This is a genomic window from Pseudomonas guariconensis (assembly GCF_900102675.1).
Classification (GTDB): Bacteria; Pseudomonadota; Gammaproteobacteria; order Pseudomonadales; family Pseudomonadaceae; genus Aquipseudomonas; species Aquipseudomonas guariconensis.
Map to the genome: position 1 here is coordinate 1 of NZ_FMYX01000018.1, position 53,066 is coordinate 53,066.

Sequence of the window (53,066 nt, forward strand, 5' to 3'; positions counted from 1 at the left end):
ATCGGCCACGTTGACCACGGTAAGACCACTCTGACTGCAGCTCTGACCCGCGTCTGCTCCGAAGTCTTCGGTTCGGCCGTCGTTGAGTTCGACAAGATCGACTCGGCTCCAGAAGAAAAAGCACGCGGTATCACCATCAACACCGCTCACGTCGAGTACAACTCGAACATTCGTCACTACGCTCACGTTGACTGCCCAGGTCACGCTGACTACGTGAAGAACATGATCACCGGTGCTGCCCAGATGGACGGCGCGATCCTGGTTTGCTCGGCCGCCGATGGTCCGATGCCACAAACCCGTGAGCACATCCTGCTGTCCCGTCAGGTTGGCGTTCCGTACATCGTGGTCTTCCTGAACAAGGCTGACCTGGTAGACGACGCTGAGCTGCTGGAACTGGTCGAGATGGAAGTTCGCGACCTGCTGTCCACCTACGACTTCCCAGGCGACGACACTCCGATCATCATCGGTTCGGCTCGTATGGCTCTGGAAGGCAAAGACGACAACGAAATGGGTACCAGCGCTGTTAAGAAGCTGGTTGAGACTCTGGATGCCTACATCCCTGAGCCAGTTCGTGCCGTTGACCAGCCGTTCCTGATGCCGATCGAAGACGTCTTCTCGATCTCGGGTCGTGGTACCGTTGTTACCGGTCGTATCGAGCGTGGTATCGTCCGCGTTCAGGACGCCCTGGAAATCGTTGGTCTGCGTCCAACCACCACCACCACCTGCACCGGCGTTGAGATGTTCCGCAAGCTGCTGGACGAAGGTCGTGCTGGCGAGAACTGCGGCGTCCTGCTGCGCGGCACCAAGCGTGACGAAGTTGAGCGTGGCCAGGTTCTGGTCAAGCCAGGTTCGGTCAAGCCGCACACCAAGTTCACTGCAGAAGTCTACGTTCTGTCGAAGGAAGAAGGCGGTCGTCACACTCCGTTCTTCAAAGGCTACCGTCCTCAGTTCTACTTCCGTACCACTGACGTGACCGGTAACTGCGAACTGCCGGAAGGCGTTGAAATGGTAATGCCAGGTGACAACATTCAGATGACTGTTACCCTGATCAAGACCATCGCAATGGAAGACGGTCTGCGCTTCGCTATCCGTGAAGGCGGTCGTACCGTCGGCGCCGGCGTCGTAGCAAAAATCATCGAGTAATCACTCGGTCGATTGAAAAAAGCCCCCGCTCAGCGGGGGCTTTTTTTATTGGGTTGACACTAAATAGGGGCGTCTATAGAATCACGCCTCCTTTTAACGGGCGTAGTGCGCCCGATGGGAACAGCCTGGAGTCTGAAATCCAATGCAAAATCAGCAAATCCGTATCAGGTTGAAGGCTTTTGACCATCGCCTGATCGACCAATCCACCCAGGAAATCGTGGAAACCGCGAAACGTACTGGTGCACAAGTGCGTGGTCCAATTCCACTGCCAACCCGCAAAGAGCGTTTCACCGTTCTGGTTTCCCCGCACGTCAACAAAGACGCGCGTGACCAGTACGAGATCCGCACTCATAAGCGTGTTCTGGACATCGTCCAGCCAACGGATAAAACCGTTGACGCGCTGATGAAGCTTGACCTTGCGGCAGGCGTGGAAGTACAGATCAGCCTCGGCTAAGACTTCGGTCTGAGTCGTGTAACGCTCTGAAATGGGCGGCCATAGCGGGTGAAAGCCCCGTACACTCATGAGGTTTACAACATGACTATTGGTGTAGTCGGTCGCAAGTGCGGTATGACCCGCATTTTCACCGAAGAAGGTGTCTCCATTCCGGTCACGGTCATCGAGATCGAGCCGAATCGCGTCACCCAGTTCAAAACTGAAGAAACCGATGGCTACCGTGCAGTGCAAGTCACTGTTGGTGAGCGTCGTGCTTCGCGCGTGACTGCCGCTCAGGCAGGTCACTTCGCCAAGGCTAACGTTGCCGCTGGTCGCGGTGTCTGGGAGTTCCGTCTTGAAGAAGGCGATTTCCAGGCTGGCGATCTGATCAAAGCTGAACTCTTCACTGCAGGCCAGCTGGTAGACGTAACCGGTCAGTCCAAAGGTAAAGGCTTCGCCGGTACCATCAAGCGTTGGAACTTCCGTGGTCAAGACAACACCCACGGTAACTCTGTATCGCACCGTGTCCCTGGCTCCATCGGCCAGTGCCAGACTCCTGGTCGTGTATTCAAGGGCAAGAAGATGTCCGGTCACATGGGCGCCGAGCGCGTGACTGTTCAGTCCCTGGAAGTAGTACGCGTAGACGCAGAACGCAACCTGCTGCTGGTCAAGGGTGCCGTTCCAGGCGCTACTGGCGGCGACGTGGTTGTGCGTCCAGCTGTCAAGGCTCGCGGTTAAGGGGAAACTGACATGCAACTTAATGTAAATGACGCTCAGGCGATCGAAGTTTCCGAACTGACTTTCGGTGGCGAATTCAACGAGACGCTGGTACACCAAGCAGTCGTGGCCTACATGGCCGGCGGCCGTCAGGGCACCAAGCAGCAGAAGACCCGTTCCGACGTAGCTGGTGGCGGCAAGCGCCCGTGGCGTCAGAAAGGCACCGGCCGCGCTCGTGCCGGTACCACTCGCGGCCCAATCTGGCGCGGCGGTGGTGTCACCTTCGCAGCTCGTCCGCAGGACCACTCGCAGAAGCTCAACAAGAAGATGTATCGCGCAGCCCTGCGCTCCATCCTCTCCGAGCTGGTACGTAGCGAGCGTCTGGTCGTAGTTCAGGACTTCGCTGTTGAAGCTCCGAAGACCAAAGACCTGCTGAACAAGCTGAACGGCATGGGTCTGAACGACGTGCTGATCGTTTCCGACGCTGTTGATCAGAACCTGTACCTGGCTGCTCGTAACCTGCCGCACGTCGACGTACGTGACGTTCAGGGTTCCGATCCGGTCAGTCTGATCGCATACGAGAAAGTGTTGATCACTGTCTCGGCCGTGAAGAAATTCGAGGAGCTGCTGGGATGAACCAGGAACGCGTATTTAAAGTCCTCCTTGGCCCGCACGTTTCCGAGAAGGCTACCGTTCTGGCTGAGAAGAAAGGCCAGTTCGTATTCAAGGTTGCTACTGACGCAACCAAGCTGGAAATCAAGAAAGCTGTCGAAGGCCTGTTCAACGTAAAAGTTGAAAACGTGTCGACTGTTAACGTTCTGGGTAAAACCAAGCGTACCGCACGTGGTCTGGGCAAGCGTAATGACTGGAAGAAGGCGATCGTCTCCCTTCAGCCAGGCCAAGATCTCGATTTCAGCAGCAGTGCTGAGTAAGGAAGGGGTGCATCATGGCAATCGTTAAATGCAAACCGACTTCCCCTGGCCGCCGTTTCGTGGTCAAGGTGGTCAACAAGGAGCTGCACAAAGGCGCTCCTCACGCACCGCTGATCGAGAAGAAATCGAAGTCTGGTGGTCGTAACAACAATGGCCGCATCACCACTCGTCACGTTGGTGGTGGTCATAAGCAGCATTACCGTCTGGTTGACTTCCGTCGCAACGACAAAGATGGCATCCCGGCCACCGTCGAGCGTATCGAATACGACCCGAACCGTACTGCTCACATCGCCCTGCTGTGCTACGCAGACGGCGAGCGTCGCTACATCATCGCCCCTAAAGGCGTTGTTGCTGGCGACCAGCTGATCGCAGGCGCTCTGGCCCCAATCAAGGCCGGTAACTCCCTGCAACTGCGCAACATCCCAGTAGGTAGCACCATTCACGGCATCGAACTGAAGCCGGGCAAAGGTGCTCAGATCGCTCGTTCCGCTGGTGCTTCGGCTCAGCTGATCGCTCGCGAAGGCGCTTACGTGACCCTGCGTCTGCGCTCTGGTGAAATGCGTAAAGTACTGGCTGAGTGCCGTGCGACCCTGGGCGAAGTCTCGAATTCCGAGCACAGCCTGCGTTCGCTGGGTAAAGCTGGTGCCAAACGCTGGCGCGGCGTTCGCCCAACCGTTCGTGGTGTTGCCATGAACCCGGTTGACCACCCACATGGTGGTGGTGAAGGTCGTACCTCCGGTGGTCGTCATCCGGTATCGCCATGGGGCTTCCCGACCAAGGGTGCGAAGACCCGTGGTAATAAGCGTACCGACAATATGATCGTCCGTCGTCGCAAGTAACTAGAGGGATACGACAGTGCCACGTTCTCTGAAAAAAGGTCCTTTTATCGATCTTCACCTTCTGAAGAAGATCGAAGTGGCGGTGGAGAAGAACGATCGCAAGCCAGTTAAAACCTGGTCGCGCCGTTCGATGATCCTGCCACAAATGGTCGGTCTGACCATCGCGGTACATAACGGTCGCCAGCATGTCCCAGTTCTCGTGAACGAAGACATGGTCGGCCACAAACTGGGCGAGTTCGCCGGTACCCGCACCTATCGCGGGCACGTGGCTGACAAGAAAGCCAAGCGTTAAGGGGTAAGGAAATGGAAGTAGCCGCTAAGTTGTCGGGCGCTCGAATCTCCGCCCAGAAAGCCCGCTTGGTCGCCGACCAGATCCGCGGGAAGAAGGTGGGCGAAGCGCTCAACCTGTTGGCCTTCAGCAGCAAAAAAGCCGCTGAAATCATGAAGAAAGTCCTCGAGTCGGCCGTAGCCAACGCCGAACACAACGAAGGCGCAGACGTTGATGACCTGAAGGTCTCCACCGTCTTCGTCAACGAAGGGCGTTCGCTGAAGCGCATCATGCCGCGTGCCAAAGGCCGCGCTGATCGCATCGTCAAGCGGTCTTGCCATATCACTGTCAAGGTTGCGGACAAGTAACGGAGTCGATCAGATGGGTCAGAAAGTACATCCCACTGGCATTCGCCTGGGAATCGTCAAGGAGCACACCTCCGTCTGGTATGCAGACGGCGCTACTTACGCAGATTACCTGTTGAAGGATCTGAAAACGCGTGAGTACCTCCAGGACAAACTAAAAAGCGCGTCCGTAAGCCGTATCGATATTCATCGTCCGGCCCAAACTGCACGCATCACCATCCACACCGCTCGTCCCGGTATCGTTATCGGCAAGAAGGGTGAGGACGTTGAGAAGCTGCGTCAGGACCTGACCAAGCAGATGGGTGTGCCTGTGCACATCAACATCGAAGAGATCCGCAAGCCGGAACTCGACGCAATGCTGGTTGCCCAGAGCGTAGCTCAGCAGCTGGAGCGCCGCGTAATGTTCCGTCGCGCCATGAAGCGCGCCGTTCAGAACGCCATGCGTATTGGTGCCAAGGGCATCAAGATCCAGGTTAGCGGTCGTCTCGGCGGTGCCGAGATCGCTCGTACTGAGTGGTATCGCGAAGGTCGTGTGCCTCTGCACACCCTGCGTGCCGATATCGACTACAACACCTACGAAGCTCACACCACTTACGGTGTGATCGGTGTGAAGGTTTGGATCTTCAAAGGCGAAGTTATTGGTGGTCGCCAGGAAGAGCTGAAGCCTCAAGCACCAGCGCCTCGTAAAAAAGCTGCTAAGTAAGGGGTACGCCAAATGTTGCAACCAAAGCGTACAAAATTCCGTAAGCAGATGACCGGCCACAACCGTGGTCTGGCACTGCGCGGTAGCAAGGTCAGCTTCGGCGAATTCGCCCTGAAGGCTGTTGCTCGCGGTCGTCTCACCGCCCGTCAGATCGAGTCGGCACGTCGTGCCCTGACCCGTCACGTAAAACGTGGCGGCAAGATCTGGATCCGCGTCTTCCCGGACAAGCCGGTTACCAAGAAGCCTCTCGAGGTTCGTATGGGTAAAGGTAAAGGTTCCGTGGAATACTGGGTTGCCCAGATTCAGCCAGGCAAAGTCCTGTACGAGATCGAGGGTGTTTCTGAAGAGCTGGCGCGCGAGGCCTTCGCCCTGGCTGCTGCAAAGCTGCCACTCGCCACCTCCTTTGTTAAGCGGACGGTGATGTGATGAAAGCGAATGAACTTCGTGAAAAATCGGCACAGCAACTGAATGAGCAACTGCTCGGCTTGCTGCGCGACCAGTTCAATCTGCGTATGCAGAAGGCAACTGGCCAGTTGGGGCAGTCGCACCTGCTCTCGCAAGTTAAGCGTGACATCGCTCGCGTGAAAACTGTGCTCAACCAGCAGGCAGGTAAGTGATCATGGCTGAAGCTGAAAAAACCGTCCGTACGCTGACTGGCCGTGTCGTCAGCGACAAAATGGACAAGACCATCACCGTTCTGATCGAGCGTCGCGTCAAGCACCCGATCTACGGTAAATACGTTAAGCGTTCGACTAAGCTGCACGCGCACGACGAGACTAACCAGTGCAAGATCGGCGACAAGGTTTCCATTCGTGAAACCCGTCCGCTGGCCAAGACCAAGTCCTGGGCACTGGTTGAAGTCATCGAACGCGCTGTTGAAGTCTAAGGGCGAAGGGTCGGAGAAATTTTATGATTCAGACTCAATCCATGCTCGATGTGGCCGATAACAGCGGCGCTCGTCGCGTCATGTGCATCAAGGTGCTCGGCGGTTCCCACCGCCGTTACGCCGGTATCGGTGACATCATCAAAGTTACCGTCAAGGAAGCAATTCCTCGCGGTAAGGTCAAAAAAGGCCAGGTGATGACTGCCGTTGTCGTTCGTACCCGTCATGGTGTACGTCGCGCTGACGGTTCCATCATTCGTTTCGACGGCAACGCTGCTGTTCTGCTGAACACCAAGCAAGAGCCGATCGGCACTCGCATCTTCGGGCCAGTGACCCGTGAACTTCGTACCGAGAAGTTCATGAAGATCGTCTCGCTCGCCCCTGAAGTGCTCTAAGGAGATCCGACATGCAAAAGATTCGTCGTGACGACGAGATCATCGTGATCGCCGGCAAGGACAAAGGTAAGCGCGGTAAGGTGCTGAAGGTTCTCGCTGACAACCGTCTGGTTGTTGGTGGTGTCAACCTGGTCAAGCGTCATACCAAGCCTAACCCGATGGCGGGCGTCCAGGGCGGTATCGTCGAGAAAGAAGCGCCTCTGCACGCTTCCAACGTTGCCATTTTCAATGGTGAAACCAACAAGGCTGACCGCGTTGGCTTCAAGGTTGAAGACGGCAAGAAAATTCGTGTCTTCAAGTCGACCCAGAAAGCGGTTGATGCTTGAACACTGCTAGGTAGAAGACAATGGCACGACTGAAAGAGATTTACCGGAACGAAATCGCTCCCAAGCTTAAGGAAGAACTTAAGCTGGCGAACGTGATGGAAGTTCCTCGCGTAACCAAGATCACCCTGAACATGGGTCTGGGCGAAGCGGTCGGTGACAAGAAAGTCATCGAGAACGCCGTTGCCGACCTGGAAAAGATCACCGGCCAAAAAGCCGTTGTGACTTTCGCTCGCAAGTCGATTGCGGGCTTCAAGGTTCGTGAAGGTTGGCCGATTGGCGTCAAGGTAACCCTGCGCCGTGATCGTATGTACGAATTCCTGGACCGCCTGCTGGCGATCTCCCTGCCTCGGGTTCGCGACTTCCGCGGCCTGAATGCCAAGTCCTTCGACGGTCGTGGCAACTACAGCATGGGCGTGAAAGAGCAGATCATCTTCCCGGAAATCGACTACGACAAGATCGATGCTCTGCGCGGTCTGGACATCACCCTGACCACCACTGCTCGTACGGATGACGAAGGTCGCGCTCTGCTGCGTGCTTTCAAATTCCCGTTCCGCAACTGATTGGAGTAGGAAAATGGCCAAGAAGAGCATGAAGAACCGCGAGCTGAAGCGTCAGCTCACGGTAGCCAAGTACGCTAAGAAGCGTGCTGAGCTGAAAGCGACCATCGTCAACCTGAACGCCTCTCCTGAAGAGCGTTTCGCTGCCGTAGTCGCTCTGCAGAAGCAGCCACGCGACGCTAGCGCCTCGCGCCTGCGTAACCGTTGCCGCCTGACCGGTCGTCCTCACGGTGTATACCGTAAGTTCGGCCTGGGCCGTAACATGCTGCGTCAAGCTGCAATGCGTGGCGACGTACCGGGTCTGGTCAAGGCCTCCTGGTAATCGCTGCAGGTGTAGAACCGGCGGAAGGGGAGCGATCTTCCGACCGTCGGTAACTTCGCCAACGAACAAGCCCCTTCATGGGGCTTGTTTCGTTTCTGCCTTGTGTCTAGAATGACCGGCTCACCTGAGCCTGGGTTTTTTTACCCTGCCCGCTCGGGTGGTTGTGATAGCCGCAAGGCTAATAATTCTTGTATCAGGAGCATCTAGCCCATGAGTATGCAGGACCCGTTAGCGGACATGCTAACTCGCATCCGTAATGCCCAGATGGCTGAAAAGTCCGTCGTAAGCATGCCTTCCTCCACCCTGAAGGTCGCGGTTGCCAAAGTTCTGAAGGACGAAGGTTACATCGCTGGCTACCAGGTAACTGGTGAGGCCAAGCCTTCCCTGTCGATCGAACTGAAGTACTTCGAAGGCCGTCCGGTCATCGAGGAACTGAAGCGCTCCAGCCGTCCAGGCCTGCGCCAGTACAAGTCCGTCGCAGACCTGCCGAAAGTACGTGGCGGCCTGGGCGTGTCTATCGTCTCCACCAACAAAGGTGTGATGACTGATCGCGCTGCGCGCGCTGCCGGTGTCGGCGGCGAAGTTCTGTGCACAGTGTTCTAAGGGGAGATAGGCATGTCTCGCGTCGCTAAGAACCCCGTTAAGCTGCCAGCTGGCGTCGAAGTCAAATTCGCCGGCCAACAGCTTTCGGTTAAGGGTGCCAAAGGCACTCTCGAACTGAACGTTCACTCGTCTGTTGAAGTTACCGAAGAGTCTGGTGAGCTGCGTTTCGCCGCTCGCAACGGTGACCAGCAAGCCCGCGCCATGGCCGGTACCACCCGTGCTCTGGTCAACAACATGGTTCAGGGCGTAAGCCAAGGCTTCGAGCGTAAGCTCCAGCTGATCGGTGTTGGTTACAAAGCACAGGCCAAGGGCTCCGTCCTGAACCTGGCTCTGGGCTTCTCGCACCCAGTGGACTACGAACTGCCAGCCGGCATCACCGCTGAAACTCCCAGCCAGACCGACATCCTGATCAAGGGTATCGACAAGCAGCTGGTTGGTCAGGTGGCCGCTGAAATCCGCGACTTCCGTCCGCCAGAGCCTTACAAAGGCAAGGGTGTGCGTTACGCGGACGAAGTAGTCCGTCGTAAAGAAGCCAAGAAGAAGTAGGGCCTAGCAAATGACCGACAAAAAAGTTACTCGACTGCGTCGCGCTCGCAAAGCACGCCTGAAAATGCACGAGCTCGAAGCCGTGCGTCTCTGCGTGTTCCGCTCCTCGCAGCACATCTACGCCCAGGTCATTTCGGCCGACGGCAGCAAGGTTCTGGCAAGCGCCTCTACCTTGGACAAAGAACTGCGTGATGGCGCCACCGGCAACATCGACGCGGCCACTAAGGTTGGCAAGCTGGTAGCTGAGCGCGCGAAAGCCGCCGGCGTCTCTCAAGTTGCTTTCGACCGTTCTGGCTTCAAGTACCACGGCCGCGTCAAGGCGCTGGCTGATGCTGCTCGTGAAGGCGGGCTGGAGTTCTAAGTTATGGCAAATAACGACCAAAAGCGCGACGAAGGCTACATCGAGAAGCTGGTTCAAGTTAACCGCGTTGCAAAAACCGTCAAAGGCGGCCGTATCTTCACCTTCACCGCGCTGACCGTGGTAGGTGATGGCAAGGGCCGTGTCGGCTTCGGCCGTGGCAAGTCGCGCGAAGTACCTGCTGCGATTCAGAAAGCCATGGAAGCTGCCCGTCGCAACATGATCCAGGTTGACCTGAAGGGCACTACCCTGCAGTACGCCACCAAGGCCGCCCACGGCGCCTCGAAGGTTTACATGCAGCCTGCCTCGGAAGGTACCGGTATCATCGCCGGCGGCGCAATGCGTGCTGTCCTGGAAGTTGCTGGTGTCCAGAACGTTCTGGCCAAGTGCTACGGTTCGACCAACCCAGTGAACGTGGTTTACGCCACCTTCAAGGGTCTGAAAGCCATGCAATCTCCTGAGTCCATTGCTGCCAAGCGCGGCAAGAGCGTTGAGGAGATCATCTGATCATGGCAACCGTAAAAGTAACGCTGATCAAAAGCACCGCCGGCCGCCTGCCTAACCACAAACTGTGCGTTAAGGGTCTGGGTCTGCGTCGCATCGGTCACACTGTAGAAGTCCAAGACACTCCCGAAAACCGCGGGATGATCAACAAGGCTTACTACATGCTGCGCGTCGAGGGTTAATCGATGAAACTCAATGATCTGAGTCCAGCGCCGGGTTCCCGTCGCGAGAAGCATCGTCCGGGTCGTGGTATCGGTAGCGGTTTGGGCAAGACCGGTGGCCGCGGCCACAAAGGTCAAACCTCCCGTTCCGGTGGTTCGATCGCTCCGGGCTTCGAAGGCGGTCAACAGCCGCTGCACCGTCGTCTGCCGAAGTTCGGCTTCGTTTCCCTGAAAGCTATGGATCGCGCTGAAGTGCGTCTGTCCGAGCTGGCCAAGGTGGAAGGCGACGTGATTTCCGTGCAATCCCTGAAGGATGCCAACGTGATCGGCCAGAACGTACAGCGTGTGAAAATCATGCTGTCGGGCGAAGTCACTCGCGCAGTCACCATCAAGGGTATCGCAGCCACCAAGGGTGCGCGTGCGGCTATCGAAGCAGCTGGCGGCAAGTTCGAGGAATAAATGGCTAAGCAAGGTGCTCTCTCTTCGCTCGGTAAGGGCGGGATGTCGGAACTCTGGGCTCGTCTGCGCTTTCTGTTCATGGCGATCATCGTCTATCGAATTGGCGCGCATATCCCGGTGCCTGGCATCAATCCGGACCGTCTGGCGGATCTGTTTCGGCAGAATGAGGGGACCATTCTTAGCTTGTTCAACATGTTTTCCGGTGGTGCGCTGGAGCGCATGAGCATCTTTGCACTGGGGATCATGCCGTACATTTCGGCATCGATCATCATGCAGCTCATGACCGCGGTCAGCCCACAACTGGAGCAGTTGAAGAAGGAAGGTGAAGCTGGCCGTCGCAAGATCAGCCAGTACACCCGCTACGGCACCGTTATCCTGGCACTGGTTCAAGCCATTGGCATGTCCATCGGCTTGGCCAACCAGGGCGTGGCGTTTTCTGCAGGCCTGAGCTTCTATGTTGTCGCCGTTGCCACCTTCGTGGCCGGCGCGATGTTCATGATGTGGCTGGGCGAGCAGATCACCGAGCGCGGTGTGGGCAACGGTATCTCGATGTTGATCTTCGCAGGTATCGTTGCCGGTCTTCCGAGAGCAATCGGGCAGTCTTTCGAGTCTGCGCGTACAGGCGATATCAACATCTTCGCCCTGGTCGCTATCGGTTTGCTGGCAGTAGCGATTATCGGCTTCGTGGTGTTCATTGAGCGTGGTCAGCGTCGTATCGCCGTTCACTACGCCAAGCGTCAGCAGGGCCGTAAGGTCTTTGCTGCGCAGACTAGCCACTTGCCGCTCAAGGTGAACATGGCGGGGGTTATCCCGGCTATTTTCGCCAGCAGCATTTTGCTGTTCCCGGCTTCGCTGGGTGCCTGGTTCGGTCAGTCCGAAGGTATGGGCTGGCTGCAAGACATCTCGCAGTCGATCGCTCCTGGTCAGCCGTTGAACATTCTGCTGTTTAGTGCAGGGATCATTTTCTTCTGCTTCTTCTACACAGCATTGATGTTCAATCCGAAAGACGTAGCGGAAAACCTGAAGAAGTCCGGTGCCTTTATTCCGGGTATCCGTCCTGGTGAGCAGTCGGCGCGCTATATCGATGGCGTTCTGACTCGTTTGACCATGTTCGGTGCTCTTTACATGATGGCCGTCTGCCTTCTGCCCCAGTTCCTGGTGGTGGCAGCAAACGTGCCGTTCTACCTTGGCGGGACCTCGTTGCTGATTGTGGTAGTGGTTGTGATGGACTTCATGTCCCAAGTACAATCGCACCTCGTTTCGCACCAGTACGAATCCCTGATGAAGAAAGCCAACCTGAAAGGCTACGGTGGCAGCGGCCTGCTGCGCTGATAGTCCCCTAAGGTTCGAGGAGTCGGTAATGAAAGTTCGTGCATCGGTGAAAAAGCTGTGCCGCAACTGCAAGATCATTCGTCGCGAAGGTATCGTGCGCGTGATCTGCAGCGCGGAACCGCGTCACAAGCAGCGCCAAGGCTGAGTGTGATCCGCGCTTCAAACCCAGCAGCTAGTGTGCTGCTGGGTTGATTATTCGTTTCTACAGCGATATTATCTCGCGCCCTATTTCTTGGCTTCCGGGGCGTAGGTAGCTGTCAATTGGAGTCCCACTGAATGGCCCGTATTGCAGGCGTCAACATTCCAGATAACAAGCACACTGTTATCTCGCTGACCTACATCTATGGTGTCGGTCGCACAACTGCACAGAAGATCTGTGCAGACGCTGGTGTAAATCCAGCCGCTAAGATCAAGGATCTGAGCGACGAGCAAATCGAAACCCTGCGTGGCGAAGTCGCGAAGTTCACCACCGAAGGTGACCTGCGCCGTGACATCAACATGAAGATCAAGCGCTTGATGGACCTGGGTTGCTACCGCGGCCTGCGTCATCGTAAAGGTCTGCCGGTTCGCGGTCAGCGCACCAAGACCAACGCACGCACCCGTAAGGGCCCGCGTAAGCCGATCCGCAAGTAATCGCCCAGGAATATAGACATGGCAAAACCTGCTGCTCGTCCTCGTAAGAAAGTCAAAAAGACAGTGGTTGATGGCATCGCCCACATCCATGCGTCTTTCAACAACACCATCGTGACCATCACCGACCGTCAGGGCAACGCACTGTCCTGGGCTACTTCCGGTGGTTCGGGTTTCCGTGGTTCGCGCAAATCCACCCCGTTCGCAGCCCAGATCGCTGCTGAGCGTGCTGGTCAAGCTGCGCTGGAATATGGCCTGAAGAACCTCGACGTCAACGTCAAGGGTCCAGGTCCAGGTCGTGAGTCCGCCGTTCGTGCACTGAACAGCTGCGGCTACAAGATCGCCAGCATCACCGACGTGACGCCAATCCCGCACAACGGGTGCCGTCCGCCGAAGAAGCGTCGCGTGTAATCAGGAGACAGATAAATGGCACGTTACATTGGTCCAAAATGCAAACTGTCTCGTCGTGAAGGCACCGACCTGTTCCTGAAGAGCGGCGTTCGCGCTCTGGAATCGAAGTGCAACATCGAAGCAGCCCCAGGTATCCACGGTCAGCGCCGTGGCCGTCAGTCCGACTACGGTACCCAGCTGCGCGAGAAGCAAAAAGTTCGTCGTATCTACGGTGTACTGGAGCGTCAGTTCCGCGGTTACTACCAGACTGCTGCCTCGAAAAAAGGCGCTACCGGTGAAAACCTGCTGCAACTGCTCGAGTGCCGTCTGGACAACGTTGTCTACCGTATGGGCTTCGGTTCCACTCGTTCGGAATCGCGTCAGCTGGTTTCGCACAAGGCAATCAGCGTCAACGGCAAGACCGTAAACATTCCATCCTACCAAGTTCGTCCGGGTGACGTGGTCGCGGTTCGCGAGAAGTCGCAGAACCAGCTGCGCATTGTTCAAGCCCTTGAACTGTGCGCCCAGCGTGGCCGCGTTGAGTGGGTTGACGTGGATGCTGCCAAGAAGTCGGGCGTTTTCAAGAACGTTCCTGCTCGCAGCGACCTGTCCGCCGACATCAACGAAAACCTGATTGTCGAGCTCTACTCCAAGTAAGGGCTAGAAAATAGGTGCATCCATGCAGATTTCGGTAAATGAGTTCCTGACACCCCGCCACATTGATGTGCAGGTTGTCAGTCCGACCCGCGCCAAGATCACGCTCGAGCCTCTCGAGCGTGGTTTCGGCCATACCCTGGGCAACGCGCTGCGCCGCATCCTGTTGTCCTCCATGCCTGGCTGTGCAGTAGTCGAGGCCGAGATCGATGGCGTACTCCACGAGTACTCCGCGATCGAAGGTGTACAGGAAGATGTCATTGAAATCCTGTTGAACCTCAAAGGCCTGGCTATCAAGCTGCACGGTCGTGACGAAGTTACGCTGACCTTGTCGAAAAAGGGTTCGGGGGTGGTTACCGCTGCCGATATTCAGCTGGATCACGATGTCGAGATCGTCAATCCCGATCACGTAATCGCGAACCTGGCGTCCAACGGCGCCCTGAACATGAAGCTCACCGTAGCTCGTGGTCGCGGTTACGAGCCGGCCGACTCCCGTCAGACTGACGAAGACGAAAGCCGCAGCATCGGCCGTCTGCAGTTGGACGCTTCGTTCAGCCCGGTGCGTCGTATCGCCTATGTGGTCGAGAACGCCCGTGTTGAGCAGCGTACCAACCTGGACAAGCTGGTCATCGATCTGGAAACCAACGGCACCCTGGACCCTGAAGAGGCTATCCGCCGCGCCGCGACCATCCTGCAACAGCAGCTGGCCGCGTTCGTCGACCTCAAAGGTGACAGCGAGCCTGTTGTAGTCGAGCAGGAAGACGAGATCGATCCGATCCTGCTGCGTCCGGTTGACGATCTGGAACTGACCGTACGTTCGGCCAACTGCCTCAAGGCGGAGAACATCTACTACATCGGCGACCTGATTCAGCGTACCGAAGTAGAGCTGTTGAAGACTCCTAACCTGGGCAAGAAGTCCCTGACTGAAATCAAGGACGTCCTGGCCTCTCGTGGTCTGTCTCTCGGCATGCGCCTCGACAACTGGCCGCCTGCAAGTCTTAAGAAAGACGACAAGGCGACCGCCTGATCGTCGTAATCACCGAACGTAGTGTTTGGTAAGGAATGAATCATGCGTCATCGTAAAAGTGGACGTCACCTGAGCCGTACCAGCTCTCACCGCAAGGCTATGTTCCAGAACATGGCAGTGTCGTTGATCGAGCACGAGCTGATCAAAACCACCCTGCCGAAAGCCAAGGAACTGCGCCGCGTTGCCGAGCCGCTGATCACCCTGGCCAAGGAAGACAGCGTCGCCAACCGCCGTCTGGCTTTCGACCGTACCCGTTCGAAAGCTGCCGTTGGCAAGCTGTTCAACGATCTGGGCAAGCGCTACGCCACCCGTCAGGGCGGCTACCTGCGTATCCTGAAGTGCGGTTTCCGCGCTGGCGACAACGCGCCTATGGCGTACGTCGAGCTGGTTGATCGTCCGGTCGGTGGTGCTGTAGAAGCCGCCGAGTAAGACGTCAGTCTGCTACAAGAAACCGGGCCTAGTGCCCGGTTTTTTGTGCTTGCACGGATTATCAATTTCTATTGATGTGAATCAATCAATGAATTAGTTCTTGTAACCAGGGTTGCCCATACTTGTCAGCACGCCGATCAGCGGCAGCTAAAAACTGATAAGGAGAGCCCATGAGCAAGATTCTCACCACCGCCAGCGGTGCCCCAGTAGCAGACAACCAGAATTCCCGTTCGGCCGGGCCGCGCGGCCCGCTGTTGCTCGATGATTTCCATCTGATCGAGAAACTCGCCCACTTCAACCGGGAGAACATCCCGGAACGCCGTGTACACGCCAAGGGCTCTGGCGCATACGGTACCTTCACTGTCACCCGCGATATCACCCAATACACCAGCGCCAAGCTATTCGAGCGTATCGGCAAGGAAACAGAGACCTTCCTGCGTTTCTCCACCGTAGGCGGAGAGCGCGGCTCTGCAGACACCGAGCGTGATCCGCGTGGCTTTGCAGTGAAGTTCTATACCGAGGAAGGCAATTGGGACATCGTTGGCAACAACACACCTGTATTCTTCATTCGCGATCCGCTGAAATTCCCGGACTTCATCCATACCCAAAAGCGGCACCCGCAGTCCAATTTGAAGAATGCCCAAATGATGTGGGACTTCTGGTCTCATTCGCCGGAGGCGCTGCACCAGGTCACCATTCTGTTCTCTGATCGAGGCATTCCGGATGGCTACCGCCACATGCACGGCTTTGGCAGTCATACCTACAGCCTGATCAACGCCAAGGGCGAGCGCACTTGGGTCAAGTGGCACTTCAAGACCCAGCAAGGCATCAAGAACCTGTCGCCCGTCGAGGCCGCCCGTTTGGCAGGTACAGACCCGGACTACGCTCAGCGTGACCTGTTCGAGGCCATCGAGCGTGGTGATTACCCGCGCTGGACTGTATGCATTCAAGTGATGAGCGAGGCAGAGGCAGCAGCTCGGGAGGAAAACCCCTTTGATGTGACCAAGACTTGGTCGCAGAAGGAATACCCGTTGATCGAAGTTGGTGTGTTGGAGCTCAACCGTAACCCGCTCAACTATTTCGCTGAAGTCGAGCAGGCCGCCTTTGGCCCGAGCAACATGGTCCCAGGTGTGGGCCTCTCGCCGGATCGGATGCTGCAAGGGCGCGTGTTCGCCTATGCCGATGCGCACCGCTATCGCGTTGGCACCAACCATCAGCAGCTGCCAGTCAATGCGCCGCGTTGCCCTGTGCACAGCTACCAGCGCGATGGCGCGATGGCCTTCGGTAACTATGGCAGTGCGCCGAACTACGAGCCCAACAGCTACAGTGATGCGCCCAAACAGTCGTCGCGTCACGCCGAGCCGGCACTGGCCCTGCAGGGCGCCGCTGATCGCTATGATCACCGTGAAGACACGGACTACTACAGTCACGCGGGTGCACTGTTCCGCTTGATGAGTGACGAGCAAAAGGCACTGCTCATCAGCAATATCGCCGGGGCGATGGCGGGGGTTAGCGATGATGTAGTGCAACGTCAGTTGCAGTACTTCTTCAAGGCGGATCCTGCCTATGGCGAGGGCGTTGCAAAGGCTCTGGGCGTCAATCTCGCCTAAGTCGAAGTGATAAGAAGAACCGCCCTCATTTGGGCGGTTTTTCAATGAATATCACTACTGTTTAACCGATTTTTTGCTTCTAATTGCGCCTTTGTCCGTGACCGTAGACAAATCCTGGTTCAAACTATGAGCCATAAGCCGTTTTCACAGGGAGAAGCAGGGCGATGCAAGGTCACCCGGACGTAATCAACTACCTCGTCACGTTGCTGAAGGGCGAACTGGCAGCACGCGATCAATACTTCATCCACTCTCGCATGTATGAAGATTGGGGCCTGACCAAGCTCTACGAGCGTATCAACCACGAGATGGAAGAGGAGACGCAGCACGCCGATGCTCTGATGCGTCGGATCCTCATGCTCGAAGGTACGCCCGACATGCGCGCCGACGATCTGGAGGTCGGCAGCACCGTGCCGGAGATGATCGAGGCCGATTTGAAGCTCGAGTACAAGGTGCGTGCCGCACTGTGCAAAGGCATCGAATTGTGCGAGCTGCACAAGGACTACATCAGTCGCGACATTCTGCGTGCGCAACTGGCCGATACTGAAGAAGATCACACCTATTGGCTGGAGAAACAGCAAGGCCTGATCAAAGCGATCGGCCTGGAGAACTACCTGCAGTCGCAGATGTAATGCCCCACGCCTTCCGCGAGGAGGTGGCGCCAAGCAAAGCCCCTGGCATCAACATGCCAGGGGCTTTTTTCGTCACACTCGGTCACGCTCCAGCAGCGGCTTGAGGTAATGGCCGGTATAGGACTGTTTCATCTCGGCCAGTTCTTCAGGCGTACCGCAGGCGATGATTTGCCCGCCCTTCGAGCCTCCCTCCGGTCCAAGGTCCACAAGCCAGTCGGCGGTCTTGATCACATCCAGGTTGTGCTCGATCACCACCACGGTGTTGCCGTGATCGCGCAAGCGGTGCAGCACATCGAGCAGTTGCTGGATGTCAGCGAAGTGCAGGCCCGTGGTCGGCTCGTCGAGGATGTAGAGCGTCTTGCCGGTGTCGCGCTTGGACAGCTCTCGGGACAGCTTGACCCGCTGCGCTTCGCCGCCGGATAGCGTTGTAGCCGATTGCCCGAGCTTGATGTAGGAAAGCCCGACATCCATCAGCGTTTGCAGCTTGCGCGCCAGGGCGGGGACCGCGTCGAAGAATTCACGGGCGTCCTCGATGGTCATTTCCAGAACCTCGTGGATGTTCTTGCCCTTGTACTTGATCTCCAGCGTCTCGCGGTTGTAGCGCTTGCTCTTGCACACATCGCACGGCACATAGATGTCCGGCAGGAAATGCATTTCCACCTTGATCAGACCATCGCCCTGGCAGGCTTCGCAGCGACCACCCTTGACGTTGAACGAGAAGCGCCCTGGGCCATAGCCGCGGGCGCGCGACTCCGGCACGCCGGCGAACAGCTCGCGGATCGGGGTGAAGATACCGGTGTAGGTCGCCGGGTTGGAGCGCGGCGTGCGGCCGATGGGGCTCTGGTCGATATCGACCACCTTGTCCAGGTGTTGCAGGCCGTCGAGGCTGGTATGAGCAGCCGCTTCCAGGCTGCTGGCGCCATTGAGGGCCGTGGCCGCCAGTGGGAACAGAGTATTGTTGATCAGTGTCGATTTGCCCGAGCCGGAAACCCCGGTGACGCAGGTCAGCAGGCCGATCGGCACTTCGAGATCAACGTTTTGCAGGTTGTTCCCGCGGGCGCCTTTGAGCTTGAGGGCAAGCTTCTTGTCGCGGGGGGTGCGCTTGGCCGGCACGACGATTTTCTTGCGCCCGGACAGGTATTTGCCTGTGAGCGAGTCGGGGTGAGCCATGACTTCCTCAGGCGAGCCTTCCGCGACGATCTTCCCTCCGTGCACGCCCGCGCCAGGGCCGATGTCCACCACATAGTCGGCTAGACGGATCGCGTCCTCGTCGTGCTCCACCACAATCACGGTATTGCCAAGGTCCCGCAGGTGATTGAGGGTCGCCAGCAAGCGGTCGTTGTCGCGCTGGTGCAGGCCAATGGAGGGTTCGTCGAGAATGTACATCACCCCCACCAGGCCAGCGCCGATCTGGCTGGCCAGGCGGATGCGCTGGGCTTCGCCGCCGGAGAGGGTCTCGGCGCTGCGGTCCAAGGTGAGGTAGTCGAGGCCGACGTTGACCAGGAACTGCAGTCGCTCGCAAATCTCCTTGAGGATCTTCGCCGCGATTTCGCCGCGTCGGCCTGTCAGGGTGAGGTCGCTGAAGTAGTCGCTGGCTTCGCCGATCGGCAGGTTGGTGACGGCCGGCAAGGTCTTCTCGCCCACCCACACGTGACGCGCTTCACGACGCAGGCGGGTGCCGCGGCAGTCCGGGCAGGGTTGGGTGCCCAGATACTTGGCCAGCTCTTCGCGCACAGTGGCTGATTCGGTCTCGCGGTAACGCCGCTCCAGGTTGGGCACGATGCCCTCGAACGGGTGCGAGCGCTTGACGATGTCGCCACGGTCGTTGAGGTACTTGAAGTCGACGCTTTGCTTGCCACTGCCGTGCAGAATGACTTTCTGGTGCTCGGCCGACAGCTCACCGAATGGCAGTTCGAGACTGAAACCGTAGTGTGCCGCCAGGGAGCCGAGCATCTGGAAGTAATAGACGTTGCGCCGATCCCAGCCACGAATGGCGCCCTCGGCCAGGGTCAGTTCAGTGTTGACCAGGCGCTTGGTGTCGAAGAACTGCTTGACCCCCAGGCCGTCGCAGGTCGGGCAAGCGCCGGCCGGGTTGTTGAAGGAGAACAGCTTCGGCTCGAGCTCGCTGATGGCATGCCCGCACACCGGGCAGGCGAAGCGCGCGGAGAAGATCATCTCTTCTCCTGTCTCGTCGTCCATCGGCGCTACCAAGGCGATGCCGTCGGCCAGCTTCAAGGCCGTTTCGAACGACTCCGCCAGGCGCTGCTGCAAGTCTTCGCGGACCTTGAAGCGGTCCACCACCACATCGATGCTGTGCTTTTTCTGTTTATCCAGCTTGGGCAGCTCGTCCAGCTCGTAGAGCTTGCCGTTGACTCGGGCGCGCACGAACCCCTGGGCGCGCAGTTCGTCGAACACCGCCAGATGCTCGCCCTTGCGTTCGCGCACTACCGGCGCCAGCAGCATCAGTTTGGTGCCTTCCGGGCGCTCGAGCACCAGGTCGACCATCTGGCTGATCGTTTGCGCCTCCAGCGGAATGTCGTGGTCCGGGCAGCGTGGCGTGCCGACGCGGGCATAGAGCAGGCGCAGGTAATCGTAGATCTCGGTGATGGTGCCGACAGTGGAGCGTGGGTTGTGGGAGGTCGACTTCTGTTCGATGGAGATGGCCGGCGACAGGCCTTCGATGGTATCGACGTCAGGTTTTTCCATCATCGACAGGAACTGCCGGGCATAGGCCGACAGGGATTCCACATAGCGCCGCTGGCCCTCGGCGTAGAGGGTATCGAACGCCAGGGACGACTTGCCGGAGCCGGACAAGCCGGTGATCACGATCAGCTTGTCCCGGGGCAGGGTCAGGTCGATGTTCTTCAGGTTGTGGGTACGTGCCCCACGAATCAGGATCTTGTCCACTGCGGCCTCGCTCGGCGGGCATAAACAAGGGAGTATAAGGCGCGCTGCCAGTACGCGGCAAAGCGTCGCGTAGATGCTGTTACGCTGTCGGACTGATAGAATCGCCGCCGGTTCACACGAGGTTATTCCATGCACGACACGCACAACGAGCGCATGAGTGGCAGCGAAACCCGCGCTGCTGGCGGCCTGGCCCTGGTCTTTGCCTTTCGTATGCTGGGCATGTTCATGGTCCTGCCGGTGCTGGCGACCTACGGCATGGACCTGGCCGGTGCCACGCCGGCGCTGATTGGCCTGGCCATCGGGGCCTATGGCCTGACTCAGGCTGTCTTGCAGATCCCGTTCGGGATGATTTCCGATCGCATCGGCCGCCGTCCGGTCATTTACCTCGGATTGGTGGTGTTTGCGCTCGGCAGTTTGCTGGCGGCCCAGGCGGACTCCATCTGGGGCGTGATCGCCGGTCGCATCCTGCAAGGTGCCGGGGCGATTTCGGCCGCCGTCATGGCGCTGTTGTCCGACCTGACCCGTGAACAGCACCGCACCAAAGCAATGGCCATGATCGGCATGAGCATCGGCCTGTCGTTCGCGGTTGCCATGGTCGTCGGCCCGTTGCTGACTCGTGCCTTCGGCCTGTCAGGATTGTTCCTTGCCACGGCAGGACTTGCCCTGGTGGGTATCGTGCTCATCGCCTTCGTCGTGCCTAGCGCACACAGTGCCCTGCAGCACCGAGAGTCGGGCGTGGCCCGCAAGGCGCTCGGCCCGACGCTGCGTCATCCGGACCTTCTGCGCCTGGATGTGAGCATCTTCATCCTCCACGCCATCCTCATGGCCAGCTTCGTCGCGCTGCCCTTGGCCTTCGTCGAGCGTGGCGGCCTGCCGAAAGAGCAGCATTGGTGGGTGTACCTGACCGCGTTGCTCGTTTCATTTTTTGCAATGATCCCCTTCATCATCTATGGCGAGAAGAAGCGCAAGATGAAACGGGTGTTGCTCGGCGCGGTCAGTGTGCTGCTGATGGTCGAGGTGTTCTTCTGGCAGTGGGCTGACAACTTGCGCGGACTGGTGATCGGCACCGTGGTATTCTTTACGGCATTCAACCTGCTGGAGGCATCGCTGCCTTCGCTGGTGAGCAAAGTGTCGCCCGCAGGCGGCAAAGGGACGGCCATGGGGGTATATTCCACCAGTCAGTTCCTAGGCGCCGCACTGGGAGGAATCATCGGTGGCTGGTTGTTCCAGCACGGTGGTCTGGGCATGGTGTTCCTCGGTTGCGCAGGGCTGTGCGCCATCTGGTTGGCCACGGCATTGAGCATGAACGAGCCGCCGTATGTAACCAGCCTGCGCATGCCGCTGTCGCCTGAAGGTGTCCGGGAAGCCGGGCTGACCGAGCGCCTGCTGGCTGTGCCGGGTGTGACCGACGCCGTAGTGGTGGCGGAAGAAGCCGCCGTCTATATCAAACTGGATACGAAAATTTTGGACCGTGCGACCCTTGAGCGTCTGGTGAACCCAGCGTCTTCGGCGTGCGAAGCCTAGGAGAACGTTATGGCCCGTGGGGTTAACAAAGTCATTCTGGTCGGCACTTGCGGTCAGGATCCCGAAGTCCGCTACCTGCCCAACGGTAACGCCGTGACCAACCTGAGCCTGGCCACCAGCGAGCAGTGGACCGACAAGCAGTCCGGCCAGAAAGTCGAGCGCACCGAGTGGCACCGTGTTGCCATGTTCGGCAAAGTCGCCGAAATCGCTGGCGAATACCTGCGCAAAGGTTCCCAGGTGTACATCGAGGGCAAGCTGCAGACCCGCGAGTGGGAAAAAGACGGCATCAAGCGCTACACCACCGAAATCATCGTCGACATGCAGGGCACCATGCAGCTGCTGGGCGGTCGTCCGCAGAACCAGCAACAGGGCGGCGACCCGTACAACCAAGGTGGTGGCAACTACAACCAAGGTGGTGGCCAGCAGCAGTACAACCAGGCGCCACGCCAGCAGGCTCCGCGTCCACAGCAGGCTCCACAGCGTCCTGCGCCACAGCAGCCAGCTACGCAACCGGCCGCTGACTTCGACAGCTTCGACGACGATATTCCGTTCTAACGGATCGCTGCCCGATCAGTACTCGAAAAAAAGCCGCAGCCAGGCAACTGGCTGCGGCTTTTTCATGCGCGCTCTAAAACGGGGTCAATAGAACAACCGTGGCTCTGGTGAGTCCAGCAAGCTGGCCAGTTTGGTCAGCGCAAAAGCGAGCTCGTCCCGGGTGGGGGCCATCAGCGCAATGCGCACGCCGTTGGGCGCGTCGCTGCGTTGAGGCAGGAATTGGCTACCGCTGACGACAGTTACGCCGTTGCTGCGTGCCAGGTGGGCGAATTCATCGCTGGTCCAAGGGGCTGGGAGTTCGAGCCAGAGATGGAAACTGTGGGGTTGGCTGCGGATCGAGTACTTGCCGAGGATGTTCTTGGCCATCTGCTGGCGTGCGGCGGCTTCCTCCTGCTGGGTTCTTAACAGTTGGTCCGCCCTGCCGCTGTTGATCAAGTTGCTGGCGAGCTGGGCCATCAAGGGCGAGGGCATCCAGACGCTGCTGCGCACCATCGAGGACAAGCGCGACAACATGTGTGGCGGTGCATACAGATAACCGATGCGCAGCGCCGGCAACACGCTCTTGGACAGGCTGGTCAGGTAAATGGAACGCTCCGGTGCATAGGCGGCCAGGGGCTTGTAGCTGGACGTCGGCGCCAGGAATCCGTAGATGTCGTCATCGATGATGACCAGGTCGAACTCGCGGGCAATAGCGGCGATGGCCTCACGCCGGGCGTGGGGCATGATCGAGTTGGTCGGGTTCTGGTGTGTAGTTACACAAACCAGCAGGGTAGGGCGATGCTCGAGGCAGGCGGCGCGCAGCGCCTCAGGAATCAGGCCATGCTCATCCACGGCCACGCCCTGAAGGCGCCGGCCCAGGCTGTGGGCCAAGGAAATGATACCGGGGTAGCAGAAGGATTCGCACAGAATCACATCGTCGGTTTTCGACAGGCTGCTGAGGGCGACCAGCAGGCCGTGCTGGGCGCCGGAGGTCAAGACCACCTGCTGCCAGCTGGCATCCGGAAGCCAGCGCCTGATCCAGGCCGCGCCCGCTTCCTTGTGGACGGCATGACCACCGTCGGTGACGTAATCGAGCGCCTGGATCAGGTCGGCGGCGTCGGCCAGCTCGTGGAGCGAGCCGCGCAACCACTGTGTCATGTGGGCGTCGTTTGGCTTGATGATCGACAAATCGATCTGGCCGTTTTCATTGCTGATGCCCGTGCTGCGAGTTGCCGGGGCAGCAGGGGCTTTTGAGGGGCGTACAAAGGTGCCGCGTCCTACTTCGCCGATCACCAGACCCCGCTTGGCCGCCTCATCATAAGCCCGGCCAATGGTGCCTGGCGTCACGCTCAGGCGCTCGGCCAAGTCCTTGAGCGTCGGCAATCGGTCGCCGGCTACCAGCTTCCCGCTGGCAATGTCCTGTTCAAGGGCATCGGCGATCATCAGGTAAACCGGTTGCGTCAGGGCGCTGTAATGAGGAACCCACATGAAATGGCACCAGTATAGGGTGAGCGGGCAAGCCTAGCATGAATGCAATAGGGGTGTAATCAAGGTGAATTACTCCCCAAGTCCATTACATGAAGTCACTTGATTTCGCATATGCAGACAATAATTACTTATCAATCAAAGGGTTGTGCGAATTGGTAAGATCAAGGAAATAAAGTAATTGAATCGATGATATTTTCCTGATTACCATCATTGGATCGATGTAATCTCGCCGTAACAAGCACCTGACCTGATGTTCGACCGCTGGAGATCCTTATGAAAACCGCATTTGTAACTGGCGCTTCCGCAGGCTTTGGCCGCGCCATCTGCCGTACGCTGGTCGCCGAGGGCTACCGGGTCATCGGTGGCGCTCGGCGCATGGACAAACTCAAGGAGCTCGAGGGCGAACTGGGCGACTCGTTCATCCCGCTGGCGCTGGATGTCACTGATCCGGCCTCGGTGGACGCGGCTGTCGAGTGGATCGGCAAGGCCTCGTTGAACATCGATGTGCTGGTAAACAATGCCGGGCTGGCGCTGGGCATTGATCGGGCGCAGCAGGCCAGTGCCGAGAACTGGCAGCGGATGATCGACACCAACATCACCGGCCTGACGATGGTCACACATAAAATCCTCCCCCGCATGGTCGAGGCCGACAGCGGCCTGATCGTCAATATCGGCTCCATCGCCGGCACCTATCCGTACCCGGGCGGTAACGTGTATGGCGCCAGCAAGGCATTCGTCCGACAGTTCAGCCTCAACCTGCGCGCCGACCTCGCCGGCACCCGGGTACGGGTGAGCAACATCGAGCCGGGCCTGTGTTCGGGTACCGACTTCTCGGTGGTTCGACTCAAGGGCGACCTGGACGCCGTGGAAGCGCTGTACCGCGACGTCGAGGCGCTTCTGCCCGAGGACATCGCCGCCACCGTAGCCTGGATCGCAGCCCAACCGGCGCATGTGAACATCAACACCATCGAGATCATGCCGGTGGCGCAAAGCAGCGCGGGGCTGAACGTGGTGCGTAATCTGCCTCGTACCGCGCAGGCGTGAGGGGCAAGGGCTGTTTCACTGATGAAACAGTCCTTTGAGCCATGTCATCGCGTATTCAGGATTCTTGGCTAGAGTTAGGGTTGGTGGCCATCCGTTGGCCGCCACCGTGAAGTCCTTGAGGCGTCGGCGATGTCCCGACGTCCAGAACCTGATCAGGAGTGCACGATGGACCTCAACCGTCGGCAGTTTTTCAAGGTCGCCGCGATCGGCCTTGGAGGCTCGAGCCTTGCGGCGTTGGGCATGGCCCCGACCCCCGCGTTCGCCGAGCAGGTGCGCCACTTCAAGCTGGCGCACACCAAAGAAACCCGTAACACCTGCCCCTACTGCTCGGTCGGCTGCGGCCTGATCATGTACAGCCAGGGCGATGCGGGCAAGAACGTCAAACAGAACATCATCCACATCGAGGGCGATGCGGACCATCCGGTCAACCGCGGGACCTTGTGCCCGAAAGGTGCGGGCCTGCTGGACTTCATCCACAGCCCGAACCGCCTGCAATACCCCGAAGTTCGCAAGCCTGGCAGCAAGGAGTGGACCCGGATCAGCTGGGACGAGGCGCTCGATCGCATCGCCGATCTCGTGAAAAAGGACCGCGACGCCAACTTCATCGAGAAGAACGCCCAAGGGCAGACGGTCAACCGTTGGCTCAGCGTGGGCTTTCTCGCAGCGTCCGCCGCTTCCAGCGAAGCTGGCTATCTGACGCATAAGGTCATTCGTTCATTGGGTGTTCTGGGGTTCGATAACCAAGCGCGTGTCTGACACGGCCCGACGGTGGCAAGTCTTGCCCCGACGTACGGCCGTGGTGCCATGACCAATCACTGGTCCGATATCGCCAATGCGAATCTGGTCCTGGTGATGGGTGGCAACGCAGCAGAAGCGCACCCGTGCGGCTTCAAGTGGGTGACCGAGGCCAAGGCGCACAACAAGGCGCGGCTGATCGTGGTCGACCCGCGGTTCACGCGTACCGCCTCGGTGGCGGACTATTACGCGCCGATCCGTACCGGAACCGACATCGCCTTCATGGGCGGGTTGATCAACTACCTGCTGAGCAACGACAAGATCCAGCACGAATACGTGCGCAACTACACTGACGTGTCGTTCATCGTCAAAGAAGGCTATGGCTTCGAGGACGGGCTGTTCAGTGGCTATGATGCGGATAAACGCATCTACGCCGACAAGTCCGGCTGGGGCTATGAGTTGGGCGAGGATGGTTTTGCCAAAGTCGATCCGACCTTGCAGCACCCGCGTTGCGTCTACCAGTTGATGAAGCAGCATTACAGCCGCTACACCCCGGAAGTGGCGAGCATGACCTGCGGCATGCCCCAGGACGCCATGATGAAGGTCTGGGAAGAGATCGCCACCTGCTCGCAGCCGGGCAAGACCATGACGATCCTGTATGCACTGGGCTGGACGCAGCATTCGATCGGTGCACAGATCATCCGTAGCGCGGCCATGGTCCAGCTGCTGCTGGGCAACGTCGGCATGCCGGGGGGCGGGGTCAACGCCCTGCGCGGTCACTCCAACATCCAGGGCCTGACCGACCTGGGGCTGCTGTCCAACTCGCTGCCCGGTTACCTCACCCTGCCCGGCGATGCCGAGCAGGACTACGCCGCCTTCATCGACAAGCGCGCCTCCAAACCGCTACGCCCAGGGCAGTTGTCCTACTGGCAGAACTACGGCAAGTTCCATGTCAGCCTCATGAAGGCTTGGTACGGCCCCAACGCTACCGCCGAGAACCACTGGGGCTATGACTGGCTGCCCAAGCTCGATGTGGGCTCCTACGACGTGCTGCGCATGTTCGAGATGATGAGCCAGGGCAAGGTCAACGGCTACTTCTGCCAGGGCTTCAATCCGATCGCCGCGTTGCCGGACAAGAACCGCGTCACCGCTGCGCTGGCCAAGCTCAAGTGGCTGGTCGTGATGGATCCGCTGGCCACCGAGACGTCCGAGTTCTGGCGCAATGCCGGGCCCTTCAACGACGTCGATACCGCCAATATCCAGACCGAAGTGATCCGCCTGCCCACCACCTGTTTTGCCGAGGAGGATGGCTCGCTGGTCAACAGCAGTCGCTGGTTGCAGTGGCACTGGAAGGGCGCCGATGGGCCGGGCGAGACCCGCACCGATGTGCAGATCATGAGCGAGCTGTTCCTGCGCTTGCGTCATCGCTACAAGACCGAGGGCGGTGCGTATCCTGATCCGCTGCTCAACATCAACTGGCCTTACAAGATTCCCGAAGAGCCTTCGCCTGAGGAGTTGGCCAAGGAAATGAACGGCTGGGCGGTCGGCGACTTCACCGACCCTACCGGTGCCACGCTCAAGGCTGGCCAGCAACTGGCAGGCTTCGGCCAGCTCAAGGACGACGGCAGTACGGCGTCCGGCTGCTGGATCTTCGCCGGTAGTTGGACCGAGCAGGGCAACCAGATGGCCCGGCGCGACAACAGCGACCCTTACGGCATGCATCAGGTGCAGAACTGGGCCTGGGCCTGGCCGGCCAACCGCCGCATCCTCTACAACCGCGCCTCCAGCGACCCGCAAGGCAAGCCTTGGGATCCGGAGAAAAAACGCCTGGTGTGGTGGAACGGCAAGGCCTGGACGGGGACCGACGTGCCGGACTTCAAGGTCGACTCGCCGCCGGAAGCGGGGATGAACCCGTTCATCATGAACCCCGAGGGGGTAGCGCGGTTCTTCGCCATCGACAAGATGGCCGAGGGGCCGTTCCCCGAGCACTACGAGCCGTTCGAGACGCCCATCGGCATCAACCCGCTCAACCCGCAGAACAAGAAGGCCATCAGCAACCCGGCCGGGCGCGTGTTCGACTCGGTATGGGACACCCTGGGCAAGGCCGACGAGTTCCCTTACGCGGCGACCACCTACCGACTGACCGAGCACTTCCACTTCTGGAGCAAGCACTGCCGCCTCAACGCCATCGCCCAGCCCGAGCAGTTCGTCGAGATCGGCGAGGTACTGGCCAACGAGAAAGGCATCAAGGCGGGCGACCGGGTGCGGGTCAGCTCCAAGCGCGGGCATATCGAGGCGGTGGCGGTGGTGACCAAGCGGATCCGTCCGCTGAAGGTCAACAACCAGACCGTTCACCAAATTGGCATTCCGCTGCACTGGGGCTTCACCGGCATCACCCGGCACGGCTACCTGACCAACACCCTGGTGCCGTTCCTGGGTGATGGCAATACCCAAACGCCGGAGTCCAAGTCGTTCCTCGTCAACGTGGAGAAAATCTAATGGCCCAGCAAGACATCATCGCCCGCTCGGCCACCACGACCGTACCGCCTTCGGTGCGCCAGCAGCAGGAAGTCGCCAAGCTGATCGACACTACCAAGTGCATCGGCTGCAAGGCCTGCCAGGTGGCGTGCTCGGAGTGGAACGAACTGCGTGACGAGGTCGGCCACAACCATGGCACTTACGACAACCCCCAGGACCTGACCGCCGAAACCTGGACCCTGATGCGCTTCACCGAGCACGAACGCGACGATGGCAACCTGGAGTGGCTGATTCGCAAGGATGGCTGCATGCACTGCGCCGAGCCAGGTTGCCTGAAGGCCTGTCCGAGCCCGGGGGCGATCATCAAGCACGCCAACGGCATCGTCGACTTCAACCAGGACCACTGCATCGGCTGCGGTTATTGCATCACCGGCTGCCCGTTCAACATCCCGCGGATTTCGCAGAAAGACCACAAGGCCTACAAATGCAGCCTGTGTTCCGACCGCGTGGCCGTGGGCTTGGAACCGGCCTGCGTGAAGACCTGCCCGACCGGGGCGATCGTCTTCGGCAGCAAGGATGAAATGAAGGTGCATGCCGCCGAGCGCATCGTCGACTTGAAGTCCCGGGGCTTCGACAAGGCCGGGCTGTATGACCCGGATGGCGTCGGCGGTACCCACGTGATGTATGTGCTGCACCACGCCGACACGCCCAAGTTGTACGCCGGGCTGCCGGATGCGCCGGTAATCAGCCCGTTGGTGGGGTTGTGGAAAGGCATCAGCAAACCGCTGGCGCTGCTGGCGATGGGCGCGGCAGTGCTGGCGGGGTTCTTCCACTATGTGCGGGTCGGCCCGCAGCGGGTCGAGGAGGACGACGCCCTGGCGCCTGCCGATGACAGCGTGCATCAGGTGGACCCGTCGGTGCATGTCTATGATCCGACCAAGCCGGGTGGGCAAGGGGGGCCGCGGCCATGAGCGACAACAAACCGATCCTGCGCTACAACGCCAACGAGCGCAGCAACCACTGGGTCGTCGCGATCCTGTTCGTGATGGCCGGGCTGTCGGGGCTGGCACTGTTCCATCCGGCGCTGTTCTGGCTCAGCCATCTGTTCGGCGGTGGTCCGTGGACGCGCATCCTGCACCCATTCCTGGGCGTGGCGATGTTCGTGTTCTTCCTGGGGCTGGTACTGCGGTTCTGGCGAGCCAACTTCATCACTGCCAATGATCGTTTGTGGCTGCGCCGTATCGACCGGGTGATGCGCAACGAGGAGGAGGGCGTACCTCCGATCGGCAAGTACAACGCTGGGCAAAAGCTGCTGTTCTGGACCCTGCTGCTGTGCATGCTGGTGCTACTGGTCAGTGGCGTGGTGATCTGGCGCGCCTGGTTCAGCCAATACTTCGACATCGGAGCGATTCGCCTGGCGACCTTGCTTCATGCGCTGGCGGCGTTCGTGCTGATCCTCAGCATCATCGTGCACATCTATGCCGGCATCTGGATCAAAGGCTCGGTAGGCGCCATGCTGCATGGCTCGGTCAGCCGCGCTTGGGCACGCAAGCACCATGAGTTGTGGTATCGCGACGTGACCGGCGACAAGTCTCCGGGCAATCACGGCAGAAAAGAAGGATGAGCGCTTGAGCACGATACTTGAACCCGGGCAGATCGAAGCGTCGGCCGTGGCGCCGCCGTTTCTGAACCTGCCGCCCGCCAACCTGTTCGAACGGCGCGCCGAGCGCCTGGAGCACCTGGCCGAGGGCAATGCCCTTGGCCAGTACCTGATGCTGGTCGCGCGGTTGTGCCGCCTCCAGCAGCAGCTTGTGGATAACCCGCCCGGTGACTTGCCGGTGGCACACGAGCGCCAGCGCCTGTGCATAAGGCATGGCTTGCCGCCGCTGGCAGCCGACAGCCTGGTACGCGAGGGGTCTTGGCTGGCTTGGCTGCAGGCGCTGCTCGAGCGCTTCGATGAGGCGTCCGACGGGCCCTTGGGCGAGGCGCTGCGGACCTTGCGGGAAAGCGACGACAGTCAGCGCAAAGGCTGGGCCATTGCCCTGCTGGCCGGCCAGTACGATGCCGTGCCGGCGGCGCTGGTGCCCTTTATCGGCGCTGCGCTGCAGGCGGCCTGGTCCTATTGGCTGCTGGCGCTGCCGGAGGCTGAACTCAAGCCCGCCGACAGCCTGGCCCAATGTCCGGCCTGTGGATCACCGGCCATGGCTGGGGTGGTGCGCAACCGCGGCAAGCACAATGGCCTGCGATACCTGGTCTGTTCACTGTGTGCCTGCGAGTGGCATGTGGTGCGGGTCAAGTGCGTGTACTGCGAATCGAGCAAGGACTTGCGTTACACCAACCTCGAGGATGACCGGCACGCGCCAGGCAAAGCGCCACTGCGCGCCGAATGCTGCCCTGGATGCCAGCGTTACCTAAAGCAGAGCTACTTGGAGAACGACGCTGCGGCCGAGCCGCTGGCCGATGACCTGGCGAGCCTGGCGCTGGATATCCGCCTGGACGAGGAGGGCTTCCAGCGGCTGGCGCCGAACCTGATGCTGGCGCCGGGATAGAGGAGAGTGTCTACACTGCAACATCGAGTTGCCCTGTTCGCGGGTAAGCCCGCTAGCAGGGCACAACAGACTAAGGATCAGTTTAAGGTAGTACTGCATGTCCTCGAGCCCCGCCAGCGGCACCCCACGCCTGCCGTCCATCGACACCCTGCTACGCCACCGAACCTGCGAGCCGCTGATCGAGCGCCATGGCCGCGAGGCAGTACTAGCCACCCTGCGTCAGCTGCTTGGCGATCTGCGCGAACCCGCTCGCCTTGGCCAGATGAGTGCAGTCGAGCTGGCGCCGGATGTCCTCAATGGCCGCGCCGGCGAACGCCTGGCCATCCAGCAGCGCAGCCAGGTCCGCCGTGTTTTCAACCTTACCGGCACGGTGCTGCACACCAACCTTGGCCGAGCGCTGTTGCCTGAGGAGGCAGTGGAGGCCATGCAGATCGCCGCGCGCCACCCGCTGAACCTGGAGTTCGACCTGGCCACCGGCAAACGTGGTGATCGCGACGACCTGATCGAAGGTCTGATCCGCGAGCTCACCGGGGCCGAGGCCGTGACGGTGGTCAACAACAATGCCGCTGCCGTGCTGCTGGCACTCAACAGCCTGGGCGCGCGCAAGGAGGGCGTAATCTCCCGGGGCGAGCTGATCGAAATCGGCGGCGCCTTCCGTATCCCCGACATCATGGCCCGCGCTGGTGTCCGCCTGCATGAGGTCGGCACCACCAACCGCACCCACGCCCGTGACTACGAAGGTGCGATCAACCCGCGTACCGGCTTGCTGATGCGGGTGCATTGCAGCAACTACAGCATCCAAGGCTTCACCACCCAGGTATCGACCGCCGAGCTGGCAGCCATCGCCCACGCCCATGGTTTGCCTCTGCTGGAGGACCTGGGCAGCGGCAGCCTGCTCGACCTCACCCGCTGGGGCCTGCCGGCTGAGCCCACGGTGCGCCAGGCCCTGGCCGACGGCGCCGACATCGTCACCTTCAGCGGCGACAAGCTGCTCGGTGGACCCCAGGCCGGCATCATCGTCGGGCGCAAGGAGCTGATCGCCAAGATCAAGAAGAACCCCCTCAAGCGCGCTCTGCGAGTCGACAAGATCACCTTGGCCGCGCTGGAGGCCGTGCTGGCGCTGTACCGCAATCCGGATCGGCTGGCCGAGCGCTTGCCCAGCCTGCGCCTGTTGACTCGCCCTCAGGAAGAGATTGCGGCCCAGGCCGAGCGCCTGGCTCCAGCGCTCGCAACCTGCCTGGGGGCGCAATGGACCGTGAGCGTCGAGCCGGCCTTGGGCATGATCGGCAGTGGTAGCCAGCCGGTGGCGCGTCTGCCCAGCGCCGCCCTGTGCCTGCGTCCGCAGGTGTCGAAGAAGCTGCGTGGGCGCAGTTTGCACGTGCTGGAGCGCGCCTTGCGCGATCTGCCGGTGCCGGTGCTCGGACGCATCGACGACGACGCCCTGTGGCTCGACCTGCGTCAGCTCGACGATGAGGCCCACTGGCTGGCGCAACTGCCAGCACTGCGCCTGGGGCCGGTCCAGTGATCGTCGGCACCGCCGGCCATATCGATCATGGCAAGACTGCACTGCTCCAGGCCCTGACCGGCCAGGCCGGTGACCATCGCCAGGAAGAGCGCGCCCGGGGCATGACCATCGATCTCGGCTACCGCTATGCTGCGCTGGCCGAGGGGGCGCCCTTGACGGGTTTCATCGACGTCCCCGGACACGAGCGCTTCATCCACAACATGCTCGCCGGTGCCCATGGCATCGACCTGGTGTTGCTGGTGGTGGCCGCGGACGACGGCGTCATGCCGCAGACCCGTGAGCACCTGGCGATCATCGAGCTGCTGGGCATCCCCCAGGCCTTGGTGGCGATCAGCAAGTGCGACCGGGTCGAGCCGCAGAGGGTGACGCAGGTCCAGGCTCAGGTGTCGGCGCTGCTGGCGCCCGGGCCCTATGCGCAGGCGAAGCAGTTCCCGTTGTCCAGCCTCACCGGGGAGGGCGTCGAGGCGTTGCGCCAGGCGCTGCTGGACGCTGAACACACTGTAGGTCAACGCAGCGCACGCGGCGGTTTCCGTCTGGCCGTGGATCGGGCGTTTGCCGTGGCCGGCGCCGGCGTCGTGGTCACCGGCACCGCCTTGGCCGGGCAGGTCAGCGCGGGTGATACCTTGCTGCTGGGCAAGGCCGGCAAGCCGGTACGGGTGCGCGGGCTGCACGCGCAGAACCAGGCCGCGTTGGTGGCCCAGGCCGGCCAGCGAGTGGCGCTTAACCTCCACGCCGAGCGCCTGGCGCTGGAGCAGATCCATCGGGGCGACTGGCTGGTACCGGACTGGCTGCATGCACCCTGCATGCGGGTGGATATCGATCTCACGTTATTGCCCAGCGAGACGCGTACCTTCGAGCATTTCAGCGCCGTGCACGTGCATCTGGGCACTCAGGATGTCACGGCGCGTGTCGCGTTGCTTGAGGGGGAGAAACTGCAGGCAGGCCAACGGATGTTCGCCCAGTTGCTGCTCAACGCACCTTTGCAGGCGGTGCATGGCGATCGGCTGGTGATCAGGGATCAGCGCGCCCAACGTACCTTGGGCGGTGGGCGTGTGCTCGATCCCTTTGCCCCGAGTCGGCAGCGGCGAAGTGAAATGCGCCTGCGGCAGTTGCAGGCTCTGAGCGAGGCCCATGCCTTGGAGCAGGCCTTGCCGGCCTTGCTCGATGCCGCTCCTGGCGGGCTGGATCCGCAACGCTTGGAGCGTCAGTTCAACCGACAGCGCGAAACCTGGGCATTACCTGAAACGGTCCAGGTCATCGCCACGCGGCAAGGGCCATTGCTATTCGCCAGGCACCACTGGCAAGCGCTGAAAGAGCGGGTCACGATGCAGTTGGCGCTGTTCCATGAGCAGGAGCCTGACCAGCTGGGGCCGGATCGCGACCGCCTGCGCAGGTTCGCCGCGTTGCCCATGGAGCGTTCGGCGTTCGTCAGTTTGCTGGAGGAGTTGCTCGAAGCCGGCGTAGTCGTCAGTAGCGGGCCGTGGTTGCATTTGCCGGAACATAAAGTGCAATTGAGCGACGCCGACGCTGTCTTGTGGGCGCTGCTGGAGCCTGAGTTGTCGAGGGGGGAGTACGATCCGCCCTGGGTCAGGACGTTGGCCGCGGCGCAAGGACGCGATGAAGCCGACGTGCGCCTGTTGCTGCGCAAGCTGGCGCGGCTGGGGCTGGTGCACCAGGTGGTGCGCGATCTTTTTTACCCTGAAGCGACTGTCCGGCGCATGGCAGACATGCTGTTGCAGCTGTCGGCCAGTACGCCGATAGTGCAGGTGGCCGCGTTTCGCGATATGTTGGGCATCGGTCGCAAACGCAGTGTTCAGATCCTCGAATACTTCGACCGAATCGGCCTGACCCGGAGGGTCGCCGACCAGCGTTACATCCGAGCCGACAGTGCACTGGCCGAGCAGCAGACCAGGCACTGACTACAAGGAAGGCAATCGCGCCCGGTGGCGCGGCCGGGCTTCAAACCCGGTTGGGGACGGCATCCGTTCCCGGGCAGGTTCGACTCCCGCTGCCTTCCGCCATTTCTCCGAGAACCTCTGGGGAGCGAGTTTATCGAGGCGTCGAACCGCCGCGAATGCGTCAGTCTGGACGACCTTCAGGCCCGCTCACCGCACAGGTCCAGGGCAAACCAGTGCTCTGCCGCCTGCACATCCAGCCCTGCGCCCAGCAGTGCGAACAGCTTGCCCAGCGCCGCCTCGCGGGTCATGCCGCCGCCGCTGACCAACCCGGTATCGCGCAGGCGGCTGCCAGCGGCATAAGTATCGAACACCACCGAACCTTCAGGGCACTGGCTGATCGCAACGATCATTACCCCGCCTGTGCGGGCTTCGTGCAGCGCGTCCAGCAGCGCCTGGTCATCCGAAGGGCCGGTGCCGCTGCCATAGCATTCCAGCACCAGACCCTGCACGCCGGTAGCGAGCATCGCCTGCACGAAGCCGGCCTGCAGGCCAGGCACGACCGGCAGCACCGCAAGGCGCACCGGCTGGCGGCGTTGGCGATAATCCAGTGTCGGCGGGATCGCCGTGGCGCGCTCGCCTTCGCGGTGGCGGGGCAGAGCTGCGAAGGCATCGAAGGCTTCGCTGCGCAGCTTCGAGGCCCGGCAGCCATGCAGCAATTGGCCATGGAAGTACAACTGCACGCCATTGCCCAGGCCGCTTTCGAACAAATTCAGGGCGCCAAGCAGGTTGTCCCAGGCGTCGCTGTCCGGCGCACCGGCCGGCAGCATCGAGCCGGTCAGCAACACCGGTACAGGCAAGCCCAGCAGCAGGAACGACAATGCCGCCGCGCTGTAGGCCAGGGTATCGGTGCCATGCAGCACCAGCACACCGTCATGGCCGTCGTGTTCCACCGCCTCGACGATGGCATCGCGCATGGCCAGCCAGTTGGCCTGTTGCATGTTGGCGCTGTCGATCAATGGGTCGAGTTCGCGCAGCGACCACTGAAGGCGGGGCGCCACGGCGTGCAGCGCCAGGTGCTCGCGCATTCGCGCCTCGAAGCCGCTGGCCGGCGCCAGGCCCTCAGGGGTCTGCAGCATGCCGATGGTGCCACCGGTATAGAGGACGAGAAGATTCTTGACTGCACGCATGGAAAGCATCCGTAGCGATGAGCGGAGAAGGAAAGCCGCCCCGGACGGGGCGGCTGGGCAGCAGAGGATATCAGCGCTGTGGCTGAGCTTGGGCGACGGCTTTGTCAGCGGCGGTTTCAGCCTGAGGATTGGCCGGCCAGGCGTTGCGGTCCAGGTCCAGGTCTGCGAACTTGCTGGAGTCGAACACCGGCTGGTCGATGCCCGCGCGGCGCTGTTCGTCGTAGTCGCGCATCACGCGCAGACCGACCTTGAATAGCAGGGCAAGAGCGATCAAGTTGACGAACGCCAGGCAAGTCATGGTGATGTCGGCGAAGGCGAACACGGTCGACAGGTCTTGCATCGAACCCCATACCACCAGCGCCAGTACCAGACCGCGGAAGATCATCAGCACGACGCGGTTGCGGCTGAGGAACTGCAGGCTGTTCTCGCCCAGGTAGTAGTTGTAGAGGATGCAGGTGAAGACGAACAGCGACAGGGCGATGCTGACGAACAGACGGCCCCAGTCACCGACCACGGCGGCCAGCGAGTTCTGGGTCAGGACGATGCCATCACCTTCGAAGCCCGGGGTGTAGAAGCCCGACAGCAGGATCAGCAGCGCAGTGCAGGTGCAGATCACGAAGGTATCGAGGAACACGCTGAAGGCCTGGACCACGCCCTGGGCGCCCGGGTGCTTCACGGCGGCCACGGCGGCGACGTTCGGCGCACTGCCCAGGCCCGCTTCGTTGGCGAACACGCCACGCTTCACACCCATGACGATGGCGCTGCCGAGCAGGCCGCCGAACGCAGGGTCGAGGCCGAAGGCGCTCTTGAAGATGGTTTCCAGCATGGCGGGGACGTGTTCGATCTGGGTGCCGATCACGTACAGGGTCACGCCGATGTAGGCCAGGGTCTTGATCGGAACCAGCAGGTCCGACACCGCGGCGATGCGCTTGATGCCGCCGATGAAGGTAATGGCCAGCAGCACGGCCAGGACGATGCCGGTGTGCTTTGGATCGAAGGCAAAGGCGTTCTGCAGCGAGTGGGTCACGGTGTACGACTGCAGGCCGATGAAGGCGAAGCCGTAGGTGACAAGCAGCAGGATCGAGAACACGATCGCCATGCTTTTGAGCTTCAGGCCGTGCTGGATGTAGTACGCCGGGCCGCCGCGGTACAGGCCGTCGCCGTCGGCGCGCTTGTAGACCTGGGCCAGGGTGCATTCGAAGAAGCTGCTGGACATGCCCACCAGCGCGGTGACCCACATCCAGAACACGGCGCCTGGGCCACCGAGGGTCACGGCGATGCCGACGCCCGCGATGTTACCTGCGCCTACACGGCCGGCAAGGCTCAGCATCAGGGCCTGGAACGAGCTCAGTTGGCCTGCCTGGCCGCGGAGGGATTCCTTGAAGACCCCGAACATGTGGCCGAAATGACGGAACTGGACGAACCGAGAACGGATGGTGAAGTAACCGCCGAGTCCGACGATCAGCACGATGAGGAGTTTCCCGGAAAGGAAATCGTTGAGTGCTTCGAGCATTGAAAAATGACCTCGATTCTTATTGTTCGTGTGGAAAGACCAGCGGGCGGCAGGCGCACCGCTATTGGGGGCGCATGGTTGGCCATGACAACAACGGTTACAATTTCGCGTGTTGCTCTGACTTGATGCGACTTGATGCTAAACTTGCACCACTCGCATCATATGGACCCTTCTCATGGGCGATCATTTCGCTATCAATCTCAAACTGGCGTGCAGTCATTACCGCTCTATTTCAGAGGTTTGCCGACAGCTTTCGATCAACCGCGCGCAGTTCAACAAGTACCTCAGCGGCCAGAGCCGTCCGACGGCTTACAACCTCAAGCGCATCGGCGACTTCTTCGGTGTCGAGGAATACGAATTGGGTCTGCCGCCTGAGCAGTTCGCCCGCCTGATCGGGGCTCGCAATCTGTCGGCCGAATCCGGACCGCAGAACGACCCGATCAGCGAGCTGTTCAAGCCGCTGCATGCCCATGCGGGCAATCTGTCGCGTTATTGCGGCTATTACTTCGAATATTCCAACTGCATGTCGGTCCCAGGCTCGATTCTGGTGTCGCTGGTGCACCTGTGGGAGGAGCGCGGCAGCTTTCTGTTCGAGCGCCAGGAGCGACAGGAGCGCTCCAGTGCCACCGATCTGCATGCAGAGGTACGTTGCCGCTACCTCGGCGCAGCCTTCCAGTTGCAGGACCGGGTCTTTCTGATCGACTACGAATCACTGACGCTCAACGAGATGAGCCAGACCGTGCTCATCCCCAGCTTCAAGAGCCGCATCACCCGGCTCAACGGTTTGAAGACCGGAGTCTCCAGTGGGGATCGGCGCAACCCGGCCTGTACCCGCGTGGTATGGGAGTACCTGGGCGAGGAGATCAACCGCATCAACGCCTACCGCCAGGTGAGGCTGTACCGCCCGGACGACCCGCGCATCGATGACGACGTACGCGAGCGCCTGAAGGCAGGGCCGATCAGCAACGGCTTGTTCGAGATCGAGTGAGCGCGGTCCCGCGACGCATGCGCCGCGCTGCTTGGCAATTCGTCATCGACGCCGGATGTCCTGTCGCGCCCAGGCATGTGCTGTGGTTGGACTTCCCCGAGAGGAACCCGCAAAATGTCCGCTTCTTTCTATCAACCTGTTCGGATCTGCTGACTCTATGCGTATGCGCCTGATGCTGTTGGGTGGTGGCAATGCCCTCGGGCAAGCGCTGATTCGTCTCGGGGCCGAAGAGGACATCGGATTCCTGGCGCCGCGCCCACCGGAGAACGGCTGGGGGCCGGCCAGTCTTACGCAATTGCTTGACGATCACCGTCCCGATGTCGTGGTCAACCTGGCGTACTATTTCGACTGGTTCCAGGCCGAGTCGGTCAGCGAACAACGCCTGGCGTTGCAGGAGCGGGCCGTTGAGCGGCTGGCCGAGCTCTGCCAGCACCACCAGATCATTCTCGTGCAGCCTTCGAGCTACCGAGTGTTCGATGGCTCAAGGGCCACGGCCTACAGCGAAAAGGATGAGCCGGTGCCCTTGGGCCTGCGTGGCCAGGCGCTCTGGCGGATCGAACAGAGCGTTCGGGCGACCTGTCCGCAGCATGTGCTGCTGCGTTTTGGCTGGGTGCTCGACGAAAGCATCGACGGCGTGCTCGGCCGCTTCCTCACCCGCGCCGAACAACCCCAGGAGCTGCTGCTGGCCGATGACCGCCGCGGCAATCCGACGCCGGTCGACGACGCCGCACGGGTGATTCTCTCGGTGCTCAAGCAGCTCGATTGCGACGCACCCCTGTGGGGTACCTACCACTACGCCGGCAACGAGGCGACCACGCCGCTGGCGCTGGGCCAGGCGATCCTCGGCGAGGCGGCGCAGTGGCACAAGCTGGCCGTGCAGGCCCCTACGCCCCAGGCCCATGCCGCGCGCCCCGATGCCAGCGAGGAACCGCAGAACGCGGTGCTGGCCTGCAAAAAGATTCTTCACACCTTCGGCATCAAGCCCCGCGCCTGGCGCGCCGGCTTGCCGTCTCTACTGGACCGGTTCTACCGACATGGCTGACGCCCCCATCCTGATCACCGGCGGTGCCGGCTTCATTGGCTCCCACCTGTGCGATGCGTTGCTGGATAAAGGCTATGCGGTACGGGTGCTCGATGACCTCTCCACCGGCAAGCGCGCCAACCTGCGTCTGGACCATCCCGGCCTGGACCTGGTCGAAGGCGACGTCGCCGATGCCGAACTGGTACGCCGGGCCACGGCAGGCTGTCGCGCCGTGGTGCACCTGGCCGCGGTCGCGTCGGTACAGGCGTCGGTCGAAGACCCGGTGCGTACCCACCAAAGCAACTTCATCGGTACCCTCAATGTCTGCGAAGCCATGCGCCTGGAGGGCGTGCGGCGTGTGTTGTTCGCCTCCAGCGCGGCGGTTTATGGCAACAACGGCGAGGGCCAATCGATTGCCGAGGACACGCCCAAGGCGCCGCTGACCCCTTATGCGGTGGACAAGCTGGCCAGCGAGCAGTACTTGGACTTCTATCGTCGTCAGCACGCGCTGGAGCCGGTGGTGTTCCGTTTCTTCAATATCTTCGGACCGCGCCAGGATCCATCTTCGCCCTATAGCGGGGTCATCAGTATCTTCTGCGAACGTGCTACCCAAGGCCTGCCGATCACGGTCTTCGGCGATGGCGAGCAAACGCGAGACTTCCTATACGTGGGCGATCTGGTCCAGGTGATGGTCCAGGCGCTGGAACTTGAACAGGTCGAGGAAGGCGCGGTGAACATTGGCCTGAACCAGGCGACCTCGCTGAACCAGTTGCTGGCGGCGCTGGAAAAGGTGGTCGGCAGTTTGCCTGCCATCCATCACGGGCCGGCGCGCTCGGGCGACATCCGCCATTCACGGGCGGACAACTCCCGCCTGCTGGCGCGTTTCGACTTCCCGCAGCCTACCTCGATGGTCGACGGATTGGCCCGGCTGTTGGGCAAAGCCTGATCTCCTTGATCAGCGCGCGTCACGGGTCATTGCCCATGGCGTACGCGCTGGCGATGGCAGTCCTGCGGGCCGAGTAAACGGCCATCCTTGGCCCGCACCTGCAGGCGTTCGATGGGTTGGCCGTTGACGTTGTCCAGCAGCACCGAGCGCTCATCCCCCGCCTTGAACAGGAAGCGCTCCCCCCACTGGCGTAAGCCAATGACCACAGGAAAGACCGCGCGCCCTTGCTCGGTCAGCACGTATTCCTTGTAGGCACTGCCATCGGACGCCGGCTGCAGTTCGAGCAATCCGCTTTCCACCAGCAGCTTCAGCCGCGCGGCCAGGATGTTCTTCGCCAGTCCCAGGTTTTTCTGGAACTCACTGAAACGTCGCAGGCCATCGAAGGCGTCTCGCAGGATCATCATCGACCAACGGTCGCCGATTACGTCCAGGGCACGGGCCACCGGGCAGGGGTCGTTTCTCTCGTCGGGCATGGGCGTACTCTGTGCGGGATAACTGGTTGCAGATTAAAACCAGCTTTGCTAAATAGCCAGCAGCTGGTTTCTATTTGAAACCAGATTGCCTGAGGAGCTTGCCATGCCTTCCCTGACATCCGCGTCGCCTGGCCACATGCAGCCAAGCCGGGCGCTGACCTTGCTGCTCGCGGCCGCCTGTGCCCTGGCGGTCGCGACGGTGTACTTCGCCCAACCTTTACTCGAATCCATGGCGCGCAGCCTGGCGATACCCCAGGCCTACATCGGCTTAGTGGTGGGCGCGACCCAGGCGGGGTACGCCATTGGCTTGCTACTGATTGTTCCGTTAGGCGATCTGCTTGATCGCAAGCGCCTGATTCTTGGTCAATTGCTGATGTCGGCGTTGGCATTGCTGGCAGTGAGCATGGCCTGGGATTGGGCCGTGCTGCTGGCAGCCATGGGAATGGTCGGGCTGATGGCGGTGGTGGTTCAGGTAATGGTCGCTCATGCCGCAACCTTGGCTTCGCCGTCCAGACAAGGGCAGGTGGTGGGCACGGTCACCAGTGGCGTGGTGGTGGGTATCCTGCTGGCGCGTCTGGTCGCAGGTGGCCTTGCCGACCTGACCGGCTGGCGTGGTGTCTATGTCGGGGCGGCCGGCTTGTCGCTGGCGATGGCATTGCTGTTGTGGCGGGCGTTGCCTGCTGTCGCGCGCAATCAACAGGGGCCGGGGTACTGGAGACTGCTGGGCTCGCTGGTCGGGTTGTATCGGCATGATCGGCTGTTACGCCAGCGTGGCCTGTTCGCGTTGCTGGTCTTCGCCGTCTTCAGTGTGTTCTGGAGCGCCATGGTATTGCCCCTGAGCGTTGCGCCCTTGGCCCTGAGCCCTACCCAGGTTGGCCTGTTCGGTCTGGCGGGCCTGGCCGGTGCTTTGTCGGCGTCGTGCGCTGGACGCCTGGCCGATCGCGGGCTGGGCAACCGTACCACTGGCCTGGCATTGGGGCTGCTGGCGTTTTCATGGCTGCCGAGCGCCCTGCTCGAGCAATCACTATGGGCCTTGGTGGTGGGGGTGTTGATTCTGGATTTAGCAGTGCAGGCGGTGCATGTGACCAACCAGAGCCTGCTGCTGGCCGGACGTGGCGAAATGGCGAGTCGGCTGATCGGCGCCTACATGTGCTGTTATTCGATCGGCAGTGGGTTAGGGGCGGTGGCCGCGACCTGGGTATATGCCCGATGGGGCTGGCTGGCGGTGTGTGGCCTGGGCGCGTCGATCAGCGCTTTGGCCTTGGGCTACTGGGGGTGCCTGGAGTTTGGCGGGAGCGTGAAGCGTGACATGGCGGCCGAGGCCGCCATGTCGGGTGGGGATCAGAACTTGTAGCCCAGGCCCACCATGTAGACCCACGGATCGACATCCACGTCGACCTTGGTCTTGCCCACGCTCAGGGCGCTTGGGCCGTCCACGGTGGCCTTGGTGTCGATGTCGATGTACCAGACCGAGGCGTTGACCAGCAGATTCTCGGTGAGCATGTAGTCCATGCCCAGCTGGGCAGCCAGACCCACCGAATCTTGCAGCTTCAGGTTGCTGAAGCCCTGCTTCTTGCGGGAGCTGCTGAGGTCTTCATCGAAGAAGGTGGTGTAGTTGATGCCAACGCCCGCGTAAGGCTGGAACTTCGAGGAAGGCTCCATCGGGTAGTACTGCAGCGACAGGGTCGGCGGCAGTTGCTTGATGTCGGCCAGCTTGCCATCCAGGCCAGGGCCAAGGCCTTTGACAGCTACGGTGTGGTTGAACGGCGTGGCAGCCAGCAGCTCCAGGCCGACGTGGTCGGTGAGCATGTAGGCGAAGGTCAGGCCCAGCTGGGTGTCGCTGTCCAGGGTCGCCTTGGTGCCCGATACCTTGGTGCCATCGAGCTTGAGGTCGCTGCTGTCTTCGTTCGGCGCTACGGTGATGGCACCGGCACGCATGATGAAGTCACCGGCCTGGTGGGCATGGGCGACGGGGGCAGCGAGCGCCAGGGCAATGAGCGAGGCGCCGAGCAAGGACTTGTTCATGGAAGCTCCCAAAGGACGTAAGTAATCGAGTAGTCCAATGGTAAGGAGCCGGCCGAAACGAACTGTTGATTCAGCTCAACGAAGACGTGTCACAACGCCTAAACAGCGCTCATTGAAGCTCGTAGGCGTAGATCTTTTCAGCTTCCATCTGGTAACCGGCATCGGCCAGTTCACTGCTGGTGGCTTTGACCTGCATCCGGCCTTCGATCCAGTAGGGCTGGTAGAGGTCTTCGATGCGCACGCCCATCTCGCTGACGATATGCACGATCTGGTTCGGCGGTGGCGGCGGCACGTGGATGCAGGCGCCGTAATAGGGCACCAGGAGGAACTCGGTGGTACGGCCTTCCTCGCTCACTTCCAGCGGCACGATGTAGCCGGGCAGCTTGACCCACTGCCCATCCAGCGCCTTGACCACCGGAGCGTGGGGCGCCTGCTGGCGCGCGGCAGGGGCTGATTCGGCCAGGGCGTTACCCAGTTGTGACAGATCATGCAGCGGTGCCATCTGGGCTGGGACCACCGGCGCCCCCTCCGGGATCAAGGCAGGCCAGTCCAGGGTTCTGGGCTCGTCGCCCCAGGCAGGGGACAGAATGAACAGCAGCAACAGTACAAGTTTGCGACGCATGATCGATTCTCAGAGATGGATCGACAGGCCATCGGCCAAAGACTGACGATAGGCACGCCAGGCCGGCACGCTGCCCATCAGCAGCGCGGCACCCAGGATGATCGCCAGCAGCGTCCATTCATGGGCGCTCGGCCAAGCCAGCGGCAGGTAGAGGCCATAGTTGGCCTGCACGTAGCCTTGGGTCAGGGCGATTCCCGCATACAGCAAGCCTAGCCCGGCACCGATACCGGCCAGTGCCAGGGTGAGCGCTTCGAGCACCAACAGCCCGGCTATGTGCCAGGGGCGCGCGCCCACCGAGCGCAGGATGGCCATTTCCCGGCGGCGCTCGTTGAGGCTGGTGAGGATCGCCGTGAGCATGCCAATCAAACCCGTCAGTACCACGAACAGCGACACCACGAACAATGCCTGTTCGGCTGTGCCCATCAGGCTCCAGAGTTCCTGCAGAGCAACCCCAGGGAGGATTGCCAGCAGCGGCTCGCTACGGAATTCGTTGATTTCTCGCTGCAGGCTGAAGGTGGCGATCTTGTTGTTCAGGCCCAGCATGAACGCCGTGATCGCGGCGGGTTGCAAGTCCATGCCGCGCGCCTGGTCGGCGCTGATGCGTCCGGCGCCACGGGCTGGAACGCCGTTGTGCCAATCGACGTGGATTGCCTCCATGCCGGCCAGGCTGATGTGCAGGGTGCGGTCCACCGGCGTGCCGGTGCGTTCGAGGATGCCGACGACGGTAAAGGGTTTGTCGTCGTGCTTGACCAGACTGATGGCGGCCACGCCGTGCGCCAGCACCAGCTTGTCACCGAGTTTGTAGTGCAGCGCCTCGGCCACTTCGGCGCCCAGCACCACTTCGAACGGGTCCGCTGCGAAGGGCCGGCCCTGGCTCAGGGCCAGATGTTGCTGGCGTGCGAACTGGTAATGGTCGAAGTAATCGCCTGTGGTACCCATCACCCGATAGCCGCGATGGGAGTCGCCGAGGGAAATCGGGATGGCCCATTTCACCCGCGGGTCCTTGGCGTAGTGTTCGAAGCTGTCCCAGCGGATGTTGTTGGTGGCATTGCCGATGCGAAACACCGAGTACAGCAACAGGTTCACCGACCCCGAGCGGGCGCCGACGATCAGGTCGGTGCCGCTGATGGTGCTGGCGAAGCTGGCGCGGGCCTCCGTGCGCACGCGCTCGACAGCCAGCAACAGGCACACCGACAGTGCGATGGCAAAGGCCGTCAGGAAGGCGGTGAAGCGGCGGTTGGCCAGGCTGGCCAGGGCAAGGCGGAGCAAGTACATCAGGCCTCCTGGGGCTTGGCCGCGCGATTGAGTTCGACCAAGGACAAGTGACGGTCGAACAGCGGAGCCAGGCTCTGGTCATGGCTGACGAACAGCAGGCTGGAGCCGGCCGCACGGCATTCGTCGAACAACAGGCGGATGAACGCCTCGCGGGTATCGGCATCCAGCGCCGAGGTGGGCTCGTCGGCGATCACCAGCTCGGGCTGGCCAATCAACGCCCTGGCGGCGGCGACCCGCTGCTGCTGGCCGATCGACAGGCTGTCTGCGCGCCGGGCAAGTAGCGCCGGGTCAGTCAGGCCCAGGTGGGCCAACAGCGTGGCGGCCGCCTGGTCGATGCTGCCATGGCGCTGGACCGCCCGTGCGGCGCGGCTGCGTGAGAAGCGGCAGGGCAACTCGACGTTCTCCCGTACCGAGAGAAACGCCAGCAGGTTGAACTGCTGGAAGATATAGCCGGTGTGGTCGACCCGAAACCGATCACGGGCGCCCTGGCCCAAGGCGGCGAGGTCCTGGCCGAGCAGCAGGATCCGGCCTTGATCGGGGCGATTCACTCCGCCCAGCAAGCCGAGCAATGTAGTCTTGCCGCTACCGCTAGGGCCCTTGAGGAACAGCGCTTCACCGGCTTGCAGGCGAAACGCGGGGATGTCCAGCAAAGGTGGCTGGCCGGGCCAGGCGAACCGCAGCCCTTGCAGGTCGATCAGCGCCTGGCTCATTCAGAACGCGACCACGCTGTTGGTGGGGGAGGCTTGCAGGCCTTTCTGGCCGTTCGGGCCAATCAATTGCACATTGATCTTCTGGGTCGCCGGGAAAGCCCGGAACAGCGGGGCGAGGTCTACCTGGGCGAGCTTGCCAGGCGCTACGCATTTGAATTGGTAATGGGCGTTGACGTCGGCGTGTTCATGCCCGTGCTCGTGACCATGCTCGTCATCGTCGTGGGCGTGTGGTGCATCGCCAAACAGCGGGCTGCCGAGTTCCTGGGCGTCCTCCGTGCAACCGGCGGCCTGGTCCACGCCGAATAACTTCAACGGTTGCTCAAGTTGCTGGCGTACGGCGGCGACCTTGGCCTTGTCGGTGTCGCGGGTGGCTGCATGCTCGAAGCCGACCAGGTTCATCGCCGGGCTGTCCAGCTCCAGTTCCAGGGTATTGCCATCGAGCACCACGTTGAGCGTGGCCACACCATGTTCATGGGCGCCGAGGGTACCGTGGGCATGATCGTGATCATCGTGGGCCTGGGCTGCAACCAAGGGAAGCAGGGCGAAGGGTAGGGCGAGAAGCAAGCGGCGCATGGAGGACTCCAGGGGCGGGCAAGAAATGGTTTCGTAATGTTATAACAAGTTTTTCGGCGCTGACCACCTGCCTGGCGCAGGTTTCATGTTCATGGGAGCATGAAGCCATCGACCCTGTAGGTAAGGAAGGTAGCGTGAGAATACGTGGACAAATCGGCGATTGGCCGGTGGACCTGACCATCGAGCTGGAGCCTGCGGAGTGGGCGCAGTTGGGACATCAACTGGAGGCGCCGGCCATTGCCGAAGCGGCGGCTACGAACGCAACCACCCCACCACAGCAGGACGATGGGCAATGGTTGGCTGCCTGTGAGCTGCTGCGTCAGGCCGTGCAGATCAGCGGGCCGGAGTTGCTGGGGCGCCTGGAAGGACTCGCCGGCAGCACGGCAGCGGGCAAGCGGCTGTTGGTGCGTTTGCGCCACAGCAATGAGGTGAAGGTGGAAAGCGGCCCGGACGCGCCGGTGTATCACTGGGTAGGATGAGCGAGGGCCGCTGTGCGGCCCATCGCAGGCCATCCCGACAGCACATTGGGAGCTGGCGTAGCCTGCGCTTGGGCTGCAAAACAGCCGCAATGACGATCAGAACATCGCCGCCGACAGCTTACGCCGATAAACGCTCACCAGCGGATGATCATTGCCCAGCAGCTCGAACACCTGCAGCAACGCCTTCTGCGGCAGGCCATCTTCGTAGCCGCGGTTGCGCTGGAATAACTTGAGCAGGCCCTCGAGCGCTGGCTCGTACTGCTGGCGAGCCAATTGCTGGATGCACAGCTGGTAGGTTGCTTCGTCATCCTGCGGGTTCTGCGCCAGGCGGCTCTTGAGCTCGGCAACTTCCGGCAGGCTGGCGGCCTGGCGCAGGAAGGTCAGCTGGGCCTTGGCGCCGGCCAGGGCGGCCTTGTGCTCGTCGGTCTTGACCGCATCCAGCACCACCTGGGCTTCGCCCAGCTCGCCTCGCTCGGCCAGGCAACGGGCATAGAGGATCAGCCCCTCGACATTGCTGTTGTCTTCGCTCAGCAGCGCCTGGAGCAGCGCTTCGGCTTCGCTGAAGCGGCTTTCGGCGAACAGTGCCTTGGCCTGCTCCAGCGGCGAGGCGGTCGGTGCGGCGGGCATTTGCACGTGGGGTTCGAGCATCGCGCGGATGGCCGACTCAGGCTGGGCGCCGGCAAAACCGTCGACCGGCTGACCGTCCTTGAACAACACCACGGTCGGCAGGCTGCGGATACCGAACTGGGCGACGATCTGCTGCTCCACATCGCAATTGACCTTGGCCAGCAGCAACTCGCCCTGGTAACCCTCGGCGATCTTGGCCAGCAACGGCATCAGCGCCTTGCACGGCGCGCACCATTCGGCCCAGAAATCCACCAGCACCGGCTTGTGAAAAGAATTCTCGATGACCAGTTGCTGGAAGGTGGCATCGCTGGCATCGAAAATGTACGGCGTGTCTTGGTTCATCGCGACTCTCGCAAATCCTTGAATGGCACCACTATAAAGGCTCGCGGCTGGCGTGGTACAGGCTGACCCGGCGGAATTCGTGTGGCTCGGCCAGGTCCGGCAGGGTCAGCGCCTCGAGCACGCCAAGCGCCTGATAGCGCGGATGATCGAAGTTGCGCACCCGGGAATCGGCCACCAAGGCCTGGCGACCGCGGCTGAGGAATTCATCGAGCAGTGGCAGGTTGGCGCGGTCGTAGAGCACGTCGGCGACGAGGATCAGGTCGAAGCGGTCTTGCTCTGCGAAGAAATCGCCGCTGTAGCCAAGTTTCACGCCGTTGAGCGCGGCATTGGCGCGACAGGCATCCAGTGCCAATGGGTCGAGGTCGCAGGCCACGACTTCCAGTGCGCCTGCACGTGCGGCGGCGATACCGGCGATACCTGAGCCTGCGCCGAAGTCCAGCACCCGCTTACCGCGTACCCAGTGCGGTTGCTCGGCCAGGTAGCGGGCCATGGCCAGGCCGCTGGCCCAGCAGAAGCTCCAGTACGGCGGTTCGTCGAGGATGCGCCGGGTTTCCTCGGGGCTGAAGGCGCGGTCCATGTTGTCGGCGTCGATCAGCCATAGCTTCAGTTCGCAGTCAGGTAGCTCGCTCTCGACCAGACGCGCCTCGCCGATCAGACCGCTCAGGGCCCGCTGCAGATGCAATGGGGGCATCTAGGGCGCCTTCTCGAAGCGCAGGGGACCAGTGGCCTGGGTGGTGGCCTGGGCGATACGCAGAGGTGGCAGGTGCAAGATCAACTGCCCAGAGCGACTGGCCCGGCCGCGCAACTCCACGCGAGCGCCGGCAGGGAAGGCTTCGGGGCTGAAGCGCAGGCGATAGGGCAGGTCCTGTCCGGTACCGGTGAGGTTGCTGCTCGCCAGCAGGCGCTGCGGGCGGCCACGCTCATCGATGACCAGCAGCGCCAGTTCCACTTCGGCGCCGGCCGGCACTTGTAGCAAGGTGCCGCTCAGTTCGCGCTGATAGGCCGGCAGCGGGCCCAGCTCCTCGCCTTTTTTCTTCACGGCCTTGGCCGGGGGCGCGGTGACAGTTTGCTCGGGCTTGGGTTGGTCGCTGCCGCAGGCGGCGAGCAGGCCGGTGAGGCACAGCACGACGAGCGCTCGGTAATGCATGGGGTAATCCTTCGCAGGCAGAATTCCATGGATGGTAACCCCTTTGGCTTGTCTTGCCAGTGGGATGCGCTACCATGGCCCTCCCTTTTTTTGTTGCCTGCCACCATGCACTGTCCCTTTTGCGGTGCCAACGACACCAAGGTCATCGACTCGCGCCTGGTCGCCGAGGGCGAACAGGTGCGCCGCCGCCGTGAATGCGTCGCCTGCGGCGAGCGCTTCACCACCTTCGAGACCGCCGAGCTGGTCTTGCCCCGGCTGATCAAGCAGGACGGCACCCGCCAGCCCTTCGATGAAGAAAAACTGCGCGCTGGCATGCAGCGAGCGCTGGAAAAACGTCCGGTCAGTGTCGAGCGCCTGGAAGCGGCGCTGGCGCACATCAAGCACAAGCTACGCGCCACCGGTGAGCGCGAGGTCAAGTCGCTGGTGGTGGGCGAACTGGTGATGGCCGAGCTGCGCAAGCTCGACGAAGTCGCCTACATCCGTTTCGCATCGGTCTACCGGCGCTTCCAGGATCTGGACGAGTTCCGCGAAGAAATCGACCGCCTGGCCCGAGAGCCCGCCAAAGAATGACCATGCCAAGCCAAACCGCCATCCTCGATGCCCACTACATGGCGCGAGCCCTGGAATTGGCCCGCAAGGGCCTGTACAGCACCCATCCCAATCCGCGTGTGGGGTGTGTGATCGTGCGGGACGGCGAGGTGGTCGGCGAAGGCTGGCACGTGCGAGCCGGCGAACCCCATGCCGAAGTCCATGCCCTGCGCCAGGCCGGCGAGCGCGCACGAGGTGCGTGTGCCTACGTGACGCTCGAGCCTTGCAGCCACCATGGCCGCACCCCCCCATGCGCCGAGGCGTTGGTGCAGGCTGGCGTGGCCCGGGTCGTGGCGGCGATGCAGGACCCCAACCCGCAGGTGGCAGGCAAAGGCCTGCGTCGCTTGGCCGAGGTTGGCATCGAGGTCAGCAGCGGCGTGCTCGAGACTGAGGCCCGGGCGCTCAATCCGGGCTTTCTCAAGCGCATGGAGCATGGACTGCCATTCGTACGGGCCAAGCTCGCCATGAGCCTGGACGGTCGCACTGCCATGGCCAGCGGCGAGAGCCAGTGGATCACCGGCCCTGCAGCGCGCGCTGCGGTACAGCGCCTTCGCGCCCGTTCCAGCGTGGTGCTGACCAGCGCCGAAAGCGTGCTGGCCGACAACGCCCGCATGACCGTGCGCGGCGCCGAACTGGGCCTGGACCCAGACACCACCGCCCTGGCCCTGGCACGTCCGCCATTGCGTGTCCTGATCGACGGACGCTTGCGTCTGCCGCTGGACGCTCCGTTCTTCCAGGCCGGCCCGGCCCTGGTGGTGACCGCCGTCGCCGCCGACCCTCGCTACGCCCAGGCTGGCCACGAACTGCTGAGCCTGCCAGGCGAGCATGGCAGGGTCGATCTCCTAGCCTTGCTGCGCGCCCTGGCTGCCCGTGGTGTCAACGAAATCCTGCTGGAGGCCGGCGCTGGCCTGGTCGGCGCCTTCGCGAGCCTGGGTTTGGTGGATGAGTTCCAGTTGTTCGTCGCTGGCACCTTCCTGGGCAGCAGTGCTCGCCCGCTGCTGGACTGGCCGCTGGCAAAGATGAGCGAGGCCCCGCGTTTGAAAATCACCGAGGTGCGCGCAGTCGGCGATGACTGGCGGATCACGGCCATTCCCTTGCCGGCGTCCGGCGTATAATGCCTGGCTTGCCACGCGCAGCCCTGTTCCCGAGGAGGACACCATGTTCACCGGCATCATCGAATCCATCGGCACCATCCGCAGCCTGACGCCCAAAGGCGGTGACGTGCGCGTCTATGTAGAGACCGGCAAGCTTGACCTGGCCGACGTCAAGCTCGGCGACAGCATCGCCGTCAACGGTGTCTGCCTGACGGCCGTGGAACTGCCAGGTGACGGCTTCTGGGCCGATGTCAGCGTCGAAACGCTCAAGCGTACCGCCATGGTCGATCTCAAGAGTGGCAGCCGGGTCAACCTGGAAAAAGCCCTGACCCCCACCACCCGCCTGGGCGGTCATCTGGTCAGCGGCCACGTCGACGGCGTCGGCGAGATCATTTCGCGCAGCGATAACGCGCGCGCTATCCAGTTCCGCGTGCGTGCGCCCAAGGAGCTGGCCAAGTACATCGCCCACAAAGGGTCGATCACCGTCGACGGCACCAGCCTGACGGTCAATGAGGTCGATGGCGCTGAGTTCGAGCTGACCATCGTCCCGCACACCCTGTCCGAAACCATCATGGCCGACTACCGCGCAGGTCGTCGGGTCAACCTTGAGGTCGACCTGCTGGCCCGTTACCTGGAGCGTCTGCTGCTGGGCGACAAGGCTGCCGAGTCGAGCAAGGGCAGTGGCATCACCGAAAGCTTCCTGGCCGCCAACGGCTACCTGAAATCCTGATTGAGAAGGGGGTGCCGAGTGGCGCTCAACAGCATCGAAGAGCTGGTGGAAGACATCCGCCAGGGCAAAATGGTCATTCTCATGGACGACGAAGACCGTGAGAACGAAGGCGACATCATCATGGCCGCCGAGTGCTGCCAGGCCGAGCACATCAACTTCATGGCCAAGCACGCCCGTGGCCTGATCTGCATGCCGATGACCCGCGAGCGCTGCGAAACGCTCAAGCTGCCGCTGATGGCGCCACGCAACGGTTCGGGCTTCGGTACCAAGTTCACCGTATCGATCGAAGCGGCCGAAGGCGTCACCACCGGCATCTCCGCCGCCGACCGCGCGCGCACCGTGCAGGTGGCCGCCGCTCGCGATGCCAAGGCCGACGACATCGTCAGCCCAGGCCATATCTTCCCGCTGATGGCCCAGGCCGGCGGCACCCTGGCCCGCGCCGGGCACACCGAAGCGGCCTGCGACCTGGCGCGCATGGCTGGGTTCGAGCCCAGCGGTGTGATCTGCGAAGTGATGAACGACGACGGCACCATGGCCCGTCGCCCGGAACTCGAGGCCTTCGCCGCCGAGCACGGCCTTAAGATCGGCACCATCGCCGACCTGATCCACTACCGTATGATCCACGAGCGCACCGTGCAGCGCATCGCCGAGCAGCCGCTGGACAGCGAGCTGGGTCAGTTCAATCTGGTCACCTACCGCGACGCGGTGGAGGGCGATGTGCATATGGCCCTGACCCTGGGCACCATCTGCGCCGAGGAGCCGACCCTGGTGCGCGTGCACAACATGGACCCGCTGCGTGACCTGCTGATGGTCAAGCAACCGGGCCGCTGGAGCTTGCGTGCAGCGATGAGTGCCGTGGCCGAGGCCGGCAGTGGCGTGGTACTGCTGCTGGGCCACCCGCTGGATGGTGACGTGCTGCTGGCGCACATCCGTGAAAGCGCCGGTGACGCCCAGCCCAAGACCCCGACCACCTACAGCACCGTCGGTGCCGGCTCGCAGATCCTGCGTGACCTGGGGGTGCGCAAGATGCGCCTGATGAGCTCGCCGATGAAGTTCAACGCGATATCCGGATTCGATCTGGAAGTTGTAGAATACGTGCCCTCCGAGTGACACAGGCGTAACTGTCGTCCTGCCGCTCGTGTCCAAACCCTCCCGCAGGCCGCGTGTGCGCGGCCTCGCTCTTTAAGATGAGAACACCGGAATGACCCTGAAGACCATCGAAGGTACCTTCATCGCCCCCAAAGGTCGCTATGCTTTGGTGGTTGGCCGCTTCAACAGCTTCGTCGTCGAAAGCCTGGTGAGCGGTGCCGTTGATGCCCTGGTACGCCATGGCGTCAGCGAAAGCGACATCACCATCATTCGTGCCCCGGGCGCCTTCGAGATCCCGCTGGTTGCACAGAAAGTCGCCCAACAAGGCGAATACGACGCGATCGTCGCCCTGGGCGCGGTGATCCGCGGCGGTACCCCGCACTTCGAATACGTGGCGGGCGAGTGCACCAAGGGCCTGGCCCAGGTGTCCATGGAGTTCGGTGTTCCGGTGGCCTTCGGTGTTCTGACCGTCGACTCCATCGAGCAAGCCATCGAGCGTTCCGGCACCAAGGCCGGCAACAAAGGTGCCGAAGCTGCCCTGTCCGCCCTGGAAATGGTCAGCCTGCTGGCGCAGTTGGAGGCCAAGTGATTAGCGACGAAAGCGATCGTTTCAACCCGCGCGAGCCACGCGCGGCGGATGCCGGCAAGCCCTCGAAGAGCGCCAAGCGCCGCGAAGCCCGCAAGCTCGCGACCCAGGCGCTGTATCAGTGGCACATGGCCCAGCATTCGCTGAACGAAATTGAGGCTCAGTTCCGGGTCGACAACGATTTCTCCGATATCGATGGCGCCTATTTCCGCGAGATCCTGCACGGGGTTCCGGCAATCAAGGGCGAGATCGACAAGGCCCTGGCTCCGTGCCTGGACCTGCCGCTTGAGGAACTCGATCCGGTCGAGCTCGCGGTGCTGCGCCTGTCCACCTGGGAGTTCATCAAGCGCGTCGACGTGCCGTACCGCGTCGTGATCAACGAAGGCGTGGAGCTGGCCAAGGTCTTCGGTGCCACCGATGGTCACAAGTTCGTCAACGGTGTGCTGGACAAGCTGGCTCCGACGCTGCGTGACGCGGAAGTCAAGGCGAACAAGCGCTGATCGCGGCGCTTTCCGACCATGGGTGAGTTCGAGCTGATCCGCCATTACTTCGCTGCCGCGTCCTGTGCGCAGGGCGGCGAAGGTGTGGTCCTCGGCATCGGTGACGACTGCGCCCTGCTGGAACTACCGGTCGGCGAGCAGTTGGCGGTGTCCACCGACACCCTGGTCGAAGGCGTGCATTTCCCTGCGGCCTGCGACCCACTGCTACTTGGCCAGCGTTCCCTGGCGGTAGCCGTCAGCGACTTGGCGGCCATGGGCGCCGACCCGATCGGTGTCACCCTGGCCCTGACATTGCCCGGGGTTGGCGCCGACTGGCTCAGGCAGTTTGCCGACGGCCTCAACCTCATGGCCCACCGATGCGGTGTCAGCCTGATCGGCGGCGACACCACCCGCGGCCCCTTGAGCATCACCGTCACCGTGTTCGGCAAAGTGCCCGCCGGGCAGGCCCTGCGCCGTAGCGGTGCCCGGCCGGGCGATTTGCTGTGTGTCGGCGGTCATCTGGGCAATGCCGCAGGTGCCTTGCCGCTGGTGCTGGGCCAGCGCCAGGCGCCCGTCGAGGTCGCCGAGCCGCTGCTTGCCCACTACTGGTCGCCGATACCTCAGCTTGTCTTGGGCCGGCAGCTGCGCGGTCGGGCCACGGCAGCACTGGATATC

General features: G+C 61.6%; 65 protein-coding genes and 1 tRNA gene (1 of these 66 running past the window's edge). 53 read left to right on the plus strand and 13 right to left on the minus strand.

Features of this window, described 5'->3' with window-relative positions; genetic code table 11:
- The 31 genes from tuf to bfr all read left to right on the plus strand — a co-directional run.
- Positions 1 to 1,143, plus strand: a 1,143-nt coding sequence (gene tuf, locus BLS27_RS22565; protein WP_139205772.1) for an elongation factor Tu, incomplete at its 5' end; no start/stop codon positions are given.
- Positions 1,144 to 1,285: 142 nt separating this feature from the next.
- Positions 1,286 to 1,597: a 30S ribosomal protein S10 gene (rpsJ, locus tag BLS27_RS22570; RefSeq protein WP_003186070.1), complete on the plus strand. Its 312-nt coding sequence runs from the start codon at positions 1,286 to 1,288 to the stop codon at positions 1,595 to 1,597.
- Between the two features lie 81 nt (positions 1,598 to 1,678).
- A complete protein-coding gene (gene rplC / locus BLS27_RS22575) occupies positions 1,679 to 2,314 on the plus strand; it encodes a 50S ribosomal protein L3 (protein WP_043210317.1) in 636 nt (211 codons plus the stop codon).
- A 12-nt stretch (positions 2,315 to 2,326) separates the two neighbouring features.
- The gene (rplD, locus tag BLS27_RS22580) at positions 2,327 to 2,929 is read left to right on the plus strand and encodes a 50S ribosomal protein L4 (protein WP_043210315.1); all 603 of its coding nucleotides are present in this window, start codon (positions 2,327 to 2,329) and stop codon (positions 2,927 to 2,929) included.
- Positions 2,926 to 3,225 (plus strand): 50S ribosomal protein L23, encoded by a 300-nt coding sequence (gene rplW / locus BLS27_RS22585; RefSeq protein ID WP_003255484.1) that lies wholly within the window; start codon positions 2,926 to 2,928, stop codon positions 3,223 to 3,225. Before rplD ends, rplW begins: the two co-directional genes overlap by 4 nt.
- A gap of 14 nt (positions 3,226 to 3,239) precedes the next feature.
- Complete coding sequence (gene rplB, locus BLS27_RS22590; RefSeq protein WP_043210313.1) at positions 3,240 to 4,064, plus strand: 50S ribosomal protein L2; 825 nt, start codon at positions 3,240 to 3,242, stop codon at positions 4,062 to 4,064.
- Positions 4,065 to 4,080: 16 nt separating this feature from the next.
- Positions 4,081 to 4,356 carry a 30S ribosomal protein S19 gene (gene rpsS, locus BLS27_RS22595; RefSeq protein ID WP_010486981.1) on the plus strand — a complete coding sequence of 92 codons (276 nt, stop codon included), beginning with the start codon at positions 4,081 to 4,083 and terminating at the stop codon, positions 4,354 to 4,356.
- 11 nt (positions 4,357 to 4,367) lie between these two features.
- Positions 4,368 to 4,700, plus strand: a complete 333-nt coding sequence (gene rplV / locus BLS27_RS22600; RefSeq protein ID WP_003103908.1) for a 50S ribosomal protein L22 — start codon at positions 4,368 to 4,370, stop codon at positions 4,698 to 4,700.
- A 13-nt stretch (positions 4,701 to 4,713) separates the two neighbouring features.
- Positions 4,714 to 5,400 (plus strand): 30S ribosomal protein S3, encoded by a 687-nt coding sequence (gene rpsC, locus BLS27_RS22605; protein ID WP_003255481.1) that lies wholly within the window; start codon positions 4,714 to 4,716, stop codon positions 5,398 to 5,400.
- 12 nt (positions 5,401 to 5,412) lie between these two features.
- Entirely contained in the window at positions 5,413 to 5,826 is a 414-nt protein-coding gene (gene rplP / locus BLS27_RS22610; protein WP_009397508.1) for a 50S ribosomal protein L16, read from the plus strand.
- Entirely contained in the window at positions 5,826 to 6,017 is a 192-nt protein-coding gene (gene rpmC / locus BLS27_RS22615) for a 50S ribosomal protein L29 (protein WP_002555481.1), read from the plus strand. Before rplP ends, rpmC begins: the two co-directional genes overlap by 1 nt.
- 2 nt (positions 6,018 to 6,019) lie before the next feature.
- A complete protein-coding gene (gene rpsQ, locus BLS27_RS22620; RefSeq protein WP_043210310.1) occupies positions 6,020 to 6,286 on the plus strand; it encodes a 30S ribosomal protein S17 in 267 nt (88 codons plus the stop codon).
- A 23-nt stretch (positions 6,287 to 6,309) separates the two neighbouring features.
- Positions 6,310 to 6,678 (plus strand): 50S ribosomal protein L14, encoded by a 369-nt coding sequence (gene rplN / locus BLS27_RS22625; RefSeq protein ID WP_008089810.1) that lies wholly within the window; start codon positions 6,310 to 6,312, stop codon positions 6,676 to 6,678.
- Between the two features lie 11 nt (positions 6,679 to 6,689).
- Complete coding sequence (rplX, locus tag BLS27_RS22630) at positions 6,690 to 7,004, plus strand: 50S ribosomal protein L24 (protein ID WP_013970637.1); 315 nt, start codon at positions 6,690 to 6,692, stop codon at positions 7,002 to 7,004.
- 20 nt (positions 7,005 to 7,024) lie between these two features.
- Positions 7,025 to 7,564 carry a 50S ribosomal protein L5 gene (gene rplE / locus BLS27_RS22635; RefSeq protein ID WP_043210306.1) on the plus strand — a complete coding sequence of 180 codons (540 nt, stop codon included), beginning with the start codon at positions 7,025 to 7,027 and terminating at the stop codon, positions 7,562 to 7,564.
- Positions 7,565 to 7,577: 13 nt separating this feature from the next.
- On the plus strand, positions 7,578 to 7,883 hold the full coding sequence (gene rpsN, locus BLS27_RS22640; RefSeq protein WP_013970638.1) for a 30S ribosomal protein S14: 306 nt from the start codon (positions 7,578 to 7,580) through the stop codon (positions 7,881 to 7,883).
- Positions 7,884 to 8,093: 210 nt separating this feature from the next.
- Entirely contained in the window at positions 8,094 to 8,486 is a 393-nt protein-coding gene (gene rpsH, locus BLS27_RS22645) for a 30S ribosomal protein S8 (RefSeq protein WP_043210304.1), read from the plus strand.
- Positions 8,487 to 8,498: 12 nt separating this feature from the next.
- Positions 8,499 to 9,032, plus strand: a complete 534-nt coding sequence (rplF, locus tag BLS27_RS22650) for a 50S ribosomal protein L6 (protein ID WP_043210302.1) — start codon at positions 8,499 to 8,501, stop codon at positions 9,030 to 9,032.
- Positions 9,033 to 9,042: 10 nt separating this feature from the next.
- Positions 9,043 to 9,393 (plus strand): 50S ribosomal protein L18, encoded by a 351-nt coding sequence (gene rplR / locus BLS27_RS22655; protein WP_011531893.1) that lies wholly within the window; start codon positions 9,043 to 9,045, stop codon positions 9,391 to 9,393.
- A 3-nt stretch (positions 9,394 to 9,396) separates the two neighbouring features.
- Entirely contained in the window at positions 9,397 to 9,897 is a 501-nt protein-coding gene (gene rpsE, locus BLS27_RS22660) for a 30S ribosomal protein S5 (protein ID WP_023382626.1), read from the plus strand.
- 2 nt (positions 9,898 to 9,899) lie between these two features.
- Positions 9,900 to 10,076, plus strand: a complete 177-nt coding sequence (gene rpmD, locus BLS27_RS22665) for a 50S ribosomal protein L30 (protein WP_009397493.1) — start codon at positions 9,900 to 9,902, stop codon at positions 10,074 to 10,076.
- 3 nt (positions 10,077 to 10,079) lie between these two features.
- Positions 10,080 to 10,514: a 50S ribosomal protein L15 gene (gene rplO, locus BLS27_RS22670; protein ID WP_003257107.1), complete on the plus strand. Its 435-nt coding sequence runs from the start codon at positions 10,080 to 10,082 to the stop codon at positions 10,512 to 10,514.
- Positions 10,515 to 11,846, plus strand: coding sequence for a preprotein translocase subunit SecY (gene secY, locus BLS27_RS22675; RefSeq protein ID WP_043210294.1), 1,332 nt, complete (start codon positions 10,515 to 10,517; stop codon positions 11,844 to 11,846). It abuts the gene before it with no gap.
- Between the two features lie 28 nt (positions 11,847 to 11,874).
- Positions 11,875 to 11,991 carry a 50S ribosomal protein L36 gene (gene rpmJ, locus BLS27_RS22680; RefSeq protein ID WP_011531897.1) on the plus strand — a complete coding sequence of 39 codons (117 nt, stop codon included), beginning with the start codon at positions 11,875 to 11,877 and terminating at the stop codon, positions 11,989 to 11,991.
- A gap of 131 nt (positions 11,992 to 12,122) precedes the next feature.
- Positions 12,123 to 12,479, plus strand: a complete 357-nt coding sequence (gene rpsM / locus BLS27_RS22685; protein WP_003255457.1) for a 30S ribosomal protein S13 — start codon at positions 12,123 to 12,125, stop codon at positions 12,477 to 12,479.
- 18 nt (positions 12,480 to 12,497) lie between these two features.
- Positions 12,498 to 12,887, plus strand: a complete 390-nt coding sequence (gene rpsK, locus BLS27_RS22690; RefSeq protein WP_003255454.1) for a 30S ribosomal protein S11 — start codon at positions 12,498 to 12,500, stop codon at positions 12,885 to 12,887.
- 15 nt (positions 12,888 to 12,902) lie between these two features.
- Positions 12,903 to 13,523 (plus strand): 30S ribosomal protein S4, encoded by a 621-nt coding sequence (gene rpsD, locus BLS27_RS22695; protein ID WP_043210292.1) that lies wholly within the window; start codon positions 12,903 to 12,905, stop codon positions 13,521 to 13,523.
- A 22-nt stretch (positions 13,524 to 13,545) separates the two neighbouring features.
- Positions 13,546 to 14,547 carry a DNA-directed RNA polymerase subunit alpha gene (locus BLS27_RS22700; RefSeq protein ID WP_003255452.1) on the plus strand — a complete coding sequence of 334 codons (1,002 nt, stop codon included), beginning with the start codon at positions 13,546 to 13,548 and terminating at the stop codon, positions 14,545 to 14,547.
- A gap of 42 nt (positions 14,548 to 14,589) precedes the next feature.
- On the plus strand, positions 14,590 to 14,976 hold the full coding sequence (rplQ, locus tag BLS27_RS22705; RefSeq protein WP_043210290.1) for a 50S ribosomal protein L17: 387 nt from the start codon (positions 14,590 to 14,592) through the stop codon (positions 14,974 to 14,976).
- A gap of 170 nt (positions 14,977 to 15,146) precedes the next feature.
- A complete protein-coding gene (locus BLS27_RS22710; RefSeq protein WP_043210287.1) occupies positions 15,147 to 16,586 on the plus strand; it encodes a catalase in 1,440 nt (479 codons plus the stop codon).
- A gap of 164 nt (positions 16,587 to 16,750) precedes the next feature.
- A complete protein-coding gene (bfr, locus tag BLS27_RS22715; protein ID WP_028690240.1) occupies positions 16,751 to 17,215 on the plus strand; it encodes a bacterioferritin in 465 nt (154 codons plus the stop codon).
- Between the two features lie 72 nt (positions 17,216 to 17,287).
- On the opposite strand, the gene uvrA is transcribed toward bfr, so the two are convergent.
- Positions 17,288 to 20,122: an excinuclease ABC subunit UvrA gene (gene uvrA, locus BLS27_RS22720; protein WP_043210283.1), complete on the minus strand. Its 2,835-nt coding sequence runs from the start codon at positions 20,120 to 20,122 to the stop codon at positions 17,288 to 17,290.
- A gap of 129 nt (positions 20,123 to 20,251) precedes the next feature.
- Between uvrA and BLS27_RS22725 the strand changes: the two genes are divergently transcribed.
- Positions 20,252 to 21,646, plus strand: coding sequence for an MFS transporter (locus tag BLS27_RS22725; RefSeq protein ID WP_043210280.1), 1,395 nt, complete (start codon positions 20,252 to 20,254; stop codon positions 21,644 to 21,646).
- Positions 21,647 to 21,655: 9 nt separating this feature from the next.
- The gene (locus BLS27_RS22730) at positions 21,656 to 22,201 is read left to right on the plus strand and encodes a single-stranded DNA-binding protein (protein ID WP_090346909.1); all 546 of its coding nucleotides are present in this window, start codon (positions 21,656 to 21,658) and stop codon (positions 22,199 to 22,201) included.
- Between the two features lie 84 nt (positions 22,202 to 22,285).
- On the opposite strand, the gene BLS27_RS22735 is transcribed toward BLS27_RS22730, so the two are convergent.
- Positions 22,286 to 23,668 (minus strand): aminotransferase-like domain-containing protein, encoded by a 1,383-nt coding sequence (locus BLS27_RS22735; protein WP_090346910.1) that lies wholly within the window; start codon positions 23,666 to 23,668, stop codon positions 22,286 to 22,288.
- A gap of 273 nt (positions 23,669 to 23,941) precedes the next feature.
- Here BLS27_RS22735 and BLS27_RS22740 point away from each other — a divergent pair, with 273 nt between their 5' ends.
- From BLS27_RS22740 to BLS27_RS22780, 8 genes are all read left to right on the plus strand, one after another.
- The gene (locus BLS27_RS22740) at positions 23,942 to 24,712 is read left to right on the plus strand and encodes an SDR family NAD(P)-dependent oxidoreductase (protein WP_043210271.1); all 771 of its coding nucleotides are present in this window, start codon (positions 23,942 to 23,944) and stop codon (positions 24,710 to 24,712) included.
- A 165-nt stretch (positions 24,713 to 24,877) separates the two neighbouring features.
- The gene (gene fdnG, locus BLS27_RS22750) at positions 24,878 to 27,946 is read left to right on the plus strand and encodes a formate dehydrogenase-N subunit alpha (protein WP_139205773.1); all 3,069 of its coding nucleotides are present in this window, start codon (positions 24,878 to 24,880) and stop codon (positions 27,944 to 27,946) included.
- Positions 27,946 to 28,896 carry a formate dehydrogenase subunit beta gene (gene fdxH, locus BLS27_RS22755; protein ID WP_043210267.1) on the plus strand — a complete coding sequence of 317 codons (951 nt, stop codon included), beginning with the start codon at positions 27,946 to 27,948 and terminating at the stop codon, positions 28,894 to 28,896. The genes fdnG and fdxH overlap by 1 nt, the downstream gene beginning before the upstream one ends.
- Positions 28,893 to 29,549: a formate dehydrogenase subunit gamma gene (locus tag BLS27_RS22760; RefSeq protein WP_090346912.1), complete on the plus strand. Its 657-nt coding sequence runs from the start codon at positions 28,893 to 28,895 to the stop codon at positions 29,547 to 29,549. The genes fdxH and BLS27_RS22760 overlap by 4 nt, the downstream gene beginning before the upstream one ends.
- A gap of 4 nt (positions 29,550 to 29,553) precedes the next feature.
- Positions 29,554 to 30,474: a formate dehydrogenase accessory protein FdhE gene (gene fdhE, locus BLS27_RS22765; protein ID WP_090346913.1), complete on the plus strand. Its 921-nt coding sequence runs from the start codon at positions 29,554 to 29,556 to the stop codon at positions 30,472 to 30,474.
- Positions 30,475 to 30,571: 97 nt separating this feature from the next.
- Positions 30,572 to 31,999, plus strand: coding sequence for an L-seryl-tRNA(Sec) selenium transferase (selA, locus tag BLS27_RS22770; RefSeq protein WP_090346914.1), 1,428 nt, complete (start codon positions 30,572 to 30,574; stop codon positions 31,997 to 31,999).
- Positions 31,996 to 33,918 carry a selenocysteine-specific translation elongation factor gene (gene selB, locus BLS27_RS22775; RefSeq protein ID WP_090346915.1) on the plus strand — a complete coding sequence of 641 codons (1,923 nt, stop codon included), beginning with the start codon at positions 31,996 to 31,998 and terminating at the stop codon, positions 33,916 to 33,918. The genes selA and selB overlap by 4 nt, the downstream gene beginning before the upstream one ends.
- A 6-nt stretch (positions 33,919 to 33,924) precedes the next feature.
- Positions 33,925 to 34,020 (plus strand) — tRNA-Sec (locus BLS27_RS22780).
- Between the two features lie 74 nt (positions 34,021 to 34,094).
- Here the strand turns inward: BLS27_RS22780 and BLS27_RS22785 are convergent.
- Entirely contained in the window at positions 34,095 to 35,084 is a 990-nt protein-coding gene (locus tag BLS27_RS22785) for an asparaginase (protein WP_090346916.1), read from the minus strand.
- 70 nt (positions 35,085 to 35,154) lie between these two features.
- The gene (locus tag BLS27_RS22790) at positions 35,155 to 36,597 is read right to left on the minus strand and encodes an alanine/glycine:cation symporter family protein (protein ID WP_043210256.1); all 1,443 of its coding nucleotides are present in this window, start codon (positions 36,595 to 36,597) and stop codon (positions 35,155 to 35,157) included.
- 175 nt (positions 36,598 to 36,772) lie between these two features.
- On the opposite strand from BLS27_RS22790, the gene BLS27_RS22795 reads away from it, so the two are divergent.
- From BLS27_RS22795 to BLS27_RS22805, 3 genes are all read left to right on the plus strand, one after another.
- Positions 36,773 to 37,585 (plus strand): helix-turn-helix domain-containing protein, encoded by an 813-nt coding sequence (locus tag BLS27_RS22795; RefSeq protein WP_043210254.1) that lies wholly within the window; start codon positions 36,773 to 36,775, stop codon positions 37,583 to 37,585.
- Between the two features lie 157 nt (positions 37,586 to 37,742).
- Positions 37,743 to 38,627, plus strand: coding sequence for a sugar nucleotide-binding protein (locus BLS27_RS22800; protein WP_043210252.1), 885 nt, complete (start codon positions 37,743 to 37,745; stop codon positions 38,625 to 38,627).
- Complete coding sequence (locus BLS27_RS22805) at positions 38,620 to 39,552, plus strand: NAD-dependent epimerase/dehydratase family protein (RefSeq protein WP_090346917.1); 933 nt, start codon at positions 38,620 to 38,622, stop codon at positions 39,550 to 39,552. The genes BLS27_RS22800 and BLS27_RS22805 overlap by 8 nt, the downstream gene beginning before the upstream one ends.
- Positions 39,553 to 39,578: 26 nt before the next feature.
- Here the strand turns inward: BLS27_RS22805 and BLS27_RS22810 are convergent, their stop codons facing one another.
- Positions 39,579 to 40,025 (minus strand): winged helix-turn-helix transcriptional regulator, encoded by a 447-nt coding sequence (locus tag BLS27_RS22810; protein ID WP_090346918.1) that lies wholly within the window; start codon positions 40,023 to 40,025, stop codon positions 39,579 to 39,581.
- Between the two features lie 136 nt (positions 40,026 to 40,161).
- On the opposite strand from BLS27_RS22810, the gene BLS27_RS22815 reads away from it, so the two are divergent.
- The gene (locus BLS27_RS22815) at positions 40,162 to 41,379 is read left to right on the plus strand and encodes an MFS transporter (RefSeq protein WP_090346933.1); all 1,218 of its coding nucleotides are present in this window, start codon (positions 40,162 to 40,164) and stop codon (positions 41,377 to 41,379) included.
- Here the strand turns inward: BLS27_RS22815 and BLS27_RS22820 are convergent.
- The 5 genes from BLS27_RS22820 to BLS27_RS22840 form a co-directional block, all read right to left on the minus strand.
- Positions 41,367 to 42,050, minus strand: a complete 684-nt coding sequence (locus tag BLS27_RS22820; RefSeq protein WP_043210247.1) for an OmpW/AlkL family protein — start codon at positions 42,048 to 42,050, stop codon at positions 41,367 to 41,369. The genes BLS27_RS22815 and BLS27_RS22820 overlap by 13 nt on opposite strands.
- Before the next feature lie 109 nt (positions 42,051 to 42,159).
- Positions 42,160 to 42,672, minus strand: coding sequence for a DUF3299 domain-containing protein (locus tag BLS27_RS22825; protein ID WP_043210245.1), 513 nt, complete (start codon positions 42,670 to 42,672; stop codon positions 42,160 to 42,162).
- Positions 42,673 to 42,681: 9 nt separating this feature from the next.
- Positions 42,682 to 43,947, minus strand: a complete 1,266-nt coding sequence (locus BLS27_RS22830) for an ABC transporter permease (protein ID WP_043210242.1) — start codon at positions 43,945 to 43,947, stop codon at positions 42,682 to 42,684.
- Positions 43,947 to 44,657 (minus strand): ABC transporter ATP-binding protein, encoded by a 711-nt coding sequence (locus tag BLS27_RS22835; RefSeq protein ID WP_043210239.1) that lies wholly within the window; start codon positions 44,655 to 44,657, stop codon positions 43,947 to 43,949. Before BLS27_RS22835 ends, BLS27_RS22830 begins: the two co-directional genes overlap by 1 nt.
- Positions 44,658 to 45,230: a DUF2796 domain-containing protein gene (locus BLS27_RS22840; protein WP_090346919.1), complete on the minus strand. Its 573-nt coding sequence runs from the start codon at positions 45,228 to 45,230 to the stop codon at positions 44,658 to 44,660. It lies immediately after the preceding gene.
- Between the two features lie 134 nt (positions 45,231 to 45,364).
- Here BLS27_RS22840 and BLS27_RS22845 point away from each other — a divergent pair, with 134 nt between their 5' ends.
- A complete protein-coding gene (locus BLS27_RS22845; RefSeq protein ID WP_090346920.1) occupies positions 45,365 to 45,709 on the plus strand; it encodes a hypothetical protein in 345 nt (114 codons plus the stop codon).
- Between the two features lie 96 nt (positions 45,710 to 45,805).
- Here BLS27_RS22845 and trxA read toward each other — a convergent pair whose 3' ends face one another.
- The 3 genes from trxA to BLS27_RS22860 are packed head-to-tail and all read right to left on the minus strand — an operon-like array spanning position 45,806 to position 47,825.
- Positions 45,806 to 46,678, minus strand: a complete 873-nt coding sequence (gene trxA, locus BLS27_RS22850; protein WP_043210233.1) for a thioredoxin — start codon at positions 46,676 to 46,678, stop codon at positions 45,806 to 45,808.
- Positions 46,679 to 46,709: 31 nt separating this feature from the next.
- A complete protein-coding gene (locus BLS27_RS22855; protein ID WP_070573927.1) occupies positions 46,710 to 47,369 on the minus strand; it encodes a class I SAM-dependent methyltransferase in 660 nt (219 codons plus the stop codon).
- Positions 47,370 to 47,825, minus strand: a complete 456-nt coding sequence (locus BLS27_RS22860; RefSeq protein ID WP_070573929.1) for a hypothetical protein — start codon at positions 47,823 to 47,825, stop codon at positions 47,370 to 47,372. It lies immediately after the preceding gene.
- Positions 47,826 to 47,930: 105 nt separating this feature from the next.
- Between BLS27_RS22860 and nrdR the strand changes: the two genes are divergently transcribed.
- The 7 genes from nrdR to thiL form a co-directional block, all read left to right on the plus strand.
- Positions 47,931 to 48,395: a transcriptional regulator NrdR gene (nrdR, locus tag BLS27_RS22865; RefSeq protein WP_043210325.1), complete on the plus strand. Its 465-nt coding sequence runs from the start codon at positions 47,931 to 47,933 to the stop codon at positions 48,393 to 48,395.
- Between the two features lie 2 nt (positions 48,396 to 48,397).
- Positions 48,398 to 49,528, plus strand: a complete 1,131-nt coding sequence (gene ribD, locus BLS27_RS22870; RefSeq protein WP_090346921.1) for a bifunctional diaminohydroxyphosphoribosylaminopyrimidine deaminase/5-amino-6-(5-phosphoribosylamino)uracil reductase RibD — start codon at positions 48,398 to 48,400, stop codon at positions 49,526 to 49,528.
- Positions 49,529 to 49,571: 43 nt separating this feature from the next.
- Positions 49,572 to 50,237, plus strand: coding sequence for a riboflavin synthase (locus tag BLS27_RS22875; protein ID WP_043210224.1), 666 nt, complete (start codon positions 49,572 to 49,574; stop codon positions 50,235 to 50,237).
- Between the two features lie 18 nt (positions 50,238 to 50,255).
- The gene (gene ribBA / locus BLS27_RS22880; RefSeq protein WP_043210223.1) at positions 50,256 to 51,347 is read left to right on the plus strand and encodes a bifunctional 3,4-dihydroxy-2-butanone-4-phosphate synthase/GTP cyclohydrolase II; all 1,092 of its coding nucleotides are present in this window, start codon (positions 50,256 to 50,258) and stop codon (positions 51,345 to 51,347) included.
- A gap of 91 nt (positions 51,348 to 51,438) precedes the next feature.
- Positions 51,439 to 51,915, plus strand: a complete 477-nt coding sequence (gene ribH / locus BLS27_RS22885) for a 6,7-dimethyl-8-ribityllumazine synthase (RefSeq protein WP_043210219.1) — start codon at positions 51,439 to 51,441, stop codon at positions 51,913 to 51,915.
- Complete coding sequence (nusB, locus tag BLS27_RS22890; protein WP_043210218.1) at positions 51,912 to 52,412, plus strand: transcription antitermination factor NusB; 501 nt, start codon at positions 51,912 to 51,914, stop codon at positions 52,410 to 52,412. The genes ribH and nusB overlap by 4 nt, the downstream gene beginning before the upstream one ends.
- An 18-nt stretch (positions 52,413 to 52,430) precedes the next feature.
- On the plus strand, positions 52,431 to 53,066 hold the 5' portion of the coding sequence (gene thiL / locus BLS27_RS22895; RefSeq protein ID WP_090346922.1) for a thiamine-phosphate kinase. Its footprint extends 327 nt past the window's final position; 636 of the gene's 963 nt are visible here — the first part of the coding sequence; it begins with the start codon at positions 52,431 to 52,433; the stop codon falls past the right edge of the window.

What these genes read in the sequence shown, in the direction of transcription:
- rplQ (WP_043210290.1), top strand. Translation starts at nt 14,590, where the DNA reads ATGCGTCATCGTAAAAGTGGACGTCACCTGAGCCGTACCAGCTCTCAC.
- rpsE (WP_023382626.1), top strand. Translation starts at nt 9,397, where the DNA reads ATGGCAAATAACGACCAAAAGCGCGACGAAGGCTACATCGAGAAGCTG.
- BLS27_RS22740 (WP_043210271.1), top strand. Translation starts at nt 23,942, where the DNA reads ATGAAAACCGCATTTGTAACTGGCGCTTCCGCAGGCTTTGGCCGCGCC.
- BLS27_RS22760 (WP_090346912.1), top strand. Translation starts at nt 28,893, where the DNA reads ATGAGCGACAACAAACCGATCCTGCGCTACAACGCCAACGAGCGCAGC.
- BLS27_RS22800 (WP_043210252.1), top strand. Translation starts at nt 37,743, where the DNA reads ATGCGTATGCGCCTGATGCTGTTGGGTGGTGGCAATGCCCTCGGGCAA.
- BLS27_RS22795 (WP_043210254.1), top strand. Translation starts at nt 36,773, where the DNA reads ATGGGCGATCATTTCGCTATCAATCTCAAACTGGCGTGCAGTCATTAC.
- nrdR (WP_043210325.1), top strand. Translation starts at nt 47,931, where the DNA reads ATGCACTGTCCCTTTTGCGGTGCCAACGACACCAAGGTCATCGACTCG.
- BLS27_RS22855 (WP_070573927.1), bottom strand. Translation starts at nt 47,369, where the DNA reads ATGCCCCCATTGCATCTGCAGCGGGCCCTGAGCGGTCTGATCGGCGAG.
- rpsD (WP_043210292.1), top strand. Translation starts at nt 12,903, where the DNA reads ATGGCACGTTACATTGGTCCAAAATGCAAACTGTCTCGTCGTGAAGGC.
- BLS27_RS22820 (WP_043210247.1), bottom strand. Translation starts at nt 42,050, where the DNA reads ATGAACAAGTCCTTGCTCGGCGCCTCGCTCATTGCCCTGGCGCTCGCT.
- rpsH (WP_043210304.1), top strand. Translation starts at nt 8,094, where the DNA reads ATGAGTATGCAGGACCCGTTAGCGGACATGCTAACTCGCATCCGTAAT.
- rplW (WP_003255484.1), top strand. Translation starts at nt 2,926, where the DNA reads ATGAACCAGGAACGCGTATTTAAAGTCCTCCTTGGCCCGCACGTTTCC.
- rplO (WP_003257107.1), top strand. Translation starts at nt 10,080, where the DNA reads ATGAAACTCAATGATCTGAGTCCAGCGCCGGGTTCCCGTCGCGAGAAG.
- BLS27_RS22810 (WP_090346918.1), bottom strand. Translation starts at nt 40,025, where the DNA reads ATGCCCGACGAGAGAAACGACCCCTGCCCGGTGGCCCGTGCCCTGGAC.
- BLS27_RS22805 (WP_090346917.1), top strand. Translation starts at nt 38,620, where the DNA reads ATGGCTGACGCCCCCATCCTGATCACCGGCGGTGCCGGCTTCATTGGC.
- rpmC (WP_002555481.1), top strand. Translation starts at nt 5,826, where the DNA reads ATGAAAGCGAATGAACTTCGTGAAAAATCGGCACAGCAACTGAATGAG.
- rplR (WP_011531893.1), top strand. Translation starts at nt 9,043, where the DNA reads ATGACCGACAAAAAAGTTACTCGACTGCGTCGCGCTCGCAAAGCACGC.
- BLS27_RS22710 (WP_043210287.1), top strand. Translation starts at nt 15,147, where the DNA reads ATGAGCAAGATTCTCACCACCGCCAGCGGTGCCCCAGTAGCAGACAAC.
- rplN (WP_008089810.1), top strand. Translation starts at nt 6,310, where the DNA reads ATGATTCAGACTCAATCCATGCTCGATGTGGCCGATAACAGCGGCGCT.
- BLS27_RS22725 (WP_043210280.1), top strand. Translation starts at nt 20,252, where the DNA reads ATGCACGACACGCACAACGAGCGCATGAGTGGCAGCGAAACCCGCGCT.
- BLS27_RS22830 (WP_043210242.1), bottom strand. Translation starts at nt 43,947, where the DNA reads ATGTACTTGCTCCGCCTTGCCCTGGCCAGCCTGGCCAACCGCCGCTTC.
- BLS27_RS22730 (WP_090346909.1), top strand. Translation starts at nt 21,656, where the DNA reads ATGGCCCGTGGGGTTAACAAAGTCATTCTGGTCGGCACTTGCGGTCAG.
- rplB (WP_043210313.1), top strand. Translation starts at nt 3,240, where the DNA reads ATGGCAATCGTTAAATGCAAACCGACTTCCCCTGGCCGCCGTTTCGTG.
- BLS27_RS22735 (WP_090346910.1), bottom strand. Translation starts at nt 23,668, where the DNA reads ATGTGGGTTCCTCATTACAGCGCCCTGACGCAACCGGTTTACCTGATG.
- rpsC (WP_003255481.1), top strand. Translation starts at nt 4,714, where the DNA reads ATGGGTCAGAAAGTACATCCCACTGGCATTCGCCTGGGAATCGTCAAG.
- BLS27_RS22825 (WP_043210245.1), bottom strand. Translation starts at nt 42,672, where the DNA reads ATGCGTCGCAAACTTGTACTGTTGCTGCTGTTCATTCTGTCCCCTGCC.
- ribH (WP_043210219.1), top strand. Translation starts at nt 51,439, where the DNA reads ATGACCCTGAAGACCATCGAAGGTACCTTCATCGCCCCCAAAGGTCGC.
- rpsK (WP_003255454.1), top strand. Translation starts at nt 12,498, where the DNA reads ATGGCAAAACCTGCTGCTCGTCCTCGTAAGAAAGTCAAAAAGACAGTG.
- BLS27_RS22860 (WP_070573929.1), bottom strand. Translation starts at nt 47,825, where the DNA reads ATGCATTACCGAGCGCTCGTCGTGCTGTGCCTCACCGGCCTGCTCGCC.
- ribD (WP_090346921.1), top strand. Translation starts at nt 48,398, where the DNA reads ATGCCAAGCCAAACCGCCATCCTCGATGCCCACTACATGGCGCGAGCC.
- rpmJ (WP_011531897.1), top strand. Translation starts at nt 11,875, where the DNA reads ATGAAAGTTCGTGCATCGGTGAAAAAGCTGTGCCGCAACTGCAAGATC.
- trxA (WP_043210233.1), bottom strand. Translation starts at nt 46,678, where the DNA reads ATGAACCAAGACACGCCGTACATTTTCGATGCCAGCGATGCCACCTTC.
- secY (WP_043210294.1), top strand. Translation starts at nt 10,515, where the DNA reads ATGGCTAAGCAAGGTGCTCTCTCTTCGCTCGGTAAGGGCGGGATGTCG.
- rpsQ (WP_043210310.1), top strand. Translation starts at nt 6,020, where the DNA reads ATGGCTGAAGCTGAAAAAACCGTCCGTACGCTGACTGGCCGTGTCGTC.
- BLS27_RS22790 (WP_043210256.1), bottom strand. Translation starts at nt 36,597, where the DNA reads ATGCTCGAAGCACTCAACGATTTCCTTTCCGGGAAACTCCTCATCGTG.
- rplX (WP_013970637.1), top strand. Translation starts at nt 6,690, where the DNA reads ATGCAAAAGATTCGTCGTGACGACGAGATCATCGTGATCGCCGGCAAG.
- selA (WP_090346914.1), top strand. Translation starts at nt 30,572, where the DNA reads ATGTCCTCGAGCCCCGCCAGCGGCACCCCACGCCTGCCGTCCATCGAC.
- BLS27_RS22875 (WP_043210224.1), top strand. Translation starts at nt 49,572, where the DNA reads ATGTTCACCGGCATCATCGAATCCATCGGCACCATCCGCAGCCTGACG.
- bfr (WP_028690240.1), top strand. Translation starts at nt 16,751, where the DNA reads ATGCAAGGTCACCCGGACGTAATCAACTACCTCGTCACGTTGCTGAAG.
- BLS27_RS22835 (WP_043210239.1), bottom strand. Translation starts at nt 44,657, where the DNA reads ATGAGCCAGGCGCTGATCGACCTGCAAGGGCTGCGGTTCGCCTGGCCC.
- fdxH (WP_043210267.1), top strand. Translation starts at nt 27,946, where the DNA reads ATGGCCCAGCAAGACATCATCGCCCGCTCGGCCACCACGACCGTACCG.
- rplC (WP_043210317.1), top strand. Translation starts at nt 1,679, where the DNA reads ATGACTATTGGTGTAGTCGGTCGCAAGTGCGGTATGACCCGCATTTTC.
- rplF (WP_043210302.1), top strand. Translation starts at nt 8,499, where the DNA reads ATGTCTCGCGTCGCTAAGAACCCCGTTAAGCTGCCAGCTGGCGTCGAA.
- rpmD (WP_009397493.1), top strand. Translation starts at nt 9,900, where the DNA reads ATGGCAACCGTAAAAGTAACGCTGATCAAAAGCACCGCCGGCCGCCTG.
- rpsJ (WP_003186070.1), top strand. Translation starts at nt 1,286, where the DNA reads ATGCAAAATCAGCAAATCCGTATCAGGTTGAAGGCTTTTGACCATCGC.
- BLS27_RS22785 (WP_090346916.1), bottom strand. Translation starts at nt 35,084, where the DNA reads ATGCGTGCAGTCAAGAATCTTCTCGTCCTCTATACCGGTGGCACCATC.
- rplV (WP_003103908.1), top strand. Translation starts at nt 4,368, where the DNA reads ATGGAAGTAGCCGCTAAGTTGTCGGGCGCTCGAATCTCCGCCCAGAAA.
- BLS27_RS22840 (WP_090346919.1), bottom strand. Translation starts at nt 45,230, where the DNA reads ATGCGCCGCTTGCTTCTCGCCCTACCCTTCGCCCTGCTTCCCTTGGTT.
- rpsN (WP_013970638.1), top strand. Translation starts at nt 7,578, where the DNA reads ATGGCCAAGAAGAGCATGAAGAACCGCGAGCTGAAGCGTCAGCTCACG.
- rplD (WP_043210315.1), top strand. Translation starts at nt 2,327, where the DNA reads ATGCAACTTAATGTAAATGACGCTCAGGCGATCGAAGTTTCCGAACTG.
- BLS27_RS22815 (WP_090346933.1), top strand. Translation starts at nt 40,162, where the DNA reads ATGCAGCCAAGCCGGGCGCTGACCTTGCTGCTCGCGGCCGCCTGTGCC.
- rpsM (WP_003255457.1), top strand. Translation starts at nt 12,123, where the DNA reads ATGGCCCGTATTGCAGGCGTCAACATTCCAGATAACAAGCACACTGTT.
- rplE (WP_043210306.1), top strand. Translation starts at nt 7,025, where the DNA reads ATGGCACGACTGAAAGAGATTTACCGGAACGAAATCGCTCCCAAGCTT.
- rplP (WP_009397508.1), top strand. Translation starts at nt 5,413, where the DNA reads ATGTTGCAACCAAAGCGTACAAAATTCCGTAAGCAGATGACCGGCCAC.
- BLS27_RS22700 (WP_003255452.1), top strand. Translation starts at nt 13,546, where the DNA reads ATGCAGATTTCGGTAAATGAGTTCCTGACACCCCGCCACATTGATGTG.